Source organism: Pokkaliibacter sp. MBI-7, from assembly GCF_029846635.1.
Classification (GTDB): domain Bacteria; phylum Pseudomonadota; class Gammaproteobacteria; order Pseudomonadales; family Balneatricaceae; genus Pokkaliibacter.
Genome location: NZ_JARVTG010000002.1, coordinates 1,709,333 through 1,766,831, shown reverse-complemented (window position 1 = coordinate 1,766,831; position 57,499 = coordinate 1,709,333). Strand labels below are relative to the sequence as shown.

The 57,499-nt window shown below is 57.1% G+C and carries 49 protein-coding genes and 1 pseudogene (1 of these 50 only partly in view); 30 read left to right on the top strand and 20 right to left on the bottom strand.

From position 1 onward, the window contains the following. Window positions 1-198: the 5' portion of a 2,5-dihydroxypyridine 5,6-dioxygenase gene (locus tag QCD60_RS27660; protein ID WP_279790340.1), read on the bottom strand. 855 nt of this gene lie to the left of the window's left edge; only the first 198 of its 1,053 coding nucleotides appear in the window; its start codon is at window positions 196-198; its stop codon lies off the left edge, out of view. A 384-nt stretch (window positions 199-582) separates the two neighbouring features. Between QCD60_RS27660 and QCD60_RS27655 the strand changes: the two genes are divergently transcribed. The 9 genes from QCD60_RS27655 (at window position 583) to QCD60_RS27615 (ending at window position 9,203) form a co-directional block, all read left to right on the top strand. After that, a complete protein-coding gene (locus QCD60_RS27655) occupies window positions 583-1,746 on the top strand; it encodes an FAD-dependent monooxygenase (protein ID WP_279790338.1) in 1,164 nt (387 codons plus the stop codon). Next, the gene (locus QCD60_RS27650; RefSeq protein WP_279790336.1) at window positions 1,743-2,549 is read left to right on the top strand and encodes an alpha/beta hydrolase; all 807 of its coding nucleotides are present in this window, start codon (window positions 1,743-1,745) and stop codon (window positions 2,547-2,549) included. Before QCD60_RS27655 ends, QCD60_RS27650 begins: the two co-directional genes overlap by 4 nt. Before the next feature lie 140 nt (window positions 2,550-2,689). Continuing rightward, entirely contained in the window at window positions 2,690-3,442 is a 753-nt protein-coding gene (locus tag QCD60_RS27645) for an Asp/Glu racemase (protein WP_279790334.1), read from the top strand. Between the two features lie 11 nt (window positions 3,443-3,453). Continuing rightward, window positions 3,454-4,089, top strand: coding sequence for an N-carbamoylsarcosine amidohydrolase (locus tag QCD60_RS27640; RefSeq protein ID WP_279790332.1), 636 nt, complete (start codon window positions 3,454-3,456; stop codon window positions 4,087-4,089). Between the two features lie 155 nt (window positions 4,090-4,244). Next, window positions 4,245-4,904, top strand: coding sequence for a bifunctional nicotinamidase/pyrazinamidase (gene pncA / locus QCD60_RS27635; RefSeq protein WP_279790330.1), 660 nt, complete (start codon window positions 4,245-4,247; stop codon window positions 4,902-4,904). A 317-nt stretch (window positions 4,905-5,221) separates the two neighbouring features. After that, window positions 5,222-5,956 carry a bifunctional nicotinamidase/pyrazinamidase gene (gene pncA, locus QCD60_RS27630; protein ID WP_279790328.1) on the top strand — a complete coding sequence of 245 codons (735 nt, stop codon included), beginning with the start codon at window positions 5,222-5,224 and terminating at the stop codon, window positions 5,954-5,956. A 282-nt stretch (window positions 5,957-6,238) separates the two neighbouring features. Further along, the gene (locus QCD60_RS27625) at window positions 6,239-6,934 is read left to right on the top strand and encodes a dienelactone hydrolase family protein (RefSeq protein WP_279790326.1); all 696 of its coding nucleotides are present in this window, start codon (window positions 6,239-6,241) and stop codon (window positions 6,932-6,934) included. Between the two features lie 427 nt (window positions 6,935-7,361). Then, on the top strand, window positions 7,362-8,387 hold the full coding sequence (locus tag QCD60_RS27620) for an NADP-dependent oxidoreductase (protein ID WP_279790324.1): 1,026 nt from the start codon (window positions 7,362-7,364) through the stop codon (window positions 8,385-8,387). Window positions 8,388-8,522: 135 nt separating this feature from the next. Beyond that, window positions 8,523-9,203 (top strand): type 1 glutamine amidotransferase domain-containing protein, encoded by a 681-nt coding sequence (locus QCD60_RS27615; protein ID WP_279790322.1) that lies wholly within the window; start codon window positions 8,523-8,525, stop codon window positions 9,201-9,203. Between the two features lie 43 nt (window positions 9,204-9,246). On the opposite strand, the gene QCD60_RS27610 is transcribed toward QCD60_RS27615, so the two are convergent. From QCD60_RS27610 to QCD60_RS27595, 4 genes are all read right to left on the bottom strand, one after another. Continuing rightward, window positions 9,247-10,587, bottom strand: coding sequence for a sigma-54 dependent transcriptional regulator (locus QCD60_RS27610; RefSeq protein ID WP_279790320.1), 1,341 nt, complete (start codon window positions 10,585-10,587; stop codon window positions 9,247-9,249). 304 nt (window positions 10,588-10,891) lie between these two features. After that, the gene (locus QCD60_RS27605) at window positions 10,892-12,247 is read right to left on the bottom strand and encodes a TolC family outer membrane protein (protein WP_279790318.1); all 1,356 of its coding nucleotides are present in this window, start codon (window positions 12,245-12,247) and stop codon (window positions 10,892-10,894) included. A 135-nt stretch (window positions 12,248-12,382) separates the two neighbouring features. Further along, entirely contained in the window at window positions 12,383-12,961 is a 579-nt protein-coding gene (locus QCD60_RS27600; RefSeq protein WP_279790316.1) for a TetR/AcrR family transcriptional regulator, read from the bottom strand. A 307-nt stretch (window positions 12,962-13,268) separates the two neighbouring features. Next, entirely contained in the window at window positions 13,269-14,177 is a 909-nt protein-coding gene (locus QCD60_RS27595; RefSeq protein WP_279790313.1) for an AraC family transcriptional regulator, read from the bottom strand. Between the two features lie 218 nt (window positions 14,178-14,395). Between QCD60_RS27595 and QCD60_RS27590 the strand changes: the two genes are divergently transcribed. Then, the gene (locus QCD60_RS27590; protein ID WP_279790310.1) at window positions 14,396-15,550 is read left to right on the top strand and encodes an NADH-dependent flavin oxidoreductase; all 1,155 of its coding nucleotides are present in this window, start codon (window positions 14,396-14,398) and stop codon (window positions 15,548-15,550) included. Window positions 15,551-15,819: 269 nt separating this feature from the next. On the opposite strand, the gene QCD60_RS27585 is transcribed toward QCD60_RS27590, so the two are convergent. Next, the gene (locus tag QCD60_RS27585; RefSeq protein ID WP_024302566.1) at window positions 15,820-16,164 is read right to left on the bottom strand and encodes a cupin domain-containing protein; all 345 of its coding nucleotides are present in this window, start codon (window positions 16,162-16,164) and stop codon (window positions 15,820-15,822) included. A gap of 204 nt (window positions 16,165-16,368) precedes the next feature. On the opposite strand from QCD60_RS27585, the gene zigA reads away from it, so the two are divergent. Continuing rightward, window positions 16,369-17,580: a zinc metallochaperone GTPase ZigA gene (gene zigA / locus QCD60_RS27580; protein ID WP_279790305.1), complete on the top strand. Its 1,212-nt coding sequence runs from the start codon at window positions 16,369-16,371 to the stop codon at window positions 17,578-17,580. A gap of 44 nt (window positions 17,581-17,624) precedes the next feature. On the opposite strand, the gene QCD60_RS27575 is transcribed toward zigA, so the two are convergent. The 4 genes from QCD60_RS27575 to QCD60_RS27560 form a co-directional block, all read right to left on the bottom strand. Beyond that, a complete protein-coding gene (locus QCD60_RS27575; protein ID WP_279790303.1) occupies window positions 17,625-18,341 on the bottom strand; it encodes a TetR/AcrR family transcriptional regulator in 717 nt (238 codons plus the stop codon). 102 nt (window positions 18,342-18,443) lie between these two features. After that, window positions 18,444-19,370, bottom strand: a complete 927-nt coding sequence (locus QCD60_RS27570) for an ABC transporter permease (protein ID WP_279790301.1) — start codon at window positions 19,368-19,370, stop codon at window positions 18,444-18,446. A 72-nt stretch (window positions 19,371-19,442) separates the two neighbouring features. Continuing rightward, the gene (locus tag QCD60_RS27565; RefSeq protein WP_104152347.1) at window positions 19,443-20,513 is read right to left on the bottom strand and encodes an ABC transporter permease; all 1,071 of its coding nucleotides are present in this window, start codon (window positions 20,511-20,513) and stop codon (window positions 19,443-19,445) included. After that, the gene (locus QCD60_RS27560) at window positions 20,500-22,092 is read right to left on the bottom strand and encodes an ABC transporter ATP-binding protein (protein ID WP_279790298.1); all 1,593 of its coding nucleotides are present in this window, start codon (window positions 22,090-22,092) and stop codon (window positions 20,500-20,502) included. The genes QCD60_RS27565 and QCD60_RS27560 overlap by 14 nt, the downstream gene beginning before the upstream one ends. A gap of 428 nt (window positions 22,093-22,520) precedes the next feature. Between QCD60_RS27560 and xdhA the strand changes: the two genes are divergently transcribed. From xdhA to QCD60_RS27530, 6 genes are all read left to right on the top strand, one after another. Continuing rightward, complete coding sequence (xdhA, locus tag QCD60_RS27555) at window positions 22,521-23,948, top strand: xanthine dehydrogenase small subunit (RefSeq protein ID WP_279790296.1); 1,428 nt, start codon at window positions 22,521-22,523, stop codon at window positions 23,946-23,948. Beyond that, a complete protein-coding gene (xdhB, locus tag QCD60_RS27550; protein WP_279790293.1) occupies window positions 23,941-26,301 on the top strand; it encodes a xanthine dehydrogenase molybdopterin binding subunit in 2,361 nt (786 codons plus the stop codon). The genes xdhA and xdhB overlap by 8 nt, the downstream gene beginning before the upstream one ends. Then, window positions 26,298-27,167, top strand: a complete 870-nt coding sequence (gene xdhC / locus QCD60_RS27545) for a xanthine dehydrogenase accessory protein XdhC (RefSeq protein WP_279790291.1) — start codon at window positions 26,298-26,300, stop codon at window positions 27,165-27,167. The genes xdhB and xdhC overlap by 4 nt, the downstream gene beginning before the upstream one ends. A gap of 309 nt (window positions 27,168-27,476) precedes the next feature. Then, the gene (uraD, locus tag QCD60_RS27540; protein WP_279790289.1) at window positions 27,477-28,007 is read left to right on the top strand and encodes a 2-oxo-4-hydroxy-4-carboxy-5-ureidoimidazoline decarboxylase; all 531 of its coding nucleotides are present in this window, start codon (window positions 27,477-27,479) and stop codon (window positions 28,005-28,007) included. Next, window positions 28,004-28,348 carry a hydroxyisourate hydrolase gene (uraH, locus tag QCD60_RS27535; RefSeq protein WP_279790286.1) on the top strand — a complete coding sequence of 115 codons (345 nt, stop codon included), beginning with the start codon at window positions 28,004-28,006 and terminating at the stop codon, window positions 28,346-28,348. Before uraD ends, uraH begins: the two co-directional genes overlap by 4 nt. Window positions 28,349-28,369: 21 nt before the next feature. Next, window positions 28,370-29,626 carry a urate hydroxylase PuuD gene (locus tag QCD60_RS27530; RefSeq protein ID WP_279790284.1) on the top strand — a complete coding sequence of 419 codons (1,257 nt, stop codon included), beginning with the start codon at window positions 28,370-28,372 and terminating at the stop codon, window positions 29,624-29,626. 244 nt (window positions 29,627-29,870) lie between these two features. Here QCD60_RS27530 and QCD60_RS27525 read toward each other — a convergent pair whose 3' ends face one another. Next, window positions 29,871-30,113: a (2Fe-2S)-binding protein gene (locus QCD60_RS27525; protein ID WP_104152340.1), complete on the bottom strand. Its 243-nt coding sequence runs from the start codon at window positions 30,111-30,113 to the stop codon at window positions 29,871-29,873. Between the two features lie 149 nt (window positions 30,114-30,262). Between QCD60_RS27525 and bfr the strand changes: the two genes are divergently transcribed. Continuing rightward, window positions 30,263-30,736, top strand: coding sequence for a bacterioferritin (gene bfr, locus QCD60_RS27520; protein WP_104152339.1), 474 nt, complete (start codon window positions 30,263-30,265; stop codon window positions 30,734-30,736). 72 nt (window positions 30,737-30,808) lie between these two features. On the opposite strand, the gene QCD60_RS27515 is transcribed toward bfr, so the two are convergent. After that, the gene (locus QCD60_RS27515; protein WP_279790279.1) at window positions 30,809-32,077 is read right to left on the bottom strand and encodes an HD domain-containing phosphohydrolase; all 1,269 of its coding nucleotides are present in this window, start codon (window positions 32,075-32,077) and stop codon (window positions 30,809-30,811) included. A gap of 242 nt (window positions 32,078-32,319) precedes the next feature. On the opposite strand from QCD60_RS27515, the gene QCD60_RS27510 reads away from it, so the two are divergent. From QCD60_RS27510 to QCD60_RS27495, 4 genes are all read left to right on the top strand, one after another. Continuing rightward, window positions 32,320-32,844, top strand: coding sequence for a carboxypeptidase-like regulatory domain-containing protein (locus tag QCD60_RS27510; protein WP_279790277.1), 525 nt, complete (start codon window positions 32,320-32,322; stop codon window positions 32,842-32,844). 123 nt (window positions 32,845-32,967) lie between these two features. Then, on the top strand, window positions 32,968-37,071 hold the full coding sequence (locus tag QCD60_RS27505; protein WP_279790276.1) for a PAS domain S-box protein: 4,104 nt from the start codon (window positions 32,968-32,970) through the stop codon (window positions 37,069-37,071). A gap of 290 nt (window positions 37,072-37,361) precedes the next feature. Next, window positions 37,362-37,955: a YitT family protein gene (locus QCD60_RS27500; protein WP_279790274.1), complete on the top strand. Its 594-nt coding sequence runs from the start codon at window positions 37,362-37,364 to the stop codon at window positions 37,953-37,955. Between the two features lie 157 nt (window positions 37,956-38,112). Beyond that, window positions 38,113-38,541: a hypothetical protein gene (locus QCD60_RS27495; protein ID WP_279790272.1), complete on the top strand. Its 429-nt coding sequence runs from the start codon at window positions 38,113-38,115 to the stop codon at window positions 38,539-38,541. 43 nt (window positions 38,542-38,584) lie between these two features. On the opposite strand, the gene QCD60_RS27490 is transcribed toward QCD60_RS27495, so the two are convergent. Next, on the bottom strand, window positions 38,585-39,439 hold the full coding sequence (locus QCD60_RS27490) for a transporter substrate-binding domain-containing protein (protein ID WP_279790270.1): 855 nt from the start codon (window positions 39,437-39,439) through the stop codon (window positions 38,585-38,587). A gap of 602 nt (window positions 39,440-40,041) precedes the next feature. Between QCD60_RS27490 and QCD60_RS27485 the strand changes: the two genes are divergently transcribed. From QCD60_RS27485 to QCD60_RS27475, 3 genes are read left to right on the top strand one after another with little or no spacing between them, the layout of a single operon-like run. Beyond that, window positions 40,042-41,016 carry a GlxA family transcriptional regulator gene (locus tag QCD60_RS27485; RefSeq protein WP_279790268.1) on the top strand — a complete coding sequence of 325 codons (975 nt, stop codon included), beginning with the start codon at window positions 40,042-40,044 and terminating at the stop codon, window positions 41,014-41,016. A gap of 19 nt (window positions 41,017-41,035) precedes the next feature. Further along, window positions 41,036-42,217: an MFS transporter gene (locus tag QCD60_RS27480; protein WP_279790266.1), complete on the top strand. Its 1,182-nt coding sequence runs from the start codon at window positions 41,036-41,038 to the stop codon at window positions 42,215-42,217. Between the two features lie 15 nt (window positions 42,218-42,232). Continuing rightward, window positions 42,233-42,481 (top strand): DUF1272 domain-containing protein, encoded by a 249-nt coding sequence (locus tag QCD60_RS27475; protein ID WP_279790264.1) that lies wholly within the window; start codon window positions 42,233-42,235, stop codon window positions 42,479-42,481. Between the two features lie 99 nt (window positions 42,482-42,580). Here the strand turns inward: QCD60_RS27475 and QCD60_RS27470 are convergent, their stop codons facing one another. Continuing rightward, window positions 42,581-43,084, bottom strand: coding sequence for a hypothetical protein (locus QCD60_RS27470; RefSeq protein ID WP_104152330.1), 504 nt, complete (start codon window positions 43,082-43,084; stop codon window positions 42,581-42,583). Between the two features lie 362 nt (window positions 43,085-43,446). Between QCD60_RS27470 and metE the strand changes: the two genes are divergently transcribed. Next, complete coding sequence (gene metE / locus QCD60_RS27465; RefSeq protein ID WP_279790261.1) at window positions 43,447-45,789, top strand: 5-methyltetrahydropteroyltriglutamate--homocysteine S-methyltransferase; 2,343 nt, start codon at window positions 43,447-43,449, stop codon at window positions 45,787-45,789. Window positions 45,790-45,896: 107 nt separating this feature from the next. On the opposite strand, the gene QCD60_RS27460 is transcribed toward metE, so the two are convergent. Continuing rightward, window positions 45,897-46,562 (bottom strand): hypothetical protein, encoded by a 666-nt coding sequence (locus QCD60_RS27460; protein WP_279790259.1) that lies wholly within the window; start codon window positions 46,560-46,562, stop codon window positions 45,897-45,899. Window positions 46,563-47,203: 641 nt separating this feature from the next. Between QCD60_RS27460 and mqo the strand changes: the two genes are divergently transcribed. From mqo to QCD60_RS27445, 3 genes and pseudogenes are all read left to right on the top strand, one after another. Continuing rightward, window positions 47,204-48,853 (top strand): malate dehydrogenase (quinone), encoded by a 1,650-nt coding sequence (gene mqo, locus QCD60_RS27455; RefSeq protein WP_279790257.1) that lies wholly within the window; start codon window positions 47,204-47,206, stop codon window positions 48,851-48,853. Window positions 48,854-49,181: 328 nt separating this feature from the next. Next, a pseudogene (locus QCD60_RS27450) lies at window positions 49,182-50,073 on the top strand (IS5 family transposase); the annotation flags it as partial. 101 nt (window positions 50,074-50,174) lie between these two features. Beyond that, on the top strand, window positions 50,175-50,807 hold the full coding sequence (locus tag QCD60_RS27445; protein ID WP_279790255.1) for a hypothetical protein: 633 nt from the start codon (window positions 50,175-50,177) through the stop codon (window positions 50,805-50,807). Window positions 50,808-50,889: 82 nt separating this feature from the next. Here the strand turns inward: QCD60_RS27445 and hpaD are convergent, their stop codons facing one another. The 4 genes from hpaD to QCD60_RS27425 form a co-directional block, all read right to left on the bottom strand. After that, window positions 50,890-51,816 carry a 3,4-dihydroxyphenylacetate 2,3-dioxygenase gene (gene hpaD / locus QCD60_RS27440; protein ID WP_279790253.1) on the bottom strand — a complete coding sequence of 309 codons (927 nt, stop codon included), beginning with the start codon at window positions 51,814-51,816 and terminating at the stop codon, window positions 50,890-50,892. 34 nt (window positions 51,817-51,850) lie between these two features. Then, window positions 51,851-52,780 (bottom strand): p-hydroxyphenylacetate 3-hydroxylase reductase component, encoded by a 930-nt coding sequence (locus tag QCD60_RS27435; RefSeq protein ID WP_279790250.1) that lies wholly within the window; start codon window positions 52,778-52,780, stop codon window positions 51,851-51,853. An 83-nt stretch (window positions 52,781-52,863) separates the two neighbouring features. Continuing rightward, on the bottom strand, window positions 52,864-54,030 hold the full coding sequence (locus QCD60_RS27430; RefSeq protein ID WP_279790248.1) for a p-hydroxyphenylacetate 3-hydroxylase oxygenase component: 1,167 nt from the start codon (window positions 54,028-54,030) through the stop codon (window positions 52,864-52,866). Window positions 54,031-54,247: 217 nt separating this feature from the next. Beyond that, window positions 54,248-55,501, bottom strand: a complete 1,254-nt coding sequence (locus tag QCD60_RS27425) for a Bcr/CflA family multidrug efflux MFS transporter (protein ID WP_279790246.1) — start codon at window positions 55,499-55,501, stop codon at window positions 54,248-54,250. Window positions 55,502-55,742: 241 nt separating this feature from the next. Here QCD60_RS27425 and fos point away from each other — a divergent pair, with 241 nt between their 5' ends. After that, window positions 55,743-56,144 (top strand): fosfomycin resistance glutathione transferase, encoded by a 402-nt coding sequence (fos, locus tag QCD60_RS27420; RefSeq protein ID WP_279790244.1) that lies wholly within the window; start codon window positions 55,743-55,745, stop codon window positions 56,142-56,144. 19 nt (window positions 56,145-56,163) lie between these two features. Here fos and QCD60_RS27415 read toward each other — a convergent pair whose 3' ends face one another. Next, complete coding sequence (locus tag QCD60_RS27415; RefSeq protein ID WP_279790242.1) at window positions 56,164-57,183, bottom strand: LacI family DNA-binding transcriptional regulator; 1,020 nt, start codon at window positions 57,181-57,183, stop codon at window positions 56,164-56,166. Window positions 57,184-57,499 lie beyond the last annotated feature (316 nt).

Here is a 57,499-nt window from a genome sequence, read left to right as displayed (position 1 = left end):
CGTCGGTGGGTTGTAGGCTGGGAGTTCCACGCCGTACACCTTGGCGCCCAGTCGCTGCGCAGCTTCGGTCGCCGCCGCGACAGTGCGTGGGTTGGAGTAATGACTCTTCAGAATGGCCACGCTCTGGGTGCTGTCGACTCTGGACAGGCTTAGGACGTGTTCAAACATCTCGGTAAGTTGGGCGTTGCTAACCGGCATGACTGCCTCCTGACATAGGGTGTAATAGTGATTGCCGCTTTTTGGTGCAGGCTCTTTCTGGTCTGCTTAAATAAAGTGCATACACTATAAAAATTCAATGCGACTAAAAATTAAAAATAGTCTGTAGATCATTTGTATAGGTATGCGTGGCGTCTTATCTGGCAATTTGTGGGGTATTTACTCGATTTTAACTCAGCAACTACCATGCCCACATCATTAAAAATAAAGTATACGTCATAGTTGTTTTTATTTTTAAATGGTGTGTACATTATAAATAAGCGGCCTTGACCCACCTTTGAAAGGTGACCCATTTCACCCCTGAGCCTGTGTCGTGACGGCTTGGGACTGTCTTGAGGCTGTTCCGTTTGCAGAGGACGAAGAGTGATGCAGAGCAAACCCACAATCGCAATTATCGGTGCCGGACTTGGTGGCGCAGCCGTCGCCGTGTTGCTGCAGCAGGCTGGTTTCAAGATCAAGGTGTTTGAGCAGGCGCCTGAGTTTTCAAGGCTGGGTGCCGGGATTCACATTGGCCCCAATGTGATGAAGATCTTCCGTCGTATGGGCATCGAAGAAAAAGTCAGTGCGATGAGTTCGCACCCTGACTTCTGGTTCAGCCGCGATGGGTTCACTGGCGACTATCTGTCGCGCATCCCGCTCGGTGACTACGCCCTGAAGGAATACGGTGCAGCCTACATCACAGTACACCGCGGCGATCTGCATGATGTGATGCTGTCGCCGCTGAGCAGTGGCACCGTACAGTTCAACAAGCAGCTGGAAACCATCGAGGATACCGGCAGCGAAGTCGTGATGACCTTCACTGACGGCACGACTGATACCGCCGATATTGTTATCGGTGCTGACGGCATCAATTCCCGGGTGCGTGAAGAGCTGCTGGGCGTGGAAGCACCCACCTATAGTGGCTGGGTCGCCCACCGTGCCCTGATTACCGGTGCCCAGCTGGCCAGGTTCAATCACAACTTTGAAGACTGCATCAAGTGGTGGACTGAAGATCGTCACATGATGGTGTACTTCACCACTGGCCGTCGTGATGAGTACTACTACGTTACCGGTGTGCCGGAGCCTGAGTGGAACAGTTCTGCTTCCTGGGTCGACAGCAGTCGCGAGGAAATGCGCGCAGCCTTCGACGGTTATCATCCCACTGTACAGGCACTGATCGACGCCACTGAAAGCGTGACCAAATGGCCGCTGAAAAACCGTAATCCGTTACCGCTGTGGAGTCGTAATCGTCTGGTGCTGCTGGGCGATGCCTGCCATCCGATGAAACCTCACATGGCACAGGGTGCCTGTATGGCTATTGAAGATGCCGCCATGCTGGTGCGCTGTATCGAAGAAGTCGGGCTGAGTGAATATCAGACGGCCTTTGATCTTTATGCCGCCAACCGGGTTGAGCGGGCCAGCAAGGTACAGCGCATTTCCAATGCCAACACCTGGCTGCGCACGGATGAAGATCCTTCCTGGTGCTTTGGTTATGACCTCTACGGTACGCCGCTGGTGGATATCAGCAGCAAGGTGGAGGGCGCTGCATGACCACCTTCTGCTATGGCGGGCAGGTGCAGGCCAATGGCATCCGCCAGCACTACCTGCGCTATGGCGGCGAAGGCAAGCCTGCGCTGCTGCTGATACCGGGGATTACCAGCCCGGCGATTACCTGGGGCTTTGTAGCCGAACGACTGGGGCAGCAGTACGACACCTACGTGGTGGACGTGCGTGGCCGTGGTCTTTCATCGACCGGCCCGGCGCTGAGTTACGACCCTGACAGCTGCGCCGATGACATTATTGCTCTGGCTGCGGCGCTGGGGCTCAGCGACTACCTGCTGATGGGGCATTCCATGGGCGCACGCTTTGCCGTGCGTGCGCTGGCCCGTGGCGCCGTGGGTGTCAGGCAGCTGGTGCTGATTGACCCGCCGGTGTCCGGTCCGGGGCGCCGTGAGTATCCCAGCAAGCTGCCCTGGTATGTCGATTCCATCCGTCTGGCTCAGCAAGGCATGGATGCAGAAGCGATGAAGGCGTTTTGCCCGAGCTGGAGCGAAGAGCAGCGACAGCTGCGCGCTGAGTGGCTGCATACCTGCTACGAGCCTGCCATCGTGCGTGCCTTCAATGACTTCCATGACGATGACTTTCACCGCGACCTGCCTGCCGTCAGCGTCCCCACGCTGCTGATGGTGGCGGGCAAGGGCGGAGTGATTCTGGCTGAGGATCAGGCAGAGATCGCCAGGCTGCTGCCGTCAGTGCAGATCAGCACCGTGATCAATGCCGGGCACATGATCCCCTGGGATGATTTTGACGGCTTCTTCATCGGTCTGGGGTCGTTGTTCCCGGGATGTGAATAGGCTGCGGTCTGATCCGCTCCATTCCATTTATCGACGTTTACACCATTACATACTGCTGGCGATGTCTGCCGCAGCACTCGCACTGAGCAAGCGCCAGTGCCTGATGCTGGGCAGCGACGCACGGCAGACGGAGTCAGGTTATGCAGAAAATCTATCGAATCGGCCAGATTGTCCCCAGTTCCAATACCACGATGGAAACGGAAATCCCTGCCATGCTGCTGGCGCGTCAGGGGATCCGGCCCGAGCGCTTTACCTTCCACTCCAGCCGCATGCGCATGAAGAAGGTCGTCAAGGAAGAACTGGCGGCCATGGATGCGGAGTCAGATCGCTGTGCCGTTGAGCTGAGTGACGCCCGTGTTGATGTGCTGGGTTACGCCTGTCTGGTGGCCATCATGGCCATGGGACGAGGCTATCACCGCCAGTCAGAGGCGCGTCTGACAAAACATACCGCTGACAATGGCGCCAATGCGCCGGTGATTACCAGTGCCGGTGCGCTGGTGGATGCCCTGAAGATCATGAAGGCCAAACGTATTGCACTGGTGGCGCCCTACATGAAGCCGCTGACGGAGCTGGTGGTGGACTATATTGCCAGCGAAGGTTTCGAAGTGGTGGACCATATCGCCCTGGAGATTCCCGATAATCTTGACGTTGCGCGTCATGATCCTGCGCGGTTGCCGGAGATCGTCAGTGGTCTCAATCTGGACGGGGTGGATGTCATTGTGCTGTCTGCCTGTGTGCAGATGCCTTCGCTGCCAGCTATCGCCAAGGTCGAAGCGCTGACAGGCAAACCCGTAGTCACCGCAGCGGTCGCGACCACCTATGCCATGCTCAGGGCACTTGAGCTGGAGCCGGTGGTGCCCGGTGCCGGTGCTCTGCTGTCTGGCGCGTACTGAGAGGTGAACCCATGAGTACCACCTCACTGACCGACAACTACAAGGGCGTGTGGGACAGTCGCATTGGCTTTGGTAACAAGGCGGCGCTGATTGTGATCGACTTCATGCAGGGCTATACCACTGAAGGGTCGCCCCTGTTCGCCCCCGGTGTGGTGACGGCTGTAGCCGAAAGCGTTGAGCTACTGGCGCAGGCCCGCGCCCTTGGCACACCGGTGATGCATACCAACATTCGCTATCAGCCCGGTTTTGCCGATGGCGGTATCTGGGTGAAAAAGGCCCCGGTGATGAAGGCTATGGTGGCAGGCAATCCACTGGCCGAGTTCTGCCCGGAGATGCTGCCGCTCTCTTCCGAACTGGTGTTTACCAAGCAGTACGCCAGTTCCTTCTTTGGCACCAGTCTGGCCGCTACGCTGGTGGCGCAGGGCGTGGATACCGTGGTGCTGATAGGCTGCTCGACCAGTGGCTGTATCCGTGCTACGGCGGTAGATGCGGTACAGCATGGTTTTCGCACCATCGTGGTACGCGAGTGTGTCGGGGATCGTCATCCCGGGCCTCATGAAGCGAACCTGTTCGACATCGACAGCAAGTACGGTGATGTCATCAGCAAGTCAGAAGCGATGACTAAGCTGGCTGAGCTGGCAGGCTGATTGCTAAGAAGGTGTTCATGTTCTGAGCTTGTCATCAGGCTGACTGGGCAGTGCTGTCTGCAACGGCGCTGTTCAGCTGCTACTATGCCTGCTTTGTGCAGTGTGCCTGAATCAACTGCTTTGCCTGAGCCGATGTAATTAACCGGGAGCGTGCCATGTCTGAGAGAGCGTCATCGAAACAGTCCCTGCTGATGGACAGTGAGCGCTGCGCCTTGCTGGTGATTGATGTACAGAACTGCTTCGTGCCCGGCGGTACGCTGGCGGTCGCAGACGGGGATGCGGTGGTGCCGCTGATCAATCAGCTGGGCAAGGTATTCAGCAATGTGGTGCTGACCCAGGACTGGCACCCGGCTGACCATATCTCCTTTGCCAGCCAGCATCAGGGTAAACAGCCATTTGAAACCGTTGAGCTGCCCTATGGCACGCAGGTGCTGTGGCCTGCACATGGTGTGCAGGGGACGGATGATGCGGCGTTGCATCCGGGGCTGGAGTTGCCTCATGCACAGCTGATCATTCGCAAAGGTTATCACCGTGCCATCGACAGCTATTCCGCTTTCTATGAAGCGGACCAGAAGACCGCCACCGGGCTGGCCGGTTATCTGCAGGCCCGTGGTATCGACACGGTCTTTCTGGTGGGGCTGGCGACGGATTTCTGCGTGGCCTGGAGTGCGGAAGACGCCCGTAAGGTGGGTCTGACAACCTATGTGATCGAAGATGCCTGCCGCGGTATCGACCTCAATGGCTCGCTGGCAGCGGCCTGGGAGCGGATGAGTGCAGCCGGGGTACAGCGCATCCAGTCTACGGATCTTCTCTGATTGACCTGCAACTGCCTGTTGCTTTGCCTGGCCTGATCGGGTGGTCCTGCTGTACCGTTCAGGCTGGCGACTCACCGCACCTCATTCCTTTCGGAATGTCCTGTTCCGTGCTACCTGTTCTATCCAGTCTGCACTTTGATCCGTAAGGGTAAACTCTGATCCGTAAGGGTAAAAATCCTCTTCTAATGTCTGTTTAGGCGCTTACCTGAAGACCCCTGTGCTCATTCAGCTGCCGTGCGCCAGCACTACAGAATCTTGGCACTGCTCCTGCATTCGTGAAGTGATTACTTAACTAAAGACGAAAGCAGGAGAGTGCAATGGGCAAGGTAAGTCGTCGTCAGTCACTGAAAATGCTGATGGGTGGATTGACGGCAGTGGGGCTGGGGAGCTCGGTACTGGGTCGGCAGGTGCTGGCCGCTACGGTAGTGCCGTCCGAAAACAGTGCACTGATCGTTGTCGATGTTCAAAACTGCTTCGTTCCGGGCGGTACGCTGCCCGTCAAGGACGGTGATCAGGTGGTGCCGGTGATCAATGCCCTCAGCAAGCACTTCGCCAACGTGGTGGTCACTCAGGACTGGCACACACAGGGCCATGCTTCTTTTGCCTCGGCATATGACGGCAAGAAGCCGTTTGAAACGACCGAACTGAGTTACGGCACACAGGTGCTGTGGCCAGACCATTGTGTGCAGGGCACCGACGATGCGTCGCTGGTGAAAGGGCTGGAGCTGCCTCAGGCTGAGCTGATTATCCGCAAGGGCTTTCACAAGGACATGGACAGCTATTCCGCCTTCTTCGAAGCGGATCACAAAACGCCGACAGGGCTGCTGGGCTATCTGCAGGAACGGGGTATCAAACAGGTTTATGTGGTGGGGCTGGCGACGGATTTCTGTGTGGCCTGGACCGCCATGGATGCTGCCCGCTCAGGCTTCAAGACGGCGGTTATCGAAGATGCCTGCCGTGGTATCGACCTGAACGGTTCGCTGGCAGCTGCCTGGGATGCTATGGCCAAGGCGGGAGTGGAGCGGATGCAGTCGGGTGCGATTCTGTCCTGATATCGTGTTGACGTTATGAGTATTGGCCCGGTGTTCTCTGGAATGGGCTTCATACCGGCAAGGGCGCGTTCGCTGCCCTTGCCTGATCTTCACATCAGCTGCACCGGCGTGGTCGCGTTTGGCTGTGCTTCGCTCGGCGTTGTTGCCCATCCTACGCCATGTTGTTCCCAACAATCTGCAAGATTGTCCTCTTGGTATAGGTGTGAATCGTATCCATATATCGGCGGGTAATGCAGCTGCGCTTGCGCAGGGTCAATTCATACTAGAACAGGATCGATTCGGATGATTTCCACTGAATGGCGTCGTATCGCGGTAGCAGAGGGTGAGATGGATGTATTCGTGGCCAGATCGGGTAAGGACAATGCACCCAGCATCGTACTGATCCAGGAAATTTTTGGCGTCAATGATCATATCCAGTCTGTAGTGAAGGGTTATGCCGAACAGGGTTATGACGTCTACGCACCTGACATCTTCTGGCGTTCTGCGCGCAAGGTCAGTCTGAGTTATGCCGGTGATGACATGCAAACGGCGCTGGGCCTGCTGAAAGCCACCGATGAAGAGAAGGTGCTGGCTGACATCCTGGTGCTGCGAGACGAGATCGCTGCGGAGCAGAGCAATGGCAAGTGTGCTGTGATGGGCTATTGCTTCGGTGGCCTGCTGACCTACATGGCAGCGGCGAGCGGCAAGTTTGACGCCGGTGTGTCTTACTACGGTGGCCGTATCGGCGACCGCGAAGCGCTGGCCGACAGTATCACGGTGCCCATGATGTTCCACTTCGGTGAGAAGGACAGCCATATTCCGATGTCGACCATTGAGATGCTGCAGCGCAAGTTCGCTGGCCGCAGTGATGTGTCTATCTACGTTCATCCTGAAGCTGACCATGGCTTCAACTGCAGCGTTCGTGCTTCCTACCATGAAGCTGCCGCGGCGCGTGCTGCTGAGCTGAGCAAGGGGTTCCTGGCTAACGTACTGGCCTGATCCTGCCGGAGCTGTCGTCATGGCAGCTCCCAATAGCTTCGGTCAGGAGGCGTTTGCGTTGGCAGAGCGTCTCCGTGATGGGGGGCATGCTGGCCACACGGTGTTTAACAGACCTTCGGGTGCGTATCATGCCCATGGACTGGTTGACCTGAGTCAGCCTGTTAATCTGCGCTTTCCGCCCGCTCTGGCGCTGACGCGCGCGCACTCAGTCATCCTGATTTTCCCCTCTCTTCCCTTGATTACTCACCGATTGTGACCACAAAAGCTGATAAGCCAGAATCGTGAGCCGGTGTTAAAAAAGAGTTCATATAGCATCACATATCGAGTGAATGGCATTGCATGTCTGTGGACGTGAGCACATTCCAGTGTGGTTAGCGGCGACTATCATGGCGCTGCAACCAGAATCTGATTTTTTTCAGGAAACCCTATGACTCGTATCAATCGTCGTATTTTGTTGGCCTCCCGACCTCAGGGCGCACCGGTAGCTGAAAACTTCCAGCTGGATCAGCAGCCTGTAGCTGCTCCCGCAGCGGGTCAGGTACTGCTGCGTACCCATTATCTGTCCCTTGATCCCTATATGCGTGGCCGCATGAGTGATGCCAAATCATATGCCGCGCCGGTACAACTGGGTGAGGTGATGGTGGGTGGTGCAGTGTCCAGAGTGGTGGAATCTCAGCATCCGGGCTTTGCAGCCGGTGACTGGGTACTGGGCTACACCGGCTGGCAGGACTATGCGCTTTCAGATGGTCAGGGCCTGACCAAACTGAACCCCGCTCTGGCGCCGGTCTCCTATGCGCTTGGGATTCTGGGTATGCCGGGCTTCACCGCCTACATGGGGCTGCTCGATATCGGTCAGCCTAAGGCCGGAGAAACCGTAGTAGTGGCCGCTGCGACCGGGGCAGTGGGCGCCATGGTCGGCCAGATCGCCAGGCTGCAGGGCTGCCGTGTGGTGGGTATTGCCGGCAGTGAGGAAAAATGCCGCTACGCGCAGGACGAACTGGGGTTTGATGCCTGCATTAATCACCATGCCGACGACTTGCCGCAGCAGCTGGCTGAAGCCTGTCCTGCGGGTATTGATGTGTATTTTGAAAATGTCGGCGGCAAGGTGTTTGATGCGGTGTTGCCGTTGCTGAACAGCCGTGCGCGGGTACCGCTGTGCGGCCTGATCGCCCAGTACAATGCGACCACCCTGCCAGATGGGCCTGATCACTCGCCGCTGCTGCTGCGGACATTGCTGACCAGACGTATCCGTATGCAGGGCTTTATCATTTTTGATGACTATGGCCATCGCTATCCGGAGTTTGCCGTGCAGATGGGAGAATGGCTGGCAGCAGGCAAGCTGAAGTACCGCGAGCACCGGGTTGCGGGTCTGGAAAACGCCCCCGATGCCTTTATCGGTCTGCTGGAGGGGCGTAATTTCGGCAAGCTGGTGGTGGAAGTGGCGGCGGAATAAGCCATATCCGCGCTGATCTGCCTGCCGCCAGCCAGTCGGCACAGAGCAAAGCCTGCCGGTTGCTGGCATGGCAGATGGTGAGCAGACCCCGATCCTGAACATCCTATGACACAAGCACACAGGGAGCATTGCACTGTGAAAATACTGGTCGTTCTGACATCTCACGACAAACTCGGCGATACCGGGCACAAAACCGGCTTCTGGCTGGAAGAGCTGGCGGCACCTTATTACGTATTTCTTGACGCGGGTGCCGACGTTACCCTGGCCTCACCGCTGGGTGGCCAGCCGCCGATGGACCCCAAAAGCGACGATACCAGCCTCGATACCGATGCGACACGCCGCTTCCGTCAGGATAAGGAGGCGCAGCTGGCGCTGGCCGCAACCCTGCCGCTGTCGAGTGTTCACCCGGAAGATTACGATGCCCTGTTCTATCCCGGCGGTCATGGCCCCCTGTGGGATCTGGCGGAGAGTAGTGTCTCCATCGGCCTGATCGAGGATTTTTATCAGTCCGGCAAGCCGGTGGGTGCTGTCTGTCACGCTCCCGGTGTATTGCGCCACGCCAAGGCAGAAAACGGCCAGCCGCTGGTGAAAGGGAAGCGGGTAACCGGGTTCAGCAACAGTGAAGAGGCGGCGGTCAATCTGACCGAGGTCGTGCCCTTTCTGGTGGAGGATGAACTCAAGGCCAAAGGTGGGCTTTATGCCAGGGGCGATGACTGGGGCGTGCACATTGAGCGGGATGATCTGCTGATCACCGGGCAGAATCCTGCTTCTTCCGAGGCTACCGCTGAGGCGCTGCTGGGCCGGTTGCGGCACTGAAGCATAGCGGCGGTGCGGTGACGTCAGCACCGCCACCTGCCAATCAGGAGCGGTATTTTTCCAGCTTGTTGTACAGCGTTTTGATGCTGATACCCAACTGTTCTGCAGCACGCGTCTTGTTGCCTTCACAGCGCTCCAGTGTTTGCAGAATAGCCTGACGCTCCATCTCCTCCAGCGGGGCATTGGCAGGGATGATCAGTGCATCTTCCTGCGGAGTCAGGACCGGGGCGAAGTCGCCATCAAGGCCAAGGTGTTCCTGGGTAATTTCATCCAGCGCCAGAATATGGGCTCGCTCCACCAGATGTTTCAGCTCACGCACGTTACCCGGCCATGGGTGCTTTTCAATGGCTTCCATGGCGCCGGGAGAGAAAAATTTCTGGGTTTTGTCTGCCGCATTGCGATAAGCGAGAAAGTGTTTGGCCAGCCCCAGAATATCTTCGCCACGCTCGCGCAATGGAGGCAGTTCAACAGGAAACTGCGCCAGCCGGAAGTAGAGATCCTCACGCAGGCGGCCATCAGCAATGGCCTGCTCCGGTGAACGGTTGGTGGCGGCGACCACGCGAACATCGGTCGTTAGTACCTCTTCGCTGCCGAGCCGGCTGAACTGGCCGGTTTCCAGCACCCGCAGGAGCTTGGCCTGCAGCTCGATCGGCATTTCGGTGATTTCGTCCAGAAACAGGGTGCCGAGGTGGGCCTGTTCGAAAATGCCTTTGTAGGATTTGACCGCGCCGGTGAAGGCACCTTTCTCATGGCCAAACAATTCGCTTTCGATCAGTTCTGAGCTGAAGGCCGAACTGTTGATGGCAATAAAGGGTTGATCAATGCGGCTGCTCATCAGGTGCAGGGTATTGGCCACCAGCTCCTTGCCACAGCCGCTTTCGCCGACAATCATCACGCTGGCGTCGGTATCGGCGACCTTGCGGATCATCCGGTAGACCTTGCGCATACAGGGGGAGGAGCCCAGCAACAGGCCGAACTGGTCGAGATCGCTGCGGGTGGCTTCGGCGGCCACGTCTTCAGAGCGCCACTCGTTGTGAATATCGCTGAAAATGTCCTGCAGCAGCTTGTCTTCCAGCGGCAGGCGGAAGTGAAAGCTGGCGCCCTGGCGCATGGCCTGATCAATCAGTGGATTGGGTGACCCCTCGCTGAGCAGCATGATTTCGCAGCTCGGGCGGTTTTCCATCAGGGTGACGAGGTGCTGATCCTGTACCCGGTCAGCCTGCACCAGCATGGCTTCGGGCGGCATGGCATGCAGACGCGGCAACCAGTCATTGCTGTCGAAGCGGACTGACTCGACCTGGAATGCGCTTAATGCGGGGATGTCGCGTACCGCAGATTCAATCTGCGCATCTGGTATTACCAGCCACACCACGGGCTTGTTCATGCACTATCTCCTGAACCATGCATAGGTAAAGCTCGACTGAGGCCAGTGGCTTGACCGACAGCAACTTGTGACTGCCAAAACGATCATAAAAACCGATGATAAAAACAGAGATCCGGCCAGAGCAGCCGGATCAGGTATCAGAGGATATAACCATGCTTCTCAGAGAGTGTCATGGGTTTTATCCCGCGGGTGACATAAATTTTATCCGGGTGGATGACAACATCGCATGCAATCATGTAGGGGCCGATCAGGCTGATTGCAAGCGCAGGATCGTAGTCCGTTGCGCCGGCATATCAACACCTTCTTATTGCTTCTTGCTCTTCTTGTCTGTGCCGTTCTTCCCGGTACTCTTCTTCTCGACACCCTGCTCGCTGAGAGGCGTCAGCCAGCCGTCGAGCTCGCGAATGTCGGAGACCGACAGGGCACCCTGCAATTGCTTCAGCTTGACCTGATTGGCCACGTAGTCGTAGCGGGCATTGGCATAATCACGGATGGACTGATACAGGTTCTGTTCGGCATCCAGCACATCCACTACGTTGCGGGTGCCGACTTCGTATCCGGCCTCGGTGGCTTTCAGCGCGGTATCACTGGCCTTGATGGTCAGGTCCTGAGCGGTAACGGTGGCGACATTGGTCTGCAGGTTACGCAGCAGGGTACGGGTCTGCTGGCGGATTTCGCGAAGGGCATCGTCGTAGTCGGCCTCATACTGATTAGCAGTAGCGTAGGCCTGACGTACTTTCGAGCTGACCGCACCACCGGAGTACAGTGGCACGCTGACCGACAGGCTGATCTTGTTGTAGTCCCCGTCAATGGTGGACTCGTTCTTGGTGTAGCCGTGAGACAGGTTCAGGCCCACCGTGGGGTAATGGCCAGATTCGCTGATGGTGACGCCCATTTTGGCGGCACGATAATTGGTGTCGGCATAGGCGATGTTGAGGTTGTTTTTGATGCTTTTGTCCACGCCATCATCCAGCGACAGGTAATCCGTATCGGTGATGGGGTAACTCTTTTTCAGATCGTTGACCTGGGTGACCACGGTATTAGTCAGGCGTTCCAGAGCTTCCAGACTGGTGTCGACGGCGTTGGCTGCCTGAATACGGGCAACCTGTGCACGCTGGTAGGAGGCTTTGGCCTCTTCGACGTCAGTGACGGCCACCAGACCCACGTCATACTGCGCCTGCGCCTGCTCCAGACGGCGTTTGATGGCGGCTTCTTCGGCTTCGGTGGCGCTGAGCTGGCTTTTACTGCGCAGCACTTCGATATAGGCAGTGATGACCCGGCTGATCAGATCCTGACGGGCAATTTCCAGTTTGATCGCCGCGGCCTGATCTTCAATCTTTCCCTGTTTCAACGCATACCAGCTGGAGCGGTTGAACAGCGGCTGGGTCAGCGACAGCTCATAGTTTTTGAAGTCGAAGTCACCGGCTCGGTCGTAATCAGCATTACCTATGCCTGCGGTGCCGTTGATATTCGGCAGCAGGTCCGCCTTGCGCTGTGGAATGATTTCGGCGGATGCCTGACGCTCAGCTTCAGCGGAGCGCAGTTGCGGATCCTGTTTCAGCGCCATCTCATAGACTTCAATCAGCGATTCGGCCTGAGCTGAAAGGGCAGATAATGACAGGCCGGCACACAGCAAGCTGATGACGAGTGGTTTATGCATGCGCTTGTTCCTTTCTTAGCGGCGTTTCGTCAGGCCCGACAGTCATCGGGTAACGGCCAGTAAATATAGTCGAGGGCAGACAGGGGCGCCATGTACGGCGCGGCCTGAGCAGGTCACTGTCTGTGGATACAAGGGTCAGGAGTTAGCTGCCGATGCCAGCATAGCTTCCCAGCAGGCCTGCTTGATCAACAATAATTCCTCATTACTGAGATTGCGGATGCTGTCTTTGCGCAGGTGGTAGTTCCACTCAATAGGGCCAAGACAAAGACTGACCAGAATATCGGTCGGCAAGGGCTTGAACAGACCTTTATCACGTCCACCTTCTATGTAACGGGTCAGTGGCGCGAACAGGTCACGGATACGTTCCATGTCGCAGTGGGTTCGTTGTTGTGACACCAGATCAAGGGCCGCCTTGGTCAGATAGCGCTCAGGGTAGCGTTCGTTATAGTCGATCAGGTTATCGAGCATAGTGAACAGCTTCTGGCGATCATCCGCCGGTCCATCCAGATCCTGACAGATGGCCAGCGCCAGCTGACCCGCTGACTCAAAGTGAATAGCGGTGATCAGATCGTGTTTATCCTTGAAGTATCTGTAGATGGTGCCAGTGGACACCCCGGCAGCCTGTACAATTTTGCTCATGCTGAGCCCATGCAGGCCATGCTCTTTCAGCAGCTTCTCGGTAACACGCAGGATATGTAGGCGTTTGTCGTTCATGAAACAGATTTAGCGTCAACAGTCGTTGGGCATTGTCCGGACTGGCCAGGGCTAAATCAAGCGCAGAAGGGCTGGCTCAGAGAATATCACTGTTGTGCAAGCTGCAGGTGTGGCGAACACCGCTGTAAGCGGTGCGCTGGCTTGCCCAGTTCCTCGCCACCCTTGCCAGCCCCTGGTGACTAGAAACACTAGCCTGTTGAGAGTTGCCATGCAGACCCTGCGGCATCCGTGGTTTAGGTATCGCGATGCGCACATCGAAGCGCTCCACGGCAGGGGGAAATCGGGCTGCGCTTTCCCTCCGTGCCTATCAGTTTGGCTGAGTGGCGTCCCGCATTTGCTTGATATCGCGATTCGGCGGGTTGCCGAATAGCCGGCTGTATTCACGGCTGAACTGGGACGCGCTCTCATACCCGACACGCGTAGCCGCACTCCCTGCGTCCAGATGCTCATTGAGCATCAGTTGCCGGGCGTCGAGCAGGCGCAGGTTCTTCAGATACTGCAAGGGGCTCATGCCGACCACGGCACGGAAATGCTGCCGAAACGTCGACGGGCTCATATGGGCTTTTGCCGCCAGCTCATCGATTGGCACATTCTCGGTATAGTGCTGCTTCAGCCAGGTAACGACTTTAGCGACTTGCTGGCTCGGTGAGCCGAGCGCAACCAGACGGCGCAGGCTGGGCCCATGCCCACCGCTCAGCAAACGGACGACGATCTCCTGCTGGATCAGAGGAGCCAGGTGGGGGATCAGCGACGGTTCGGTCAGTAGCTCGATCAGCCGGGTTAGCGCTGCCTGCAGCCCTGTATCCAGCGACACAAGTGAAATGCCCCGCGCTGCCGAAACGTGGAGCGGTGTCGCGAACTCCATTTCTGCTGCCACCTGGGCAATGACGCGTGCATCCAGTTGCAGCCACATCCCAAGGAAAGGCTCTGCGCCACTGGCGTGAGTAACATACGCGACCACGGGCATGTCCACGGTCGTGATCAGCGATTGTCCTGGCCCGTAATCGAAAATCTCGTCGTCCAGCATGATCCGCTTGCCGCCTTGTACGATCACTGCCAGGCCCAGACCGTAAATGCAGGGCATGGGCTCGGTGGTGGAGCTGCAGCGGCGCAGCTTCAGCGCTGGGATCGCCGTATTGTTGTCACCGTCAGATTGGGCAACTGCTCCAATCAGGGTGGAGAGTCTGTCCAGGTTCATTTCTGTTTGAGTCGACATCCTGTACCTCATGGAATCTGACTTGTTCGTTGTGCTGAGCTGAAAGAAGCATAGCATCCTGAACGCCAGGTGGACTCAACCGGTGATCAATGCTCATCAGATCAGGCAAAAAATAGAATGATTCCGGCAAACGCACTCTGGGCCTTCAGAACGATACTGCCTGACATCGGATCACAACCGACCTCGATTTCTTGTTTAGTGTATGGAGATTCAGTCCTATGGCCCCAACCGCATCAAAGCTGTTTCAGCCTTTGACGTTCAAAAACGGTATGACTGTGCGAAACCGCGCCGTGATGGCACCCATGACCACCTGGTCGGCCAATGCGGACGGCACCGTGTCCGACCAGGAGATCGCCTACTATCGCGCTCGCGTCAACGGCGTCGGTATGGTAGTTACCGGCTGCACTCATGTAACGCCAGACGGTATCGGCTTTACCGACGAGTTTGCCAGTTATGATGACCGCTTTGTTCCGAGCCTGCGCCGCCTTGCTGACGCTGCCAGAAGTGGTGGTGCTCCGGCAATCCTGCAGATATTCCACGCGGGCAACAAAGCTTTGCCGCACCTGGTGCCCGATGGCCGCGTAGTCAGCGCCAGCACACTGAAGGTGCCGCCTACCCCGTTCAATCATGCCGAAGTGACCAGTGACGCGCTGAGCGGAGAAGAAGTCGAAGCCATCATCAAGGCGTTTGGTGATGCGGCTCGCCGCGGTATAGAAGCCGGTTTTGATGGCATCGAGCTGCATGGAGCGCATGGTTTCCTCATCCAGAACTTCTTTTCACCTCTGTCCAACCAGCGCGACGATCAATGGGGCGGCTCTCTGGAAAACCGCATGCGCTTCCCCCTGGCCGTGGTGCACGAAGTGCAACGCGTCATCGCTGAGCACGCCAGACAGCCTTTTCTGCTGGGTTACCGCATCTCGCCGGAAGAGTCCGAAGAAGGTGGACTGCGCATTGATGACAGCTTCGTGCTGATCGACCGACTGATTGAGGCCGGTATCGATTACCTCCATGCGTCGCTCTTTAACATCCCGCATGCACGGCCGGTGGGCCATGAGCGCACAACCGCCGAACTGATCACCGAGCATGTCGGTGAACGCCTTCCGCTGATTGCGGCGGGCCTGATCCGCACGCCCGAGGACGCCGAGAATGCGCTGAATCTTGGCCTGTCGCAGGTTGCCATCGGGCAGGGGTTGGTGATGAACCCGGCGTGGGTGGAGCTTGTCGGTCAGGGTAAGGAGGCAGAGATTGCCACGGTGCTTGATTCCAGACGTGTGCCGCATCTGGCAATCCCTGACAAGCTGTGGGGTGTTATCCAGATGGCGAAGGGCTGGTTTGAGCTTGCCGGAGATGTGGAGAGTGGCGTGAAGGAATGATCAGCGCTTGTGCAAGTGTTGTTGCTTTAGCGCTTGAGCTGTGTGTAGGCATCGCCAATGCCTGCCGCTCAGCGTTGGCGGCACCAGGCCGACTGCAACGTTGCGTTGGGTGTTCAGCACGCAATCTTGAGCAGCTAACTGGACATCATTGATCGTCAGTTAAAGGTAAAAGCGGGCTGGTCGCAGTATTCTGCGCCCGGCCCGCAGACCGATGCAGCGGATCAGGCAAAAACCGAGTCAGGCAAAAGCTGAATCAGGCAAAAGCTGAATCAGGCAAATACAAAGTACTTGCGTACGGTTTCTACCACTTCCCAGGTGCCTTTCATGCCCGGCTCGATGACGAACACGTCACCTGCTTTCAAATGAACAGGCTCTTCACCTTCAGGGGTGATGATGCAGTAGCCATCCAGAAAGTGGCAGTATTCCCACTTCTCGTAGTTCACTTCAAATTTACCCGGTGTGCAGATCCAGGTGCCCATGATTTTGCTGCCGTCCTTGGACAGGTAGGCGTTGAGGTTGACGGTGTGCGGATCGCCGCCGATACGCTTCCACTTGGTCGCATCCACAACGGGAGTAGGGCAGGTTTCGCGCAGCACGGTGATGAAATCAGACATGTCAGCTCCATTCGCTCAGAGTAAAAAAACAGCCGTTATTCTAGGGGCGGGAGCCATCGAAGAGTTTGTCTGTAGCCGACACTGACTGGGGTAAATGCGCCCGCTGGCTGTCGGTATTGATATTGAAAGTCGATTAAACAGAGGCTTGTAGAATTTAAATGTTATGTAATAACATTAATAAAAATGCTTTGATGGAAACCTCTCATGAATCGCCTGCCTGTTACTGTCCTCTCCGGTTTTCTGGGTGCCGGAAAGACCACACTGTTGAATGCCATCCTCAATAACCGCGCTGGCCTCCGGGTGGCTGTCATCGTCAATGACATGAGTGAAGTGAATATTGATGCGGCAGACGTGGCGCGTGAGGTCGAGCTAAAGCGGGGCGAAGAGCGGCTGGTGCAGATGAGTAATGGCTGCATCTGCTGCACATTGCGTGAGGATTTGCTGGTGGAAATCCGTCAGCTGGCAGCCAGCGGTCAGTTTGATTACCTGCTGATTGAGTCCACCGGTATTGCCGAGCCGCTACCGGTGGCAGAAACCTTTACCTTCAGCGATGAGCAGGGTCAGTCACTGTCGGATGTGGCACGGCTGGATACGCTGGTGACGGTGGTTGATGGCGTGCATTTCCTGCGTGATTACGAAGAGGCCCTGTCATTGCAGGAGAAGGGCGAAAGCCTCGGCGAGGAAGATCAGCGCAGTGTATCGCAGCTGCTGATTGACCAGATCGAGTTCTGCAACGTGCTGGTGATCAGCAAAGCCGACCTGATTTCTGTGACCGAAGCGCAGGAGCTGGCTGCCGTGTTGCGCTCGCTTAACCCGGATGCGGAGATTCTGTTCAGCCGCAATGGTCAGGTGCCTCTGCAGCAACTGCTGAATACCGGCAGGTTCAGCTTTGATAAGGCCATGCAGGCACCGGGCTGGCTGCAAACATTGCGCGGTGAGATTCATGCTGAAACCGACGAGTACGGTATCGACAGCTTTGTCTATCGGGCGCGTCGTCCCTTCCATCCTGAACGCCTGCTGACCCTGATTGAAGACGGTCTGACTGCCGGGCAGGGGCGACTGCTACGTTCCAAAGGCTACTTCTGGCTGGCTTCTCGCCCCGACGAGGCGCTGCACTGGTCGCAGGCCGGTGGCTTGTTGCAGTACGAACATGCAGGTAAATGGTGGGCTTCGGTGGAGCAGGAGCACTGGCCAGACGCCGATGATGCCCGACAGGCCATCCTGCAACACTGGCAGGACGACATCGGCGACTGCCGGCAGGAGCTGGTGTTTATCGGTCAGGGTCTGCAGCAGGCGCAGTTTTGTCAGCGTCTCGACGGTTGTCTGCTAAGTGAACAGGAATGGCGCAACAGGGAAGCTTTTCAGCACTGGAATGATCCGTTTCAGCATGGGCTGGTGGAGCTGGAAGAGCAGTAATAGCAGTCAGAGTCTGTTCATGCTCTCAGATCGGGAGCACGTTCTCAGGCCAGACGCTGGTTGCCGCCCTGCAATTCAATCTGCACCGGTGACACCTCAAGAAAGTCAGGCTGACTGCTCAGCACGGTTTGCCAGCGCTCCGGTATGTTCAGGCCGCAGCCAGCCAGAATCATGCGGATCAGCGAGCCCTTGATATGTTCTATATCTTTGCGCCGGTAACGGCGCTGATCGGTCAGGGTCAGAATCTGGGTCGCGTAGTCGGCATAGTGCTGGGTAGATGACCAGATCAGAAAGATCAGGTGGGCGGGGTCGACCACCGCAATACGGCCGTGATCGATCCACTGTTGGATGATGGCGACACGCTGCTCAAACCAGGGCCGGGTCACTTCGCGAATGTGTCGGCGCAGGTGTGGGGCTCCCTGAATGACTTCCATAGCAAACATCTTTGAGCTCAGCGGATGCTGATAGCCCATCTCCACCTTCACCTCGATCCAGCGGCTCAGCACCTCGGCTGGGTCATCACTGGGGGTAAAGTCATCCAGTGCGCTGTTCCACAGGCTTTGCATCCGGCTCAGCAGTTCCAGGTAAAGGCTGTCCTTGGTTTTGAAGTAGTAGTGCAGATTGGCTTTGGGAATGCCGGCCAGATCAGCGATCTGCTGCATGCTGGCCCCCTTGAAGCCCTGACTGGCGAAGACCTTTTCACCGGCTGCCAGAATCTTCTGTACGTTGTCCTCACGAATCTGTCCGGGTTTGTACTTCATAGCGCGCTACTCATGGCCAATACATCGATCAGATCACGCCGCCGTATACACAGCCGGGGCCGGTGTATACAGCGGTTTCTTCGCGTTCAATATGGCGGCTGCTCAGTGTACCGGGCGCCAGGGTTTACCGATGGCGGCCGGGGCCTGCAGGGCAGGGTTATCGCGACTGCGTGACAGCACGACCAGCACCAGTATGGTGGCAACATAGGGCATCATCGCCAGCAGACTGGGGGAGATGTCAAAGCCCAGCCCCTGAAAGACCAGATGGAGAATGCTGGCCAGACCGAACAGGTAGGCGCCGAGCATCAGACGCCCCAGCTGCCAGCCGGCAAACACCACCAGTGCCAGTGCAATCCAGCCCCGTCCGGCGGTCATGCCTTCGTTCCACATCGGGGTATAGGCCAGCGACAAATAGCCACCTGCCAGTCCGGCCATGGCGCCACCGAACATCACCGCCAGATAGCGCACCATCATCACCCGGTGGCCGAGAGCATGCAGCGAATCGGGGGACTCACCGGCTGCGCGGATGATCAGGCCGGGGCGGCTGTTTTTCAGCATCCAGGCCAGTGCCGGGACCAGAATAAAACTGAGGTAGACCATGCCGTCCTGCGCGAACAGTGCCTTGCCAATCAGAGGAATGTCCGACAGGTAGGGAATGATGATGGCATGCAGACCATCCACAGGCTTACCGACGAAGGGCTGGCCTATAAAGGCACTCAGGCCGCCGCCAAAAATAGCCAGAGCCAGACCCGTGGCATATTGGTTGGTGCTCAGGGTGAGGGCAAGAAAGCCGAACAGCAGCGACATCAGGACACCGGCGAGCGCCGCTACCACAAAGCCGGTGACCATGCTGCCGGTGGTCAGGGCGGCGATAAAGCCCAGTACCGCTCCCATCAGCATCATGCCTTCCTGACCGAGGTTGAGTACCCCGGCCCGTTCGCAGATCAGTTCGCCAATCGCCACCAGCAGCAGCGGCGTGCCGGTACGGACGGCGGCGAACAGGATGTTCGTGATCAGATCCATATCCATTTTCAGTTACCTCCGGTAGCGCTGCGTGTCAGCAGGCGATACCTGTAAAAATCCAGATCAGGCAGCGCTCTATCACGCCGGGTGAACACGGGGAATCCAGCGCAGGCGATAGCCGATAAACAGGTCGCAGGCCAGCAGGAAGAACAGCAGCATGCCCTGAAACAGTTCGGTCAGTGACACGGGCAAGCCCAGCTTGATCTGGCTGGTTTCGCCACCGAGATAGGTGAGGCCCAGCAGAATACTGGCCAGCACGGCCCCGACCGGCTGCTGACGACCAAGGAACACCACGATGATCGCCGCATAGCCATAACCGGAAGAAATGTAGGGAGTCAGCTGGCCGATAGGGCCGTCTACTTCACCGGCACCCGCCAGCCCCGCCAGTCCACCGCAGGCCAGCAGGACAATCCAGGTCAGCTGCTTGCTGCCGAAACCGGCGAAGGTGGCCGCAGAGGCATCACGGCCCAGCACGGTAATCTTGAAGCCGAGATGGGTGTAACGCAGCAGCAGGACGACAGCAATGACAGCAACGGCTGCAATCAGAATCCCGGCATGCAGACGTGTCCCTTCAAGGATGACCGGCAGCAGGTGATTGTCGTTGAACATCGCAGACTCAGGGAAGTTGAAACCCTGCGGATCTTTCAGAGGGCCATGCACGCCGTATTGCAGCAGGTTGTAGGCCACGTAGTTGAGCATGATGGTGGTGAGGATTTCGTTGCAGGCGAAATGGGTCTTCAACCAGGCTGCAATGCCCGCCCAGATCATGCCGCCGAGCATACCTGCCAGCATGATAACCACGGCATACCAGGGGGTATCGATATCCAGCCCGGCCAGTGCCGCCATCCCGGCGCAGAGGGCACCGGCAATAAACTGGCCTTCAGCACCGATGTTCCAGACGTTGGCGCGGTAGCACAGCACCAGCCCTACGGCGCACAGCAGAATGGGGGTGACCTTGACGCCCAGTTCTCCGACGCTGTAGATGTCTTTGACACCGCCGAGGAAAAACTCATACAGGCTTTCCAGCGGTTTGTGGCCGAGTACGGCAAACAGCAGGGCGCCAGCGGCCAGCGTCAGCGCAATGGCCAGCAGGGGCGAGCACCAGGCCATCAGGCGCGAATCTTGAGGTTGGCGTTCAAGCCTGAGCATGGCGATTCTCCTGCGGCAGATCGCTGTGAGCAGCGGTGGCGGCAGCCATGGCTGAGCTTTCAGTAGCGGGTGGGGTGTCAGAAAAGTCGCCGCCCATCCAGCGGCCCACTTCTTCGACAGAGGTATCCAGACGGGCCTTGATGGGGGCCAGCTGGCCGTGACAGAGCGCCGTCATGCGATCACTGATTTCAAACAGCTCGTCCAGATCTTCCGACAGGATAATGACGGCACACCCCTGATCACGCAGTGTCAGCAGGGCTTCACGAATGGCGACCGCGGAGCCGATGTCTACCCCCCAGGTCGGGTGTGAGGCCACCAGCACAGCAGGTTGTTGCAGCACTTCACGGCCGATGATGAACTTCTGCAGATTACCGCCCGACAGCGAACGTGCCTGAGCATCAATGCCCGCGGTTTTGACCTTGAACAGCTTGCACAGCTGGCTGGTCCAGTCGCGCAGGGCACCGTGCTGGATGACGCCTTTCTTCACCAGCCCCTGATCGGCGGCGGTCAGCAGGGCGTTTTCCACCAGCGTCATGTCGGGTACGGCACCACGGCCGAGACGATCTTCAGGCACGACTGCCATTCCCAGTTTGCGACGTTGTGCCGGGTTCAGACGGCCAATGCCTCTGGCACCGATACGTACATCATCGCTCTGGCTCAGCTGCTCGCCACTCAAGGCACGCAGCATGCAGGCCTGACCATTACCTGCCACGCCAGCGATGCCGAGAATCTCGCCTTTATAGGCGGTAAAGCTGACATCCTTCACACCCACTTCGTGGCTGGAGAAGCCGGGGAGGGTCAGGTGATGGACCGAGATCGCCGCTTCACCCTGCACGCCCGGACGGGTCGTGGCATGGGTGGCGGTACCGGAGCCGACCATGCGCGCGGCCATGGTATCGATGTCAGTTTCGCGTGGGTCCAGTTCATCCACCACACAGCCACCGCGCAGGATAGTGGCGCGCTGACAGAGGTCTTTCACCTCCTGCAGCTTGTGGCTGATAAACAGGATGGAGCAGCCATCGGCCGCCAGTTTGCGCAGACTGGCGAACAGCCCTTCACATTCCTGGGGCGTGAGCACCGAAGTGGGTTCATCAAGGATCAGCAGTTGTGGCTCATTGAGCAGCGCGCGGATCAGCTCGACCCGCTGCCGCTCGCCGGTCGACAGGGTGCTGACCGGGCGATGGGGGTCAAGATGCATGCCATAACGTTTGCCCATGTCGTCTAGCTGGCGCAGCACGCGCAGGCGGTCACGTGCCTCATGGGCAGGCAGGCTCAGCAGAATGTTTTCCAGCACGCTCAGGGTGTCAAACAGCGAGAAGTGCTGAAACACCATACCGATACCCAGTTGACGGGCATGAGCAGGGCCCTTGATATTGACCGGCATCCCTCGCCACAGCAGTTCCCCTTCATCTGGCTGAACAACGCCGTAGATGATTTTCATCAGAGTGCTTTTGCCTGCTCCGTTTTCACCGAGCAGTGCATGTATTTCGCCCATATCGATACAAAGGTTGACCCTGTCGTTGGCGCGGCAGCCGGGGTATTCCTTTGTGATATGACGAACCTCGAGAAGTGGTGTCATGGTCACGGCCTTTGAGTTCTGTCTGTCACTCTTGCTGAAAGTGCTAGCAGCGACATTTCGCTGTAATTCCTGTCTGCAGTATCAATATTTTCAGGGGGCCTGCGCATGTTGATACTGGGGCGCTGAATGATTCGCATGGGCTATCGGCAATTAAAGAAGTAGTAATCTCCAATGTCCGGGCTATATTCAGAGCCGATAAATAATTGACTGTTTGATCAGAATTGTTTTTGTATTTGCAGGTTCTATGCCATTTGCAGAAGTTATTTAACCAGGCGGACTAAAATTGAATTGGCATAGGCTTTGCCTTTGATAAAGCAGAAAACTAACCATGTGGTTAATTATTTGTCTGGCTGAATCCGGCCCCAAATAGATAAATATACCTTAAGCGCTTGTCATACCAAGCGTCACCGTGAGAGAGGACGGCTACCATGCTTGATTTTGTGCTGAATGGACAGGCCATGCAGGCTCCCTTTCCTGAGCCAAATCAGAGCATTCTGAATTGGTTGCGCACTGATTTAGGGCTGATGGGAAGCAAGGAAGGATGTGCAACAGGAGACTGTGGCGCCTGCACCGTGGTGATAGGTGACATCCAGAAGGATGGGCAGGTCCGTTATCAGGCCGTCAATGGTTGCATCACACTGGCCAATACCCTGCAGGGGCGCCATCTGCTGACGGTGGAAGGGGTAGGTAGTAAAGACAAGCTGCATCCGTGTCAGCAGGTGATGGTCGATCACCATGGCACTCAGTGTGGTTATTGCACACCGGGCTTTGTCATGTCGCTGTTTGCCGGCCATTGCAATGGGCTGGATGCGCAGGCCATGAGCGCCGCGCTGGGTGGTAACCTCTGCCGTTGCACCGGTTATACCACTATTCGCGATGCGGCCACCGAGCTGGCCGCTAAACCCTGTGTCATGCCTTTTGATCCCGCTGAGGTGCAGGGTGCGTTGCAGCAGGTCAACGCTGACAGCGCTGCGAACGCCAGTGCCTCTCCCGCTTTTGTTATCCCCCGAACGATTGAACAGGCCATGACGGCGATCAACACGTATCCCGATTACCAGCTGGTCGCCGGAGGCACCGATCTGCTGGTGGAAATGAATGTGTTCCATCGCCGTTATCCCGGCTTTATCTGGCTGGGTGGCATCGAAGACATGCAGCAGATCGAGGAAAACGCTGAGGTTGTGCGCTTCGGGGCAGGCGTGACCTTCAATCAGCTGATGCAGTGGTCTGCCAGCCAGTCTGCCCCCCTGCATGCCTTGCTGGATCGGGTCGCCGCCAATCAGGTGCGCAATCAGGGCACGCTGGGAGGCAATATTGTCAACGCCTCGCCAGTGGGTGATATGCCGCCGGTGCTGCTGGCGCTGGATGCCCGTATCGAGCTGACCCGCGCCGAAGGGGTGCGGCAAATGCCCTTGTCGGATTTCTTTCTTGGCTATCGCCAGACTGCATTGCAGCAAGGTGAGCTGCTGACAGCTGTTATCGTTCCCAGAACAGCGCTGGCCAGACCCCTGTTCATCCACAAGATCAGCAAACGCTGGGAGGATGATATTGCGTCCACGCTGCTGGTGCTTTCTGCCACGGTGGCAGATGCAGGGCGCCTCACCGATATCCATATCGGTCTGGGGGGAATGGCAGCGATTCCCTGCCGGGCGACACACACCGAACAATGGCTGCAGCAGGCCGATGTACTGGCCATCAGCAGCGATGAACTGCTTACGGAACTAGGACGTGATGTGCAGCCCATGAGCGATGCCCGCGCGTCGGCGCAATACCGTGCCGGAGTGACGGCGACGTTACTGAAGCGAGGGCTGAAGCAGCTCTTCAGCGAGGTACAGAAAGGAGGGCTGAGCCATGCGTAAGCTGATTGAACCGGGGATGTACCCCAGCGCGGGCAGCAGCCCGGTAGGCAAGGCTGTTACCCATGACAGTGCGGCGATGCAGGTCAGTGGACAGGCTCAGTATGTCGATGACATTCCCACCGTACCGGGCACCCTGCATCTGGTGCTGGGGTTGGCGGAGCAGGCTGATGCTGAGATTGTCAGTGTGGATCTGACGGCGGTGCGGCAAAGCCCGGGCGTGGTCGATGTGGTCACCCTGAATGATGTCCCCGGGCACAAGGACATTGGTCCGGTATTTCCCGGAGATCCGTTGTTTGCCGATGGTCGCACCCTGTATGTCGGTCAGGCACTGTTTGCCGTCGCGGCGACGTCTGAAGCGGCGGCTCGCCGTGCGCTGGCCAGCGCACGGGTGGAGTATCGTGCCGGTAACCCGGTACTTGACCCGGTGCAGGCCTGGCAGCAGGGCCGGCTGGTGCGCCCTTCTCATGTGATGCAGCGGGGGGATGCCAGCACCGCACTGGAGCAGGCCGAGGTGGTGGTGCAGGGGCAGCTGGATATCGGCGGACAGGAGCATTTCTATCTGGAGACCCAGGCGACACTGGCGATTCCACAGGAAGACGGCAGTCTGCATCTGTACTCCTCTACTCAACACCCTTCTGAAGTGCAGAAGCTGGTGGCTGAAGTGGTGGGCCTACCCCTGAATCAGGTGGCTGTAGAAGTACGGCGTCTGGGTGGTGGCTTTGGGGGCAAGGAAACCCAGGCAGCAGCGCCGGCCTGTATGGCGGCCCTGGTGGCGGTGCGTACCGGCAGACCCGTGAAGATCAGGCTCAATCGCCGTGATGACATGCGTCTGACAGGCAAGCGCCATCCCTTTGTCGGGCAGTTCCGCCTCGGCGCTGATCAGAGCGGGCGCATCAGCGCGCTGGAGATGGAGCTGATCGGCAACTGCGGTTGCTCACCGGATCTGTCTGATGCCATCGTTGATCGCGCCATGTTTCATGCCGACAACTGCTACTACCTCGCCAATGCCCGGGTCAGTGGCCATCGAGCCTTTACCCATACCGCATCCAACACGGCCTACCGGGGCTTTGGTGGCCCGCAGGGGATGCTTGCCATTGAAGCCGCGGTGGATGATCTGGCCCGTCGGTTGCAGCTCGATCCCTACATGGTTCGCATGAACAACCTCTATGACACCGATCAGCGCAACCGCACGCATTATGGTCAGGAGTTGGAGCAGTTCCCGGTGGCGGAAATGATGGCCAAGCTGGCAGAGGACTGTCAGTACCATCAGCGTTATCAGGCCGCCCGGGCCTTCAATGCGGATGTCGGCAACGGGCCATTGCGCCACGGTATTGCCCTGACACCGGTCAAGTTCGGTATCTCCTTTACTGCTCAGCACCTCAATCAGGCAGGTGCCCTGGTGCACATCTATACCGATGGCAGCATACAGGTGAACCACGGTGGGATTGAAATGGGGCAGGGGCTGTACATCAAGATGGCACAGGTGGCAGCAGATGCCTTTGATCTGCCGCTGGAGTGCATCCGGGTCACTGCCACCCGCACGGATAAAGTTCCCAATACCTCGCCAACGGCGGCCTCTTCCGGTGCGGATATGAACGGTATGGCCGTGCATGATGCCTGTGCCACGCTGCTCGGGCGTATGCGTGCCTTTGCCGCCAGCGAGTTTGGTGTGGATGCCAGTGCCATCAGCTTTGAAGGCGGGCAGGTCATCGTGGGCCAGCAGCGATTCGGCTTTGCCGAGTTCGTGCAGAAGGCCTATTTCGCCCGGATTTCCCTGTCTGCCACCGGCTACTACCGCACGCCTCTGATTCACTATGACCGTGCGCGGGCAGAAGGCCGGCCGTTCTTCTACTTCGCACATGGGGTGTCGTGCAGTGAGGTCGAGGTCGATATCGAAACCGGTGAGTACCGTCTGTGTCAGGTGGACATCCTGCACGACGTAGGGCGCTCGCTGAATCCTGCTATTGACCTCGGCCAGATCGAAGGGGGCTTTGTGCAGGGGCTGGGCTGGTTGACCACCGAAGAACTGGTGTGGGATGAACAGGCACGGCTGCGTACTGACATGCCTGCCACGTACAAGATTCCTACCATTGGCGACATTCCTGTGGCCTTTACCACGCGCCTGCTGGAGCGTGCCGATAATCCGGCCAATACCATTCACCGCTCCAAGGCCGTCGGTGAGCCTCCGTTTATGCTGGCTATTTCGGCATGGTGTGCACTGCGTGATGCCCTGGCCGATCTGGCTCCGGGCAATGCCATACCGCTGTCGGCACCGGCAACGCCGGAAGCCGTCTGGAAAGCGGCACGTACTCTGCAGGCAATGGCCGTGCAGGCGCAGGGAGCGGCAAAGTGAGCAAGCAAAAGGGCAATGAGCCCCCAGTGACCTGGCTGGATGCCCTGACCTGGTGCCGCGAGCACGTGGAGGACGCGGTGATGATCACCGTGCTGGGGGCACAGGGCTCCACCCCCCGTGAAGCCGGCGCCAAGATGGTGGTCACCCCTGATGCCTGCTTTGACACCATTGGCGGTGGCAATCTGGAACAGCAGGCGGTAATCAAGGCCCGGCAGATGCTGGAAGACGGGCAGCGTATTCCGCTGGTGGAGCGTTTTAATCTGGCTGCCAATCTTGGCATGTGCTGCGGTGGCGTGGCGATGCTGATGCTGGAGCCGCTGATGCTCGGTAGCCGTCAGCTGGTGATCTTCGGAGCCGGGCATGTAGGGCAGGCACTGGTGACGATTCTGTCAGCGTTGCCTTATCGGATTCATTGGGTCGATAGCCGAGAAGGGCAGTTCCCTGATGACATTCCTGCCAATGTCACCACCTATTGCGACGATGACCCCGTTGGGCTCAGTCAGCGCCTTCCGGACAAGGCCCGGTATCTGATCATGACCCATAATCATCAACTGGATCTCGATCTCTGCATGGCATTGCTGAAACGTCCCCGTCCGGTGCGGTTCGTGGGGCTGATCGGCTCTGCAGAGAAGTGGCGACGCTTTCAGCAGCGTATGGAGCAGCGGGGGTTCGCGCCGCAGCAGATGGATAGTATCTGCTGCCCGGTTGGGTTGCCGGATATTGGTGGTAAGCGACCGATGGAAGTCGCGGTGTCCATTGCTGCTCAGCAGTTACAGCTGGACAAGGCCGAAGCAGGGCAAAGTATTGCAGTGACGCCATTGAACTGGCAGGCAGCGCGCAGCATAGGCACCTTATCAGGTGGCTAACATCCTCAGATATCAGCAGCGCACCTGAGCTGGCAGAGGATGTCTGGCCCGTCAGAGGCAGAGGACAGGCAGCGGTGATCCCGCGCTATCCCCTTTCTGACTCCTGCCAGCGCAGAAGAGTTGTCCAGGGCTTACACCGGTGCAGTCCGAGTATATGAAAGCCAGGGGCTGGCATCAGGACGCGGCGTGCTTCGGCGATGGCCGGGGCCGTTTCCCCAGATAACTAACATCTAAAAAGCGCCAGGAGCGTGAAGACGTTCTGAGAGCATCAACAGTACTCACCTCGAATTGATTGATATTGGAGTACCTATGTTTACCAACTATCTCAATACCTACTCACCTGATGATCTGCGACGACACTTGCGCAACAGTTGCAGCGCTGAACGCTGGGTAGAGCTGGTGGCTGACGGGGCACCGTTCAGCAGTGAGCCATTTTTTGTGGCCACGGTACGCAATGCCTTTGCCGCGCTCAGCAGTGACGACTGGCTGGAAGCCTTTGCTGGCCATCCGATGATTGGCGACGTTAACTCTCTGCGGGAAAAGTATGCCGATACCCGTGGTCTGGCAGCCAGTGAGCAGTCTGCAGTGGCGGCTGCGCAGGAAGAGGTATTGCAGCAGCTGGCTGCAGGCAATCAGGCGTACCTCGATAAGCATGGCTTTATCTTTATCGTCTTCGCCACCGGCAAATCGGCAGAGGAGATGCTGGCGTTGCTCAATGCCCGTTTGCCCAACAGTACCGAGGAAGAAATCGTCAATGCTGCCCGTGAGCAGCGCAAGATTACCGCCCTGCGCCTGAGCAAATGGTTACGCACGGCCTGGCTGGCGGAGGAACTGGCATGATTTCGCTGAGTACGCACGCACTGGATACCCTGAGTGGCAGGCCCATGCAGGGTTTACAGGTGGTATTGGAGCGGTTTGATGAAGAAAGCTGGTGGGAGATGAGTGCTGCCGCGACCAATGAGGATGGCCGTATCCGGGAGTGGCCGGAGCTGGAGGTGTCTGGCCTGACACCGGGGCGCTATCGTCTGACGTTCGACCTGCAGGCGTGGTGTCAGCAGCATGATCGCCCGGTGTTTTTTCCTGAAGCGACGCTGACTTTCGAGCTGGACGGTTCCTTACCTCACTATCACATTCCCTTGTTGTTTGCCGGATACGGATACTCGACTTACAGAGGAAGCTGACCGATGTGGCTGGATGTATGGATGCAAGACTGGGTTCAGCTGTTGGTGCGCTGGATGCACATGATCTTTGGTATTGCCTGGATCGGTGCATCCTTCTATTTCGTCTGGCTCGACAACCATCTGGTGGCACCGGGCAAGGACAAGGAAGGTAAGGGGCTGGCCGGGGAGCTGTGGGCCATTCACGGCGGTGGTTTCTACGAGGTGGCCAAATACAAGCTGGCGCCTCCGCGGATGCCTGATCATCTGCACTGGTTCAAGTGGGAAGCCTATTCCACCTGGCTGTCCGGCATGGCAATGCTGGCGCTGGTTTATTACCTTGGTGCGCAGGCCTATCTGATTGATCCACGGGTCGCATCGCTGTCGGTGATGGAAGCCGTGGCGCTCGGCCTGACCAGTCTCATTGTAGGGTTCATCTGTTATGAGGGACTATTGCGCTCGCCGCTGCGACGCAATGGGGCATGGTTTGGCGTGGTGCTCTTCATATTGCTGACGTTGTTTGCCTGGGGGCTGTTTCAGGTCTTCAGCCCGCGTGGTGCGTACATCCATGTGGGGGCACTGATTGGCACCATCATGGCGGGCAATGTATTTCTTGGCATCATGCCTGCGCAGCGTGCGCTGGTGAAGGCGGTCGAGCAGGGGACAGCACCTGATCCGCGTTATGGCGCCATGGCCAAGCTGCGTTCTACCCACAATAACTACCTGACCTTGCCGATCCTGTTCATTATGATCAGCAACCATTATCCCTTTACCTATAACCATGCGCAGGGCTGGCTGGTGCTGGCGGCACTGGGCGCCATCAGTGCCTTTGCCCGTCACTTTTTTAACCTGCGTCATAAGGGCATTGTGCGCCCCTGGATTCTGGTGGTTGCCTTCGTCGCCCTGGCTACAGTGGCTTATTGGGTCAGCGGACGGCCTGCGGCTGTTGCGGTATCAGCGCCGTCCGTATCCAGTGCTGATCAGGCAAGTACAGATAAGCATGCAGCGGTCGCTGTGCAAGCAGCGGAGCCGGTTCAGAATAGCGCTGGTGGTGCTTTGACTGATGATCAGGCCATGGCGCTGGTGCAGGTGCGTTGTGAGTCGTGCCATGCCGCGCAGCCGACCGATCCGCTGTTTGCAGCGCCTCCGGCAGGGATTGTGTTTACCCAGCTTGCAGATATCGTCAGCCGCAAAGCCCAGATCACGACCGCGGTGTCGACGCAATATATGCCACTGGCCAATCGGACCGGAATGACCGCGGAGGAGCGTCAGGCACTGCTGGCCTGGCTGGCAGCTAAATAAACTGACCAGTGAGCGGGCAGGTCATCCGATGTAATCAGTGGATTTGGCTTTAACAACAGACTTGGAAATGAACACCACCACTCAGGCGCTGCTGCTTTGCACAGCGCCTGAGTCGTTTATGCGGTATCAGTTTTCGGTAACAGGATATGAGTGAAGAGAAGGGGGCAGATGTAACGTCTGACTAAGTGAGAAAAATTAATATTCAGACTATAAGAGCAATTGAAAATTACTATCGTTACCGATCTTATTGACCAGGGTTCCAGATCGGTGCAGACAGACCGGCCCCACTCGGAGACCACATCTGTACTGCTGCCACGGCAGCATCAGGGCTCATGGCGTCCAGCATTTTCTGGGTGTAGGGTACGCAGCGGCCACAGCATTGGCCCAAGCCATGGTGCATTCCAAGTGCTTCAACGGACTGGATGCCCTGCTCATAGGCTTCTTTGATCATGGCATCAGACACACGCTTGCAGACACATACCAGCATAACTGTACCCTTGATAAAAATAATGAGAACGATTTCTATTTGATCTCAAGGCTTTACAGAGATCAAATGAGGATTTTTAAAGTTGCTGGGCTATACTGTTGCCCCAGTGAGCAGGTATGGCTTGCAATAAAAAACCAGAGGTAACCGTGATGAAAGGCGATCCCAAGATGATCGAGCACCTGAACAAGGTGCTGGGTAATGAGCTGATAGCAATCAACCAGTATTTCCTCCATGCCAAGATGTACAAAAACTGGGGCGTGAAAAAACTGGCTGACCACGAGTATCACGAGTCCATCGATGAGATGAAGCATGCTGATCGCCTGACTGATCGCATCCTGTTTCTCGAAGGCATCCCTAACCTGCAGGATCTTGGCAAGTTGCTGATCGGTGAGAACGTCAAGGAAATGCTGGAGTGCGACCTGCGGCTGGAGCTGATTGCCCACCAGGATCTGCGTGAAGGCATCGCCTATGCAGAAGGTATTCGCGATTACGTCAGCCGCGATCTGCTGCAGGACATCCTCGATAGTGAAGAAGAGCACATCGACTGGCTGGAAACTGAGCTGGGCCTGATCGATCAGATGGGCATGCAGAATTACATCCAGAGCAAAGTCATCGAAAGCTGATTGACCTTGCTGAAGCAGAGCGTTCGCAGCTCTGCTTCGCTCCCTTCCTCCGACTTCCCGTTTTCCCCGCTTTCAATTCACCCGCACCTGGGACTGCTGCACGATGGCTACCCGCATGGTGGGGTTGACCCGTGTATGGTACTCCCTGAGTTTGGCAATCAGCCGGTCGGTCAGACGCGTGCCCTGCGATAGCAGGCGCATACCGTTACTGCCATACAGCCCTCTGCCGACCACCATACCTGCCTGCAGCTCCTCAGGGTCGACCAGACTGAGGTACTCCCTGTCGCCCAGGTGGTAGTAGTCTTCGATCACTTCTTTGAAGGTATCGACCAGCTCATAGGGAAAGTGCTTGTTCTTTAACAGTTCCAGTTGCTGAAGGGCGGCCGTGATGGCACGGGGCGACTCATCACCGTCGAGCAGTTCGTCAAAATACGTGGTAATGCCCGTGATCAGCGCACCTTCACTGATGGCTCCACCAGACAGGTGATGAGGGTAGCCCGAGCCGTCGATATGTTCGCGGTGAGCCAGAATAAAGCTGGCAGCCTGTTCCAGCTCGGGGGTATCAAGTAACGCGGCGCTGCTGGCAATGGGGTACTTTTCATATTCCGCCTGCTCGGCTTTGTTCAGCTGACGAAAAGGCGTGTTGACGAGGTGACGCGACATGCCCACCTTGCCGATGTCGTGCAGCAGGGTGGCGAAATAGGTCTGGCGCGCCAGTTCCGGCTCAAACTGCATGTGGTCAATCAGCAGCCGACAGTAGATACCTGCCCGAAAGGGTCGTTGCAGCAGCTGGCTGCGAAATCCTTCGAGCAGCTTGGCAAAGACTTCAACCGTGCTGGAGTAAGTGTCGCGCAGCGCCTCCTGTGTCTGGCTGACAAAGTTCAGGGTCTGTTCCAGCTCGGCTTTCAGTGCCTTGTTGCTTTGCGCCAGGGTGTAGAGCATCTGTGACTGGCGGCGCTTGGCCTGAGTCACCTTGAGGCCAGACTCAAGGACGTCTTGCAGATGCTGAATTTCCACGGGTTTAGTCAGAAAACCATGGATCTTGCCGCGGTTGATGGCATCAATGGTGGAGTCGAGATCAGGGTTGCCGGTCAGGATCAGGCGAACGCTGTCCGGGCGTTTTTCCGCGGCTTTACTGAGGAAGGTAACCCCATCCATGCCGGGCATGTACATATCGCTGATAATCAGGTCGACGTATTGCTGCTCCAGCAGCGACAGTGCTTCTGCGGGGGACTGCAGAAAGTGCATTTCCCAGCCGGATTTACGCAGGTTGCGGCGCAATGCCTCCAGCAGGCTGGGTTCATCGTCGAGAAAGAGGACATGGGGAACCTTGGTGCTCATGACGCCGGCCTCCATCGTTAACTGACTATCTTGTCTTTTATATTTATTTATCGATATGTTGCCAGATCGGCAGTCAATATGCCAAAAGTTTATTTACGTACCCGTTAACCCTGCCTACCTTAGAAAGTGTTCTTGATCTCACGCATTCCAGCCACTCTGGTAAATACACCAAGCCGACTTGTTCTGGTCTTTGGCGCGTGTGGCTGCGGTCTGGAGCCATTTAGCAAACAAGGAAACGTGCCATGCGCCTGCCATTACGTCCGATTCCCGCAGTCCGAACCCGTTACCGCAGCATGGCTGGCAGCTTTGCATTCGCAGTGCGGACTGCAGGTGCACCAGGCATCGTACTGGCTTGTGTTGTTATTGCCGGGTGTAATCAGAAGCCACAAGTGCAGGATGCTGCCAATATTAAAGAGGCTGTGGCCAGTCAGGTGATGTCGGTGGCAACTAAAGCCGATATGTGTACTGATGTATGGCAGCCCGCACTGGAAATTATTGTGCTGGACGCTGCTACAGCGGCGCCGGTAAGCTGCGGAGCAACCATTGAGGTACGTGATCAGGACTATTATGAGGAAGTAAAAAGCCTTGATCAGTATGACTGCAATCAGCGCTTTTCCTTGCAGGCGGCCTATGAACGTGAGGGGACTTACAGCGTGACTGTCGAGCAGCGAGGCTATCAGCCCTGGTCCAGTCCACCGGTAGAAGTCAGGCGTGGCAGCTGTCATGTTCTGACAAAGCAGCTGGAAGTCAGACTCAAGCCTCTGTGACGGTTGTCTGATCTGAATATCACAGCATTGATCATTGCTCCCTCAGCCCGCGACCATCAGTCAGGAAGAATTACAGGTGCAGAAAGTGGCTTGCCATTGTCGTGATGTTAAGTGGAACCGGCCATGCTGACAGTGCTCCGTTCTACCCTGCTGTATCTGGCACTGGCGGTGCTCAGCCTGCTGCTGACACATATCAACGCCGATGCCATCTATATATGGCTGGCGGACGCCTGGGCGCTGGCACATCTGATGACCGAACCTGCACGGCAGCGGCTGGCGAAACTGGCGGGTTTCTTCGGCGCGGGTGTTGCGGCCCGCTGGGCCATGGGGGACGTTACCGCTGTCGCTGTTTTCTACTCTGCAGTACATGTGCTGCAGGTGGCAGCCATTCTGATGGTGGCACAGCGCTTTATCAGCTTTCCTCTCAACCGCCATGTGCTGGTGGAGAAGGTGCTGTATATCCTTTTTGCCAGTTCTGTCCTGTTCATTCCGCTGGCGGCAGTGTGTGCCGCAGGGATGGCCGCCGGTGCTAACCGGGCCGAATTCAGTGAGGCGCTGGGCTCCTACTGGCTGAGTGGTGTTACAGGTCAGTGTCTGTTGTTTATTCCTACCTTGCTGGCGGATCGGCAACGGTGGCAGGAATGGCGGCAGCCCCGACGTGCGCTGGAGGTCGTTGGATGGTTCCTGACGATTCTGGCGAGCAGCTGGATCATCCTTGATACCCTCACTTTTCCCTATATCTACGTTGTCATTCCGCTGGCTTTCATGGCCGTGCGCCTGGGAGGGTTCTTTACCGCGCTGGTATCCCTGCTGGTGATCGTATGTGAAGCCATCATGTTGCTGGTGTTCGGTGCTTCGCTCTCGGCCTTTTCCGATGTCAATGCCGCCCAGAGCATCTGGGCGACCAGCGCCATGACGGTGGTGCTGGCATCACTGCTGGGAGTGCTGCGTGACAATATGAAAGAGCGCAGCCGCCGGCTGTCAGAAAGTGAAAATCGTATCCGCGCTGCCCTTGACTACTCCGCCACGGGTTTTGCCGTGTGCAATATCAGCGGCGAGATTCTCGAAATTAACCCCTACCTTTGCAGCCTGATCGGCGTCCGCTCTGCCCAGTTGATTGGAAAACCCTTTGCCGGACTGGTGGTCAGTGATGGTCACGATGAGCTGCAGCATGCCCTCAGTCAGTTGCAGAACAACGCCAGTCACTATGTGCCTGTGCGCTGGCGTCTGAATGCCTGTGGTGGACAGCGCTGGGCCAAGGGGCGGGTGTCGTTGCTGCAGGCCAATCAGGAAATCCTGATTCAGCTGGAGGACATGAGTGACAGTGTGGCCAGCCAGCAGCACATCAAGCATCTCAAGGAGCGATTCGAGCTTGCGCAGCGATCCATGAAGCTGGGCGTGTGGGATTTTGATCTGCATACCAACGAGCTGGTATGGGATGAATTCATGTATCACCTGTACGGCGTTGATGATTGTGGGCAGAAACTGGATTACGAGTTCTGGCGCTCGTTTGTGCTGCCTGATGACCTGCTGGCGACAGAAGCTCACCTGCAGCATTGCCTTGCTACGGGGACTGACTTTGACAGCGAGTTCCGTATTGTTCTGCGTGACGGTTCGGTGAGGACGCTGCATGCCAACAGCCTGACCCTGTTTGATGCCGGTGGCACGGCGGTGCGCATGGTCGGCGTCAACTGGGATGTGACGGAACGCAGCCGTGCAGAGCGCAAGCTGATGGAGCAGGACCACCGCCTGCAGCTGGCACTGGACACGGTTAACGCCGGAGCCTGGGAATGGCAGGTCGACACCAACGTCGGCTGGTGGGCAGAAAGTATCTATCGCATGTTCGGCGTCAGGGAAATGAGCCTCAGTCCTACTCATGAACTGTGGTTACAGAGCATCCATCCTGAAGATCGTGATCAGGCGCAGGAAACCGTAATGCAGGCGGTAGCGGCGAAAAAAAGCTATCGGATGGAATACCGGGTGCTATGGCCGGATGGCCAGATTCGCTGGATCGTCGACAGTGCCAATGTTGAGCTGGACAGCCAGGGTAAGGTCTTCCGGCTGTTTGGGGTCAATATCGATGTGACCGCCAGCAAACAGATCGAGCTGGCACTGCTCAGTGCCCGTGCGCAGCTGCAGGGGGTCATCAACGCGGCCACTCAGGTTTCCATCATTGCGACGGATCTGTCGGGCACCATCACGCTGTTCAATACCGGTGCCGAGCGGATGCTGGGGTATCGCGGCGACATGGTCGTCGACAAGCTGACGCCGGCGGTCTTTCACCGGCCGGAAGAGTTTGCCGAGCGCAGCCGTCGACTGGAGCGTGAGCTGGGTTATCCCATTCGGGGCATGGAAGTGCTGACCGCGCGGGCCCGCACGGAAGGTGGTAGTGACGTCAATGAGTGGACCTATGTGCGCAGTGACGGGCAGCTGCTGGCGGTGGTGGTGGCGACCACGGGTATTTTTGATGCATCCGGCCAGCTGACCGGTTATCTCAGCATCGCCAACGATATTTCCTCCCTGAAACAGACTCAGAAGGAGCTGCTGGCCGCACGTGATCAGGCCGAATCAGCCAACCGCGCCAAGAGTCTGTTCCTGGCCAATATGAGCCATGAAATCCGTACCCCGCTGAACGCAGTGCTGGGCATGGCGCAGTTGATGATGAACTCACCGGTCAATGATGAGCAGAAAGAGGCGTTGCAGATGATCGCTGCTTCCGGGCAGGCACTGCTGGCCATCCTCAACGACATTCTCGACTTTTCCAAGATCGAGGCAGAGCGACTGGAGCTGGCACCGTCCCATGTCGATCTGGATGAGGTGATCGATACGGTAGCGTCAGTGATGTCCATCAACAGTGCCGACAAGCATCTTGAGCTGCTGATAGAAGTGCAGCCAACGGTGCCGGGCAAGGTTTTCTGCGACGGTTTGCGCCTCAAGCAGGTGCTGATGAATCTGTGCAGCAATGCCATCAAATTCACGCTGGAAGGCGAGGTATGCCTGTCTCTGAGTTTCGATATGGACCACAGTGGCAAGTCCTGGCTGGTCTGTACAGTGCGTGATACCGGCATAGGCATGACCGTCGCTCAGCAGAAACGCCTGTTTGTGCCTTTCAATCAGGCCGACAACTCCATGACGCGCCGCTTTGGTGGCACCGGGCTGGGTCTGGTGATCAGTAAACGTCTGGTGGAGTTGATGGGCGGGAGTCTGACCTTTACCAGCGAGGCGGATAAAGGCAGCTGTTTCACCGTGCGCCTGCCGGTCGTTTTTGCTGAGCCCTGTAAGGCCAGTGGCGAGGCTCGGCGCCTGCTATTACTTTCGCCCTGCCCATTGCTGGCCAGCAGTCTGGGCTCCGTCAGCCAGCGTCTTGGCTGGCGCATGGAACGACATGGGCTTGAGGCGCTGGAGACCATCGAGCAGCGAATTGATCCGCTCGACTACGACACCCTGCTGATTGATAGCCGTTTCGCCGTCGACAGAGTGGCAGACTGTCTGCAGCGTTTGCCTGAGCTTAAACAACTGCCAGTGATCGTGCTGAGTCGCGCAGGGCGTCACTGGTCGGGTGAAGAGGTGCTGGCCTTCAGCCAGTGCTACAACCTCTACTCCCCGATAACGCCGAACAAATTGCGCCATGCACTGCGCTCTGCACTGTTGCGTGGTGCGTCAGCAGGCATGTCGCCGGAGCAGGGCAGTGAACTGCAGCTGCCACGGCCGGAAGCGGAGATGAAACTGGAGGCTTCCCCGGGCACTGAACCGGCACATGCCTATGCCGGGGCCGGTACAGAGCCAGTCAGGCGGGCAGCGCGCTGCCTGCTGGTGGAAGACAACGTGGTCAATCAGAAAGTCGCTTCACGTCTGCTGGCACGTCTGGGGGTTGAGGTGGATATCGCGCAGCACGGTCAGGAGGCGGTTGATCGCCTGCAGCTGCCGGGGGCGGATTTTGATGTGATCCTGATGGATGTACAGATGCCCGTGATGGATGGTTTTACCGCGACACGGACGATTCGCCGACAACTGCAACTGAACATCCCTATTATTGCCCTGACTGCCGGCGTACTGGAGTCTGAGCGCCAGCAGTGTATGGCCTGCGGGATGGATGACTTCCTGCCGAAACCGGTCAGCCTCACCATGCTCTATCAGTCATTACAGAAGCTGCTGCCTGGCCGTATTGCCGAGGTGCAGGTTAAACCGCTGTTTAACGCCACAGGTGGCGAGCGCGAAGTCTCCTGACAGGGCGTTTGCTGCGACCCGTCGTCCCTCGTGTTTTCTTGCAGCACTGAAAGTGTGCGTGTTTTAAATAATGATCACCTTGTGGTGCATTGTTCATCGTCTTTATGGATAATGGCGACCGTTTTTCGCGCTCTGAGGCCTGTCTGCCGACTGGCATGTAATGTGCTTTCTCAGGGCTAGGCGCACTAGGGAATTTCTCTGTGGCCCACTTCGCAGCAACAGGCTCCACAAGAGCAGAAGGCTGCTTCCTGTTATCGCTTCAATCCGCCACAAGCGGGGAGTCGTTGAAAATGATCATCACCCATCGTTGGCTTTCCATTCTGGAAGGCTGTCTTCTGGTTGCACTGGGCATTCATCTGCTCAACTCCTCCCATCTCCTGATCAGCGGTACGGCGGGTATGGGGCTGATCGTGCAGCACCTGAGCACACTGAGCTTCGGCCAACTGTTCTTCATCCTTAATCTGCCGTTTTATTTGCTGGCCATTCGTTGCATGGGGCGCGCTTTCACTGTGCGTACCTTTATCAGTGTCAGCCTGCTGTCGCTATTGTCAGAGCTGATGCGTCGCTATCTGGACTTCAACATTGCCGAGCCTGTACTGGCCGCCGTGCTTGGTGGGATGCTGGTGGGGTTTGGCCTGATTATTCTGTTCCGTCACCAGTCCTCGCTGGGCGGGCTGAACATTCTGGCCATGTATCTGGAGCGCCATTTTGGCATTCATGCGGGCAAGACCACCCTGGTGGGCGACATCCTGATTGTGTCGGTAGCCTTCTTCGTCTTTGAGCCAGCACAAGTGTTGTATTCACTGGTGGCCTTCCTGTTTATGAGCTCTGTCGTCGGGCGCTATCACCGCCCACCTACCTGGGCCAGAGTACAGACGGCCTGAGAAATAGCGCTGTGATGAGGTGGAAGGTATCCGTATGGGCCTTTCACTTTTCATTATTCGCCACTGCCAACCCGGCTTTCATCCTCTCCTCTGCCTTGCACCCATCGAGCAGTGCCGTCTAGTATGCGGTGGACTAATCAGATACGAGCAGGGATCTATGAGCATAAAAACGACTTTGGCTGCCTTTGGCCTGTCACTGCTGCTGGTGGGCTGTTCTTCCGCGCTGTCATCGGATGCTATTGGTCAGGCCTTGCAGCAGGAGCTGGTTGCCAACCATCAGGGTGACCTGTTCAGCATCGAGAATGTGAAGGTAGTGAAAGAGATCGAGTCGACCGATACCAGCTACAGTGCTGATGTCAGCTACGATCTGGTGTTTCAGCAGAGTATGGAAGAGCTGCGTAAGGGGCTGGCAAATAACGCCAGTAAAGATGTGCTGGGTGCCCTTGGCGCCGGAGCCAATCTGGTGACCCTGCAGATGCAGTACGGTAGCTTCGTCAAAGGTCAGCGCGTACCCAAGCGGGAGAAAGTGGAGTTCGTCAAAGAGCAGCAAGGCTGGCTGCTGGCCAAGCACAGCGAGGTTCTGTAAGTCATCTCGGCCCACTGGCGGACGTGCCGCCAGTGGAGCACCTTCACTGTTGGGTGCCCCGATTGGCGCGCTGATTGATGTTGTCCAGAAAGTTGTGATCGTAATCCAGCTGCGCATCCTCAATCATTCGCGCCAGTGTGCCGTCATCGTGCATGGCTTTGAGCTGCTGATTGATCTGCGGCAGCAGGCTGGTATAAGGCGATTTTTTGGAGATGGCTGCATACAGATAGACCATGGTGACAGGGGTCGGCAGCGGTACGATCATGCCCTTGTAACCCAGTCTGGCCACCGCATTGGTGCCTGTGTAATAGCTCGTCACCAGCGCATCGGCGCGGTCTGACTCCAGCAGTTTGAAGCTCTCGATACGGCGGGTGACATAACGCACCTGTGCATTGGCCAGACGCCAGCGGTCAAACTCCTGGCCCTGGCTCTCACCGTAAATCTCGACAAAGCGCTTACCGATCAGATCATCCCAGCGGCTGAAAGGAAATTCCCGCCCTTTGTAGACAAACACCGAAGTGGGGTCGGCACTGATGGGCACCGAGGTGAAGTCGGCGTATTCCTTGCGGTCGTCGGTCATATACGCCGCTACCAGCACATCGATATTGCCCTCCTCCAGTTCCTTCAGCACCCGTTTCCACGGGCCCACATAGCGTGATTCTGTTTTCAGCCCCAGTCGGCGGAAGACTTCCTGCATGGCAGTGATAGCCATACCGCTGATCTTGTTATCGTTTCTCCACATAAAAGGCGCGTAGTCTTCATGACCGCTGAGAACAACGGTGCCGGGGCTGGAGGGGGCGGGTTGGGCGGGCTGATCCGCTGAGGAGGAGGTGCTCCAACCCTGGAGCGTTGCGAACAGTAGAGTCGCAAACAGGACGGTACGGCGCAGGGAGGTCATTAAGCTTCAGAATCTCTCTTAACTAACACGTGAGTGTCGTAACGCAAGGTCAGCCATAGAAACTAGAGGCACAGTGCCTGGTTGGCAACCCTCCATTTCCTTATCACTGCTGCAAATCAACAACCGCTGGCCTTGCTGATCCGATGGATCTGAGCTGGTGAATAGCGGGTTTTGCCCTATCGATTCAGCGGATTTTTCTGTGCTGGTGAAAAAGTAGCCAGAATCTTTGGCGTTGTGCCGTCAAAATTTGACGTGAAATGAGATGCTTTTGGCAGAAGAGAGCAGATCCAGTCTGGCGATGACCTGGGGTTGCCACCCGCCGCGGGTTACCAGACCGGATCTGAAAAGGGGATATTGCTTTCAGAACGACACCGGCCGTGAGCACCGTTGTCATGCAGGCCAGTCTAGTGCTGCCCTGATAATTATCTAAATGAATTGATCGTATAACGCCCATAGGGACTGCCTATGTTCAGTTCTGAAGGTGTGAAGATAAATGTCCGAAATTGCCGGTTATGGGTCATTGTGGACTTGTTGCGGCCATCGCATAGTGGATCACCTGCAGGTAATCCTGACCCGCAACTGGACAGAGACAGGAGACGAATGTGAGAACCATTGCCATGCTGGCTTTTGCGGACTGCCAGAGTCTCGATGTGGTGGGGCCAATGCAGGTGTTTGCCAGTGCCAATGCTGAAGCAGGGCAGTTGTTATATGCCTTGCAGATCGTCGGTCTGGAGGCCGGGCCTGTGCGCACCAATGCAGGGATTCAGCTGCTGGCAGATACAGCCTTGTCTGATCTGCATCAGCACCTGCCTGATACCCTGCTGGTGGCAGGTGGCTTCGGAGTGCATGCCCAGGCTGACAATGCGGCACTACTGAGTGAGCTTCGTCAGTTAAGCAAACAGGTGCGACGTGTCGGCTCGGTCTGTACCGGCGCCTTTCTGCTGGCTGCTGCCGGTGTCAGTGACGGCAGGCGGGTGGTAACACACTGGCGCCACTGTGATCAGCTGCGGCAGAGTTATCCCTCTCTGCGGGTCGAAGAGGATGCGATCTATGTGCGTGACGGGCGTCTGTGCAGCTCAGCAGGAGTAACGGCCGGGATTGATCTGGCGCTGGCACTGCTTGAGGAAGATCACGGCGCGGCGCTGGCCAATGCCGTGGCGCGGGAGCTGGTGGTCTTTATGAAACGCCCCGGAGGACAGTCGCAGTTCAGCGAACATCTGCAACTGCAACCCGAGAGCCAGCAGGGCGTGCTGGGGCGGGCGGTGGCCTGCATCCAGCAGCATTGTGCCGACGGACTGACGGTTGAGCAGCTGGCTGAGCGGGTCGAAGTGACACCGCGTCATCTGCATCGCCTGTTCCATGCACAACTGGGCGTTTCTCCTGCCCGCTATATCGAGCGCATTCGGGTAGAGCGGGCACGGCGCTTACTGAGTGCATCCGACGCCGGGCTGCAGCCGCTGGCCCTGCAATGCGGCTTCACCAGTGCGGAACATCTGCGTCGCACCTTCGTTCGTCATATGGGTATCAGCCCTTCCGAATATCGTCAGCGCTTCCCTCAGTTTGTCGCGGCGTCCTGATCAGGAGAGATCACACATCATGAATCGTAATGTCTATCTGCTGGCTTTATGTCAGGCACTGCTGACCACCGGCAATATTCTGCTGGTGGCCGTCAATGCGCTGGTGGGCAAAAGCCTGACTGACACCCCGGCACTGGTCACCTTACCCGTCGCGGTGCAGTTTATCGGGCTGATGATGACGACCATTCCGGCCTCGCTGATCATGGCGCGTATCGGTCGCAAGCGCGGTTTTATGCTCGGCAATGTGGTTGGCATCGTCGGTGCCGTGCTGGCGGTGGCCGCACTTTATACCCAGCAGTTTGCTCTCTATTGCCTGTCGACCTTCCTGATCGGCATTGGTATTGGCTTTGGCACCCTCTACCGTTTTGCGGTGATGGAAGTCTGCGACGAGGCGATGCGCAACAAGGCGGTGTCGATGGTCATGGGCAGCGGCATTCTCGCCGCCTTTCTGGGGCCGGGGCTGGCCATCGTCAGCCGCAGATGGTGGCCGGGCGAAGGCTTTGAAGGCGCCTTTGTTGGCCTGATGCTGTTATACGTTCTGGCACTGGTGCTGCTTAGTCTGGTCAGTGTCCCGGAGGGGCAGGGCAATGCGGCCAGTAGCGGGCGTACTACTGCCCAGCTGTTACGTCAGCCTCGTTATCTGGCAGCGGTGCTGTCGGGCATGATCAGCTATGGTGTGATGGTACTGGTGATGACGGCCACGCCACTGGCCATGCAGGTGTGCAACTTTTCCTTCGATCAGTCGGCACAGGTGATCCAGTGGCATATTCTCGCCATGTTCGCACCATCGTTTTTCACCGGCCGGCTGATGGATCGCTACGGCGTGCTGCCGATGATGATGTTTGGTGCGCTGTTTCTGCTGGCTGCGGTGTGTCTTAACCTGCAGGGACAGGCCATCGTACACTTCACCGCCGCGCTGGTACTGCTGGGCATCGGCTGGAATCTGATGTTTATCGGCGCTACCCGCTATCTGACGGAGTGCTATCGTCCGGAAGAAAAAGCCCGAGCGCAGGCCTGCAACGAATTTCTGGTATTCAGCGTGGTTGCTGTGGCGTCTCTGGCATCCGGCTGGTTGCAGAACACCCTGGGCTGGTACGGCGTCAATGTCTGGATGATTCCTTTCCTGATCGTCGGGCTGCTGATCCTGAGCCTGATTCAATGGAGTACCCAGCGGCAGGCTACCGCCGAAGTCGCTGAATAACGGAGGAGTAACACCATGCTTGAACTACGGCCCAGCTGCGAATGCTGTGACAGGGATTTACCGGGTGACAGTGCCGACGCGCGCATCTGCTCCTTCGAGTGCACCTACTGTAAAGACTGTGCCGATCAGGTACTTCAGGGGGGCTGCCCCAATTGCGGTGGAGAGCTGGTGGCCCGCCCACGCCGACCGCCAGAGAAGCTGCTCAGCTCGCCCGCATCCACGCAGCGGGTAGTGAAGCCGCAGGGCTGTAAGGCAGAGCACTAGAAGGCAAGTGATTAAGGGGAAGACCGCACCGCCGTAACGGGGTGCGGTTTGTCGTTATCGCTACACCTGATGCAGCACGACTGAATAGCGCGGTGTGGTTTAACAGGGCTGACCGATCTGGGCAGCCAGATCCTGTGCTGCGGCCAGATGTTTCAATTCAATCTTGGTACCCCCCAGGCCCACAATTTCCACATTGGCGCACTTGTTGACCGGGTAGCCCATGGCCTCCAGACGCACACTTTCAATGCGGTTGAACTTGATATGGGCCTTGTAACTGATGGGCCAGCCGGAGTTCAGACGCACTGCATCGGCCGTCACATCCAGACTCATGTTGAATGTATAGAGCAGCTGTTTGATCAGCTTCTTCAGGGCAAGCAATGCGGGGATGTACAGCAGCCACGGGATGATGCTGGCCCAGCTGACAAAAATAAAATCAGCGATGAAGTCCACTTTCTTCAGGTCAGTCAGCTGCACAATCAGCCAGTTTTCCAGCGGCGGTTGCAGGTTGGCGGCCAGTATCAGCAGGAACAGAAACAGAATGACGGGTTTGATCAGACTCAGCGGGCTAATTCGGTAGGTGGTCAAAATGGTATCCGTCTGCATATAAGCTTTCCTTAACAAAACACGCGGCCGTGGCCATAGGATTGATTGTTATTTCTTGCGGGGTTGACGCCGGGAGCCGGTGAACCAGAGCGGTGTCTGCGCCAGTGTCCGTTCTGGGAGCAGGTGCCGTGGTAGCCGTTGTCAGTCGCTCGGTAGGGCGCAACCAAGGGCATAGAATACCCGAACTCAGCCGCTTCATGATGGCAAAAAATCGAATGATTATTTAATTTGTTCAATTTAAATCTTAAAAATATGAGATTTACTAATTTTTAGTAGGGTCGCACACTCTGTTCATCACTTATTTAGACGCATGCTTGGTGCATATCTCCGAGTGGCGTTCCTGATCATTTGAGGACAGCAGAATGACTATTACCCATACCCTGGGCTTTCCACGTGTCGGTGCCCGTCGTGAACTGAAATTTGCTCAGGAAGCCTACTGGAAAGGCGAGAGCAGTCAGGAAACCTTGCTGCAGCTGGCCAGAGAGCTGCGCCAGCGCCACTGGCAGCAGCAGGCTCAGGCAGGCATCGATCTGGTGCCCGTCAACGATTTCTCCCTCTATGACCACGTACTGGATACCTCTCTGTTACTCGGTGTCATCCCCGAGCGCTTCGGTATCGCCGACGGCCATGTGGGTCTCGACGACTATTTCCGCATGGCACGAGGCCGCGCACCCAGTGGCGAGCCGGTCGCCGCACAGGAAATGACCAAGTGGTTCGATACCAACTACCACTATCTGGTACCGGAGCTGGCCCCGGATCAGACCTTCTCCATCCGCAGCAGCAAGCTGTTTGACGAAGTAGACGAAGCTCAGGCGCTGGGTCTCAGGGCCAAACCTGTGCTGGTTGGTCCGCTGACCTTCCTGTGGCTGTCCAAATTCCGTGGTACGCAGCGCGCGCATGATCATGCTGATTGCTGTGGTGCTGCGCAGTTACAGGCGCAGGCGCAGGATGAAGGCAAGCTGCAACTGTTGCCTGCCCTCTTGCCCGTCTACAACCAGATTCTGGCGAAACTGGCGGCGCAGGGTGTCGAGTGGGTGCAGATTGATGAACCTATCCTGTCGCTGGAGTTACCCCGGAGCTGGCTGGATGCCTTTACCCGCAGTTATGCCGGGCTGGAAAAGTCAGGTGTCAAAGTACTTCTGGCTGCCTATTTTGGTGAGCTGCAGAGCAATCTGGCCGTGGCGGCGAAGCTCCCTTTTGACGGTCTGCACATCGATGCGGTGCGTGGTGCAGCGGAAGTAGACGCCGTCTTTCAGGCAGTGCCTGCAGACCGGGTGATTTCGGTAGGCATCGTTGAAGGGCGCAATATCTGGCGCAACGATCTGCGCGCCAGCCTGACGCTGCTGGCCCGTCTGCAAGCCCGCTATCCGCAGCAGATCTGGATCGGCTCCAGCTGCTCCCTGCTGCATGTGCCGGTCGATCTGGCACAGGAACAAAGCCTTGATGAAGGCATCACCTCCTGGCTGGCCTTTGCGGTACAAAAAGTGGGGGAGATCGCCGTATTGCGACTGGGGCTGGATAAAGGCGCCGAGGCTATTGGCGCCGTACTGAGTGCGGCTGATGCTGCCCGGCACAGCCGCAAGACCTCAGTCCTGATCCACCGAGCGGACGTCAAGGAACGTCTGGCGGCCAGTAGCGAAGCGGACGCCACCCGCCATCAGCCCTATGACGTGCGGGCCAGAGCGCAGGCCAAACGTCTGCAGCTACCGGTACTGCCGACCACCACCATTGGTTCTTTCCCGCAGACAGCGGCCATACGTAAGGCACGTCTGGCGTTTCGTAAGGGTGAGCTGAGCGAAGCGGATTACAACGCGGCGATGAAGGCAGAAATTGCCGGCTGCGTCGCCGCTCAGGAAGACTACGGCCTCGATATGCTGGTACACGGCGAGGCCGAGCGGAATGACATGGTGGAATATTTTGCTGAGTTCCTTGATGGCTATGCCTTCACTCAGTTCGGCTGGGTGCAGTCTTATGGCTCACGTTGTGTCAAACCGCCGGTGATCTTTGGTGATGTCCGCCGTCGTGCGCCCATGACGGTGGCCTGGAGTACCTACGCACAGTCGCTGACCGATAAACCGATGAAAGGCATGCTGACAGGTCCGGTGACTATGCTGAAATGGGCCTTTGTGCGGGACGATCAGCCGCTGTCTGAAACCTGCCTGCAAATCGCCTATGCCCTGCGCGATGAAGTGGTGGATCTGGAGAAAGCCGGTATTGCAGCGATTCAGATCGATGAACCTGCGATTAAGGAGTGTCTGCCGCTGCGCAAGGCTGAATGGTCATCCTGTCTGCAATGGGCTGTGCGTGCGTTTCGCATTTCTGCTTCAGGGGTACAGGATGACACCCAGATTCACACTCACATGTGCTATTCGGAGTTCAACGACATCATTGACTCTATTGCGGCGCTGGATGCTGACGTGATTACCATCGAAACCTCACGCTCGGCGATGGAGCTGCTGGATGCCTTTGTGGACTTCCGCTATCCCAATGAAATCGGCCCGGGGGTCTATGACATTCACAGCCCCAATGTACCCAGTGTTGAGCAGATGGTGGCGCTGATGCACAAGGCGGCACAGCAGATTCCGCTGCAGCGTCTGTGGATCAATCCAGATTGTGGTCTGAAAACCCGCGGCTGGCCTGAAGTGGAAGCCTCGCTGCGTAATATGGTCACGGCTGCCCGGCAGCTGCGCACTGAGCTGGCCTGAGGGTGATGCGTATCTGCACATGACGGTTTGTTAATCCGTCGTTGACTCAACCCCGGTGCCTGCTGGTACCGGGGTTTTTCTGTTACGGGGCAAGCCCGCAAACGGGGTTAATGAGTGGCGGCGGGCAGCTTGAACTCAAATACCTCTTCCAGCTCACTGGTGTTCCAGGGCGTAAAGCCAAAGCGGTCTTCAAACAGCTCTTCCACCACTTTCTCGGTCAGCTGGCATTCCAGCAGCTCTTCTTCACGGTCACCCTTGTAATAGACCTTCTCGATTTCCACCTCATCCAGTTCATCTTCATCCATGACCAGATCGTCGTCAGCTTCTTCGCCGTCATAAAGCAGATAGAAAGGACAATCCAGCCACGCCTGCTCGATTGCAGGAGGGATGCCGGTTTCAATACTGGGCGGGAAGTCGCCGCTTTCCTGCAGGCGGGCGCGGACCAGCACACCCTGATGCAGGATGGCATAGCCATAGGTGCCGCCGGATTCGAGCACGGCGAAGGCGATGATTTCCTCTGGCATATCCAGAGCGTGATAGATCTGCTGTAACTGCTCAGAGGAACTACGGAAGGTGTTGAGGGCAAGGTCCGCATTGATGATCAGCACAGTTTCACCATCCGTCTCGACGCGGAAGGAACCCGCATCACGGGTATCGAACTCGCTGTCGCCTGTCACGGTCACCGGCTCCATCCCGGTCAGGCGGGCAATGTAGTTAGCGGGGGTAATTTCTTTCTGTGTCTTGAATGCCAGTCCGGCAATGCTGAATCCCATAGGTTATCTCTGCTGTGAGTGAGAGGGGAGAACACAACCCAATCATCAGGTTGAGTGTGCATTCTGGCGGTTCCCTGTGCTCCAAGGCAACGCTGTCTTACTTCTCTCTCCCGAGTGATGCAACGGTTTGCTATGGCTGCAGTACGAATACCTATAGCCAGCATGAGCGCGGTATTAATTGAGAAAGGTATTAGCAGTTAAAAAGATCAGGCTGGAATAAATGGGTATGGAAATAATTAGCGGCACGGCTATGAATTAAAGGGTTCTAATGGATTTAAAGGACACAATTCGGCCTTTATCTCCCGTCATGGATTTGCATCAGGGCAATCGCTAGAATCCGCCGCTCAAGCTTGATGTGCAGATCATGCACCTGTCCTGATCTTTTTTCAGCAAGGAGAATGCAGCCGGAAGCCACGTGTGCAGAGGCTTGGCTGAATTCCATACTCCATGAATAGTGGGAGTATGTGCTGAGTATTTTTTTACCGGGATGTAAGCGCTTTATCGTGACGGCGGTGTTGTTTCTGCCATCGGCAGAATAGTCCTAGAAAAAGCACGTTATAGAACGATATAGCCATGGAGAATAGCTGTAGAAATTCTATTTCAAGGCTTCCACTATTGCCCACGATAAAAGAAACCTGCCCATGAGAAAGTTTGCTAAAGCGCTTCTCTGCCTGAATCTCTTTGTGACAGCCGGTCACGCGATGGCAGAAAATCAGAAAACTGACGTCCTCCTGATTGGCGGCGGCATCATGAGTGCCACCCTGGGGACCTACCTGCAGGAACTGCAACCAGACTGGCATATTGATCTGTACGAGCGTATGGACCATGTCGCCGGAGAAAGCTCAAACGGCTGGAATAATGCCGGTACTGGCCACTCGGCCTTCTGCGAGCTGAACTACACCCCCGAGAAAGACGATGGCACCATCGACACCAGCAAGGCGGTCAAGGTCAACGAAGCCTTTGAAATCTCCCGCCAGTTCTGGTCGTACCAGATTCGCAATCAGGTCCTCAATAATCCCCGTTCCTTTATCAACAACACACCGCACATGAGCTTTGTGTGGGGTGATGATCGCGTCGACTTCCTCAGGAAGCGTGTCGCCGCACTGCAACACACCACGCTGTTCCGTGGTATGGAAATTTCTGAAGATCCCAAACAGATCGAGCAGTGGATTCCGCTGGTGATGGATGGCCGTGACCCCGGCCAGAAAGTCGCCGCAACCCGCATGCCTATCGGTACAGACGTCAACTACGGCGAAATTACCCGTCAGCTGGTGGAGTCACTGAAAGGCAAATCTAACTTCGGTCTGCACCTGAGCAATGAAGTACGTGACATCAAGCGCAATGCGGACAACACCTGGCAGGTGACCGTGGCCGATCTGGCCAACGATGAGAAAGAAACCGTCATCGATGCCAGGTTCGTCTTTATCGGTGCCGGTGGTGCCAGCCTGACCCTGCTGCAGAAGTCAGGCATTCCCGAAGCTGAGGGTTACGCCGGCTTCCCGGTGGGCGGTGAGTTTCTGGTGACCACTAACCCTGAGGTGGTCAAAAAGCATCTGGCCAAGGTCTACGGTATGGCCGGTGTGGGGTCGCCCCCCATGTCAGTACCTCATATTGATACCCGTCTGATCGATGGTCAGGAAGCGCTGCTGTTCGGGCCGTTCGCTACCTTCTCAACCAAGTTCCTGAAAAATGGCTCATGGACCGATATGTTCGGCTCCCTCACCACCAGCAATGTCGGCCCGATGACAGATGTTGGCATCGATAACTTCAACCTGGTGAAGTACCTGATGGGGCAGCTGATGATGGATGACGACGACCGTCTGGCCGCTCTGCGTGAATACTATCCCGAAGCCAAAGCGGAAGACTGGAAGCTGTGGGTCGCCGGTCAGCGTGTGCAGATCATCAAGAAAGATCCGCAAAAGGGCGGCATCCTGCAGTTCGGCACCGAAGTGGTCAGCTCGGCGGATGGCAGCATCGCAGCCCTGCTGGGTGCGTCACCGGGCGCTTCAACCGCGGCGCCCATCATGCTGGAAGTACTGCAGAAGAACTTCAAAGACAAGGTCGCAACGCCTGAATGGCAGGCAAAACTGAAGCAGATCATCCCGTCTTACGGTGAGCATCTGAACGGCAATATCGAGCTGACCAACAAAATCCGTGCCTACACCAGTTCGACGCTGGGCCTGAACTATATGCAGGTCACCGAGCAGGGCGCGGCACTGGCAGAGCCGCCTGCTAATGCGGCCGAAGCCGTACAGGCACCCGAGCAGGCCGCCACGGTTACTCAGATGTAATCAGCGTTTAGCCGTTCGGTGAAGCTGACTAAAAGCCCATCAGGAGACTGATGGGCTTTTTCTTTTGTTGTGGCCAATGGAATATTGGCCCCCACCTGCATGGTATTTGAAGATACCCTGTCGGCTTGCAGTTAACCGATGCCACTGGGAAGGACTGCTATCTGTTCGCATTCAGGGAGCTGGGTTGTACGCCCTTTCGGTTATTGGGTAGCTGTTGTTTTGATCGTTGTATATACATGAAGCCTATTAGGGGGTGATGGCATTTTGGGATAAGTGGTTAACTTAATTGCTGAGTAGTGACTGATATTGAAAGCCAGCTCTTTCAGAAAGTCCGAAGTACAAAACAACGAACTGGACGTCCTACAATGCCGCGCTCAAAGCGCGTGTGGCTGGACCGGGATGGCTCTCCGCTCGGCAAGCGAGGATGTACACAGCGCTTCAGCGATGCGGCCATGCAGTTCTGCCTGATGATCAAAAACCTGTTCAGCCTAGCCTTGCGCCAGGCGGTGGGCAGGGTGCAAAGCCTGCTTAAACTGGCAGGGCTGAAGTGGCTAACCCCCCGACTACAGGACGGTATGCCGGCGTCAGAAGTCGCTGAACGTGTCGATTCCTTACCGCCCCAGCACTGCGGGGCAGCATTTTCTGATTGATAGCACAGGGATCAAAATGCTGGGCGAAGCGAGTGGAAAACAAAAAAACACGGCGCAGGCTACCGCCGCCAGTGGCGTAAAGTGCCTCTGGGCATCGATGCGCAGACGCTGGAAATGCGGGCCATTGAGGTGACCGACAACACAGTGGGTGACGCCCCGATGTTGCCGGAGTGACTGAGTCAGATTCCGGCGGAGGAGAAGATCGCGTCCGTCAGTGGAGATGGCGCCTACGACACCCGAGGCTGTCATGAGGCGATAGCTCAGCGAGAAGCGGAAGCGGTGATCCCCTCACGCCAGAATGCGAAGCTGTGGAAGGAAAATCGCCCGGGGGCTTCTGCCAGGAATGAGATTCTTCGGGCCACCCGCCGGCTGGGCCGGAAGCTCTGGAAGAAGTGGAGCGGTTATCATCGGTGTAGTCGGGTGGAAACCAAAATGCACTGTTTCAAGCGGCTGGGTGAACGCGGGATGGCAAGGGATTTTGACCGGCAGGTCGCCGAGCTTCAGGTGCGGGCGGCAATATTGAGTCGCTTTACCCGGCTCGGGACGTCGATGACGGTGCGCATGCCATAAGATCATCTGGGGTAAGGGGTCTTATATGCTGACATCTATTTATGCAACAAAGCCATTAAGAATAGGAAAGTATTCTGAACTGATGAAATCAAGGAAAGTCGATGGATGACTGGGGAGAGTATCTCGCTGCGCGGAGTTCAGGCATCAAGAAGGTCTGGACGCTGAAGTTAAATGAGCGAGTCAGGTATATCACCTCTCTTAATGAGGAATCCCTGGGAAAATATGTTGAGGCGCTTTGTACTGCGTACTTTGACAAAGGGCTGAATGCCATTCCTATTCAGCACCCAGTGATATGGAATAAGGTATTTCCGGTGCTGAGTCGGAAGGTAAAAGAAGGTTCTCCAAAATACAGGCTGTGGGCATATAAAGCCTATGGCTTTGCTGGTGTATTTGAATTGATGGGGAATGATCCACAACAGATATTGCGAAATATTCTTAAGGAAGATAACGAAAACAGTGAAGCCTGCCAGTTGTTAATGGAGGATATCCTGAACTCACTGGATTATGCGATGCATGAGTTACCGGACGTATTGCTGGTCAAGGAAGACGTGTGCCTGGCAATGATTGCGGAGTGCCAGGGGCTGATCGCAAACAACGCTCAGCTTGATTCTTGTAAATCCCGATTTGGCCTTGATCTCGGCTACTACCAGCATGTTTTACATGCCTGGATTGAATATCGCGGCGTGGCGCGTGGATGTGATTTCGATGACTGGCTGGCATCAAAGCGACAGTAGCCGCTGTGCCGTGGCTCACTCCCGCAGTGAACTGCAGGAGTGGGTTATTCAGCGCCCGGCATAACCTCCCACTTTCAAATCATCACAACCGACCCTGTTTGCTGTGTCGTGCTGATTGTACTGACGCTACGGCAGAGGGGATCGCAGCACCACTTTGTGGCGTCACCGGGAAGACCGCATTGATCTGGCCGGTGCCAGAGCTGCCGAAGTAGGGCGTGATCACGTCGGCCTGTCCCCGGTAATCTGACCAGCCCAGTGCTCCCAGCAGCATGGCAGTATCGTGCATAAAGCCTTCGCCGTGCCCCTTGACGGCATATTCCGGCAGCATGTCGCAGAATGTCTGCCAGTCACCACGCTGCCACATCTCCACTACTTCATGGTCGAGGGTTTCCAGAAAGGGGCTCCAGATGCGGTTGGCATAGTCAGGTGCCTGACCATTCTGGGCAAAGCGGTGGGACAGTGAGCCGCTGGCAAAGAAGGCCACGGTGCCGTCGTAATACTTTTCTACGGCTTCGCGCATGGCCCAGCCGAGGCGGGCAGAGTCATCCAGATAGTGCACGGTGCACAGCGCGGATACGGAAATCACCCTGAAGTGGCGGTCTTCGTTCATGTAACGCATAGGCACCAGCGTGCCGTATTCCGGGTCAAGGGAGGTGGCGTGATGGGCCTGGGTGTCGACTCCCCAGTGGCGGCAGCGCTCTGCCAGTATCTGGCCCAGATCGGTATTGCCGTCGTATTCAAAAGGCATGTTGCTGATAAAGTGTGGCAACTCGTTGCTGGTGTAGTTGCCCTTGAAATGTGGCGCACAGTTGATGTGATAACCGGCATTGACCAGCCAGTGAGTATCGAACACCACGATGGTGTCGACGCCCAGCTCCCGGCAGCGGCGGCCAATTTCAATATGGCCGTCGATAGCCGCCTGACGGTAGCCTTTTTGCGGGCCGTCCAGTTCCGACAGGTACATGGACGGGACGTGGGTAATCTTTGCGGCAAGTGCCAGGGTGCCCATGGAGTGGTCCTCTTATTCTTTGATTGGCGCGTGCTCAGCGGCTGATCAGCGTTTTCAGCATGTCGCGGAAGTCGTCCAGTTGCTGCTCTGACAGGCCGGCGAACATGCGTTCCTCCTCTTCCTGCGCAATCTGCCACAGGGTTTCAGCCTGGGCGATGCCGCGGGCGGTCAGGGCGAACTTGTCTTCATGGCAGCCGATCAGCTCCTGCTGTTGCAGGATGGTCGCGGCGGCTTCCACCGCACTGGCCGGCATATTGACCTCACGGCTCAGGGCATCCAGCTTCAGACAGCGGTCACGCTCCAGCACCATCAGCATTCGGGCTTCACTGGTGCGCAGGCCGGTGGCCAGCTGACGGGGCTGATAGTCTTCCTGATAAACACGCAGTGCCTGAGTCATCAGGTAGTAGAGGTTGTGGTGCAGGCGGCTTTCCAGCCCGGCTTCCATTACTCTCGCTGCTGGTTCCTTGCCGGGCAGACTAGTATGGGGCATGGAGACGGCATAGCTGCCCTGCACATAAAGCAGCGGTGCCCGCCCGGCATCATTAAAGGCCACTACCTTGCCCAGCAGAATCCAGTGATCACCGCCATCAATAATCTGATAGCGCTCACACTGGAACTGCGCCGCGCATTCCGGCAGCAGCGGTGCGTCACCCAGACCGGCCTCGTACTGAATACCGGCGAACTTATCTTCCCGCGGACGGGCAAAGTGGTTAGACAGGTCCATCTGGTTGGCGGCCAGAATATTGACCGCAAAGTGACTGGCCTGTTCGAAGATGCTGTAGCTGTTGGAGCGCTTATCGATACTCCACAGAATCAGTGGTGGCTCAAGGGACACAGAATTGAAACTATTGGCGGTGACGCCGGTTTTCTGGCCATCGGCAGTGGCCGCGGTAATCACTGTCACGCCAGTGGCAAAGTTGCCGAGGGCTCGGCGGAAGGCTTTGGAGTCGAATTCGCTGATCATCGGGGTGTCTCGCAATAACTGGGAAGCTCGGTAGCCAGCGCTTTCACGTCGGCAGTTGCTGTAGACAGATCGTCAATGGGCTCTTACAGCAGTGAAGGATCAGGCTCCAGCCCCATCAATTCCCGACCCAGAATCTGCGCACAGACGTCGTAATCGGTGTAGGCATGAGCGCCGGTCATGTGCACATCACGAAACAGCCGCTGGGCTTCCTTGTCGTTGAACCAGTTATTGCCGCCGATGGCCTCAAACAGGCGATCAACGGCCTGAATGCACATCTTCACCGCATAGGCCTGATTGGTGCGCCAGTAGGCCAGCGTTTCGCGGCTGGGATACTGATGTTGTTCACCGTGCTCGCGGTGCTCCTCCCAGGTGGCTTCAAGGAAGGCCCGCGCTGCTTTCACCTGATGGGTCGATTCTGCCAGTCGCATCAGTGCCGGTGTCGCAGCGCCTACTCTGGCGCCGGTGTAGGCACGCACCCGGTTCCGGGTCACCTCGCGAAAAACTTCCAGCATACGTTCAGCCACGCCCAGACTCATGGCAGCGAAGCCGGAAGCAAAGTAGGGACGATAGGGGGTGAAGTAGATCTTGCTGTCCGGGTACAGACCGAAACCGGCAGAACGGCCTTCCATCATGTCTTTGGCAACCTGAATGCGGTGCTCGGGGACGAAGGCATTGCGAATCTGCAGCGTCTTCGTACCGCTGCCTTTCATTGCCATGGCATGCCAGTCATCTTCAATCTGATAGTCACTGGCGGGAATCACGGCAAAGCAGTAGACCTTCTGCTCACCAACCTGACGGTTGAAGCCGACGATGGCCCATTCGGCATGGTCACTGCCGCTGCTCCAGCGCATGTCGCCGGTGAAACGGATACCGCCTTCGGCCTCTTCATACTGGCCGAAGGGCGCAATGCTGGAGCAGGCGGTGGCATCGGGGTTGTCTTTCCACACTTCATCCTGAGTTTCTTTGGGGAACATGGCCAGCTGATGGTTATGGGTGCACAGCAGGCTGAAGGCCCAGGCGGTGCTGCAGCAGGCGCCGGCCAGCGCGGCGATACAGTCGGTAAATTCCGGCAGGGAGATTTCCAGACCACCGTACGCTTTGGGCAGGAAGGCGCGATGCAGGCCAACCTGCTTGAGCAGGTCAATATTTTCCTGCGGTACTTTCCGCAGCTGTTCGGTGTGCTCGGCGTTGGCAGCAATGGCGGGCAGTATCGCCTTGAGGTCTTGCAACAGCGGGTTGTGCTTTTTCATCGCGGGCTTCTCTCTCGTTATCGTTATTTGAGTGCGGCCGGAGTCATTCGGTCTGGCCTGCCGCTGCCTGAGGAGGCCGCGGTGCTGTCCGGCGTTGAGGAGAATTATTGCCAGCCCGGCACTGTGGGTGAATGTGCGTTCCGAAGGATCACTTGTACTTTTCAGTTTCCAGCGGCGATCGGGCTTAGCCTTTGGTCGTGGTCAGTGCGCTGGTGTGTTATCTGTCGTGCGGAGCCTCTTTCGCCGTGGTTGTGGCTGCTGTGCTATGGGGCACGGCAGTGGGCTGAAAGGTCAGCCAGAGGGCGGCCATACAACCCATGGCACACCCGCCTACCAGCAACGTCATAGGCAATGGCGTCCCGTCATGCAGCCCGCTGGTGACAGAACTGGCCAGAGCACCCAGACCAAACTGGGTGGCGACGGTTATCCCTGCTGCCGCGCCAGCCTGATGGGGAAAGTGCGCCAGCAGACTGGCCATGCAGTTGCTGCCGATGAGTCCGGTCACGCTGACATAGCCCAGTAACCCGAGCACCAGCAGCGGCAGGCCACCCATACCGGTCAGACCACAGATGATCAGCAGCATGCCCGAGAAGGCTGACAGGCGGGTGCCATAAACCAGCATCCGTTCGGGGCCGACCTTACCCACCAGTCGGGCGTTAAGGCTGACCAGCACGATGACGCCCAGAATATTCAGACCGAACAGCCAGCCATAGTGCTGGGGCAGCACGCCAAAGTAGTCGATATAGACGAAGGGCGAGGCGGTGATATAGGCGAACATGCCGGCAAAAGACAGCGAGTTGCACAGAATATAGCCGAGGGCCATGCGCTGCCTGCCAATCTGCCCATAGGCACGGAAAACACTGAGCAGGCTGGCTTGCCGCGCATCACCGTGATGGGTTTCCGGAATAAAGCGCCATACCGCCAGCCCGGTGAGCAGGGCAAACAGCAGCAACACGGCGAACAGGGCGCGCCAGCCCAGCGCCAGCATCAGATAGCCACCCAGTACCGGTGCTGCGAGGGTGGCCAGCATGGTCACCAGATGCATCAGTGACAGGATGCGGGCCGCTTCACTGAGCGCAAACAGATCACGCACTATCGCGCGCCCCAGTACCGCTGCAGCCGCACCGCCCAGTGCCTGCACAATGCGCAGGGCAATCAGCTGCTCAATGCTGTGTGCCAGCAGACAGCCAAGGCAGGCGACGGCATAGAGGGCAATGCCGAGCAGAAGCAGCGGGCGCCGGCCGTATTTGTCAGACAGCGGGCCATACAGCAGCATGCCGCCAAACAGACCAAGCAGAAAAGCGCTGATGGTCAGCTGGGTCTGGCTGGCATCCGTTTGGAGGTCTGCAGCTATGGCCGGCAGCCCCGCCAGATACATATCAATAGACAGCGGGCCGAAGGCCTGCAGCGCTGCCAGCAGCACAATCAGCCAGAGGCCGCGCAAAGCAGGAGGAGGGGGAGAGGGAGGCATCACTGGCGTCCTTTTCGCTGAGGTTAATTATGTAAATTTATTTAAATTAATATCTTAAATAAGTGTTGAGGCTAATCTCTTCTCAGTCGTTCGGCAAGGTGCCGCGGAGCGATGGACAGTGTCCGGCAGCGAAGACAGCGCACTGAGGACTTGTCAATTTCCCCGGCAGTTGTACTTTTGCCAGTCAGGTTATTTTTGCCAGTCAGGTTACTTTGTTGAATCAATGGCTTCAGGAGGCAGCATGCCCAGTGGACTTAATCATCTGACGCTGGCGGTCAGTGATGTGCAGCGCTCGTTGAGCTTCTACGTGGAGGTGCTGGGCTGTGTGCCCAGAGTCAAATGGCAGCGGGGCGCCTATCTGCAGCAGGGGGAGCTGTGGCTTTGTCTGTCGCTTGATCAGGTCTGCCCGGCGCAGGATTACACCCATTACGCCTTCAGCATCGAAGCCCACGAGCTGCCGGGCATGCGGGCGCTGTTGAAGGAGCGACAGGTGCCATTGTGGAAAGACAACCGCAGTGAAGGTGAGTCGCTGTATTTTCTGGACCCGGATGGCCACAAACTGGAAGTGCATGTCGGCGACCTGAACAGCCGTCTGGCAGCGCTGAGGGAGCAGCCTTACGACGGGCTGGAGTGGCTGAGCTGATGAGTTCTGTGTGGTGTCGTCACTGATCCACAGGTGCTGCCGTACTTTCCCTGATCACCAGTTCTGTCTCCAGCACAATTTCCTGCTTTTTGACCTTACCCGGCTGATTGATCAGATCCAGCAACAGGGCAGCCGCCTGCCGGCCAATTTCCTTGCGGGGCTGATGGATGGTGGTCAGCGCGGGATAGAAGCGGGCAGCGAACTGAATATCGTCAAACCCCACAACTGATACCTGCTCAGGTACGCGGATCCCCTGGCGGCGCACTTCATCAATAAAACCGAAGGCCAGCTCATCGTTGGCACAGGTGATGGCGGTTGGGCGTTCGCTCTGGTCAAGCCACTGCCGGGCCGCAGCTGCACCGGCATCCATGGAGAAATCACCGCTGTATACCCAGCTGTCAGCGACCGGCAGCTCGGCATCGGCCATGGCTTGCCTGAACCCGGCCAGACGTTCCTTGGTCAGCACGTTCGCCAGCGGACCGCACAGATGGCCGATACGGCGGTGCCCAAGCTGTTGCAGGTGGCGGGTGGCACTGGCCAGTGCGGCAGTGTTATCGACACACACGGTAGGCAGCTCAGCCCCTTCGATACGTTCACTGACCACCACTACCGGTGGCAGAGCAGTATCGTGCTGCTCTCCCAGCGAGGGCAGGGTGCCATCGAGAATCAGAATGCCGTCGGCACGGTTGCTGCGCACGTAATCGTACAGCCGGTGCTCTACGCCGGGATCACAGTTGGTATTGGCGATCAGCAGGTTATATCCCTGCTGGCTGGCGGTCTCTTCCATGCCAGCCAGCAGCAGCGAAAAGTAAGGGTTGCCGATGTCCGGCACGGTCACCAGCAGCATCCGTGAGCGATTCATACGCAGGCTGCGTGCGGCTTCGTTCAGGGTATAACGGGTGGCGGCGATAGCGTCAGCCACACGCTGGCGGGTCTCTTCCGAGACCTTGTCGGGCTCATTGATGGCACGGCTGACGGTGGCGGTGGAGACCCCGGCAGCGCGAGCCACATCCTGCACTGTTGCGGCTTTGTTCTTCACGGTTGCGCCCTCAAAATTTTTTTAGTTTTTATCTTGTTGTATCCGTTCAGTTTTTCCAGCTTTTCCAGGCTCTTCTGTGGTTTTGGCGTGGAACTGCGCTTGACAGTCAGAATGGGTGAAATCTATGGTTTCTCCTGCAATGTAATCAATTACATTTTTATTTGAAGTGAAATGTAATCGATTTCATTATGTTTGAAAAGGTCGATTTCTGATCAGCTCAGGCGCTGGTGAGGTAGCGCAAACACCGTTCTGGCCCGTGTTTCCGGCAGGCGCACCGGGGCTGTAATGGTCAGGACATCACATCACAACGGGGATT

What these genes read in the sequence shown, in the direction of transcription:
- QCD60_RS27565 (WP_104152347.1), bottom strand. Translation starts at nt 20,513, where the DNA reads ATGCTCAGGCTTGAACGCCAACCTCAAGATTCGCGCCTGATGGCCTGG.
- QCD60_RS27495 (WP_279790272.1), top strand. Translation starts at nt 38,113, where the DNA reads ATGAGCATAAAAACGACTTTGGCTGCCTTTGGCCTGTCACTGCTGCTG.
- QCD60_RS27605 (WP_279790318.1), bottom strand. Translation starts at nt 12,247, where the DNA reads ATGCATAAACCACTCGTCATCAGCTTGCTGTGTGCCGGCCTGTCATTA.
- QCD60_RS27650 (WP_279790336.1), top strand. Translation starts at nt 1,743, where the DNA reads ATGACCACCTTCTGCTATGGCGGGCAGGTGCAGGCCAATGGCATCCGC.
- QCD60_RS27620 (WP_279790324.1), top strand. Translation starts at nt 7,362, where the DNA reads ATGACTCGTATCAATCGTCGTATTTTGTTGGCCTCCCGACCTCAGGGC.
- QCD60_RS27640 (WP_279790332.1), top strand. Translation starts at nt 3,454, where the DNA reads ATGAGTACCACCTCACTGACCGACAACTACAAGGGCGTGTGGGACAGT.
- zigA (WP_279790305.1), top strand. Translation starts at nt 16,369, where the DNA reads ATGAATCGCCTGCCTGTTACTGTCCTCTCCGGTTTTCTGGGTGCCGGA.
- QCD60_RS27505 (WP_279790276.1), top strand. Translation starts at nt 32,968, where the DNA reads ATGCTGACAGTGCTCCGTTCTACCCTGCTGTATCTGGCACTGGCGGTG.
- QCD60_RS27530 (WP_279790284.1), top strand. Translation starts at nt 28,370, where the DNA reads ATGCAAGACTGGGTTCAGCTGTTGGTGCGCTGGATGCACATGATCTTT.
- QCD60_RS27470 (WP_104152330.1), bottom strand. Translation starts at nt 43,084, where the DNA reads ATGCAGACGGATACCATTTTGACCACCTACCGAATTAGCCCGCTGAGT.
- QCD60_RS27570 (WP_279790301.1), bottom strand. Translation starts at nt 19,370, where the DNA reads ATGGATATGGATCTGATCACGAACATCCTGTTCGCCGCCGTCCGTACC.
- bfr (WP_104152339.1), top strand. Translation starts at nt 30,263, where the DNA reads ATGAAAGGCGATCCCAAGATGATCGAGCACCTGAACAAGGTGCTGGGT.
- metE (WP_279790261.1), top strand. Translation starts at nt 43,447, where the DNA reads ATGACTATTACCCATACCCTGGGCTTTCCACGTGTCGGTGCCCGTCGT.
- QCD60_RS27625 (WP_279790326.1), top strand. Translation starts at nt 6,239, where the DNA reads ATGATTTCCACTGAATGGCGTCGTATCGCGGTAGCAGAGGGTGAGATG.
- QCD60_RS27500 (WP_279790274.1), top strand. Translation starts at nt 37,362, where the DNA reads ATGATCATCACCCATCGTTGGCTTTCCATTCTGGAAGGCTGTCTTCTG.
- QCD60_RS27655 (WP_279790338.1), top strand. Translation starts at nt 583, where the DNA reads ATGCAGAGCAAACCCACAATCGCAATTATCGGTGCCGGACTTGGTGGC.
- xdhB (WP_279790293.1), top strand. Translation starts at nt 23,941, where the DNA reads ATGCGTAAGCTGATTGAACCGGGGATGTACCCCAGCGCGGGCAGCAGC.
- QCD60_RS27425 (WP_279790246.1), bottom strand. Translation starts at nt 55,501, where the DNA reads ATGCCTCCCTCTCCCCCTCCTCCTGCTTTGCGCGGCCTCTGGCTGATT.
- QCD60_RS27430 (WP_279790248.1), bottom strand. Translation starts at nt 54,030, where the DNA reads ATGAAAAAGCACAACCCGCTGTTGCAAGACCTCAAGGCGATACTGCCC.
- QCD60_RS27445 (WP_279790255.1), top strand. Translation starts at nt 50,175, where the DNA reads ATGGATGACTGGGGAGAGTATCTCGCTGCGCGGAGTTCAGGCATCAAG.
- QCD60_RS27610 (WP_279790320.1), bottom strand. Translation starts at nt 10,587, where the DNA reads ATGAACAAGCCCGTGGTGTGGCTGGTAATACCAGATGCGCAGATTGAA.
- QCD60_RS27480 (WP_279790266.1), top strand. Translation starts at nt 41,036, where the DNA reads ATGAATCGTAATGTCTATCTGCTGGCTTTATGTCAGGCACTGCTGACC.
- QCD60_RS27460 (WP_279790259.1), bottom strand. Translation starts at nt 46,562, where the DNA reads ATGGGATTCAGCATTGCCGGACTGGCATTCAAGACACAGAAAGAAATT.
- QCD60_RS27435 (WP_279790250.1), bottom strand. Translation starts at nt 52,780, where the DNA reads ATGATCAGCGAATTCGACTCCAAAGCCTTCCGCCGAGCCCTCGGCAAC.
- QCD60_RS27510 (WP_279790277.1), top strand. Translation starts at nt 32,320, where the DNA reads ATGCGCCTGCCATTACGTCCGATTCCCGCAGTCCGAACCCGTTACCGC.
- QCD60_RS27475 (WP_279790264.1), top strand. Translation starts at nt 42,233, where the DNA reads ATGCTTGAACTACGGCCCAGCTGCGAATGCTGTGACAGGGATTTACCG.
- QCD60_RS27645 (WP_279790334.1), top strand. Translation starts at nt 2,690, where the DNA reads ATGCAGAAAATCTATCGAATCGGCCAGATTGTCCCCAGTTCCAATACC.
- QCD60_RS27600 (WP_279790316.1), bottom strand. Translation starts at nt 12,961, where the DNA reads ATGAACGACAAACGCCTACATATCCTGCGTGTTACCGAGAAGCTGCTG.
- QCD60_RS27585 (WP_024302566.1), bottom strand. Translation starts at nt 16,164, where the DNA reads ATGTCTGATTTCATCACCGTGCTGCGCGAAACCTGCCCTACTCCCGTT.
- QCD60_RS27575 (WP_279790303.1), bottom strand. Translation starts at nt 18,341, where the DNA reads ATGAAGTACAAACCCGGACAGATTCGTGAGGACAACGTACAGAAGATT.
- QCD60_RS27590 (WP_279790310.1), top strand. Translation starts at nt 14,396, where the DNA reads ATGGCCCCAACCGCATCAAAGCTGTTTCAGCCTTTGACGTTCAAAAAC.
- QCD60_RS27515 (WP_279790279.1), bottom strand. Translation starts at nt 32,077, where the DNA reads ATGAGCACCAAGGTTCCCCATGTCCTCTTTCTCGACGATGAACCCAGC.
- QCD60_RS27595 (WP_279790313.1), bottom strand. Translation starts at nt 14,177, where the DNA reads ATGTCGACTCAAACAGAAATGAACCTGGACAGACTCTCCACCCTGATT.
- QCD60_RS27525 (WP_104152340.1), bottom strand. Translation starts at nt 30,113, where the DNA reads ATGCTGGTATGTGTCTGCAAGCGTGTGTCTGATGCCATGATCAAAGAA.
- mqo (WP_279790257.1), top strand. Translation starts at nt 47,204, where the DNA reads ATGAGAAAGTTTGCTAAAGCGCTTCTCTGCCTGAATCTCTTTGTGACA.
- pncA (WP_279790330.1), top strand. Translation starts at nt 4,245, where the DNA reads ATGTCTGAGAGAGCGTCATCGAAACAGTCCCTGCTGATGGACAGTGAG.
- fos (WP_279790244.1), top strand. Translation starts at nt 55,743, where the DNA reads ATGCCCAGTGGACTTAATCATCTGACGCTGGCGGTCAGTGATGTGCAG.
- uraH (WP_279790286.1), top strand. Translation starts at nt 28,004, where the DNA reads ATGATTTCGCTGAGTACGCACGCACTGGATACCCTGAGTGGCAGGCCC.
- QCD60_RS27490 (WP_279790270.1), bottom strand. Translation starts at nt 39,439, where the DNA reads ATGACCTCCCTGCGCCGTACCGTCCTGTTTGCGACTCTACTGTTCGCA.
- pncA (WP_279790328.1), top strand. Translation starts at nt 5,222, where the DNA reads ATGGGCAAGGTAAGTCGTCGTCAGTCACTGAAAATGCTGATGGGTGGA.
- QCD60_RS27560 (WP_279790298.1), bottom strand. Translation starts at nt 22,092, where the DNA reads ATGACACCACTTCTCGAGGTTCGTCATATCACAAAGGAATACCCCGGC.
- xdhA (WP_279790296.1), top strand. Translation starts at nt 22,521, where the DNA reads ATGCTTGATTTTGTGCTGAATGGACAGGCCATGCAGGCTCCCTTTCCT.
- hpaD (WP_279790253.1), bottom strand. Translation starts at nt 51,816, where the DNA reads ATGGGCACCCTGGCACTTGCCGCAAAGATTACCCACGTCCCGTCCATG.
- uraD (WP_279790289.1), top strand. Translation starts at nt 27,477, where the DNA reads ATGTTTACCAACTATCTCAATACCTACTCACCTGATGATCTGCGACGA.